This is a genomic window from Shewanella sp. cp20 (assembly GCF_000832025.1).
Taxonomy (GTDB): Bacteria; Pseudomonadota; Gammaproteobacteria; order Enterobacterales; family Shewanellaceae; genus Shewanella.
The window spans coordinates 114,754-172,424 of sequence record NZ_JPII01000026.1 but is presented as its reverse complement, the minus strand read 5'-3'; the positions used below and the strand labels follow the sequence as shown (position 1 = coordinate 172,424).

General features: G+C 52.4%; 49 protein-coding genes (2 of these 49 only partly in view). 29 read left to right on the top strand and 20 right to left on the bottom strand.

Annotated features, from left to right (window positions below):
- The 3 genes from DB48_RS09560 to DB48_RS09550 all read left to right on the top strand — a co-directional run.
- Positions 1–339, top strand: the 3' end of a protein-coding gene (locus DB48_RS09560) for a hypothetical protein (protein WP_152619128.1). Its footprint begins 447 nt before the window's first position; the window shows 339 of its 786 coding nt (coding positions 448–786); its start codon lies beyond the left edge, outside the window; its stop codon occupies positions 337–339.
- A gap of 37 nt (positions 340–376) precedes the next feature.
- A complete protein-coding gene (locus DB48_RS09555) occupies positions 377–3,943 on the top strand; it encodes a zinc-dependent metalloprotease (protein ID WP_041510053.1) in 3,567 nt (1,188 codons plus the stop codon).
- A 251-nt stretch (positions 3,944–4,194) separates the two neighbouring features.
- Complete coding sequence (locus tag DB48_RS09550) at positions 4,195–5,190, top strand: diguanylate cyclase domain-containing protein (RefSeq protein WP_041510052.1); 996 nt, start codon at positions 4,195–4,197, stop codon at positions 5,188–5,190.
- A gap of 13 nt (positions 5,191–5,203) precedes the next feature.
- On the opposite strand, the gene DB48_RS09545 is transcribed toward DB48_RS09550, so the two are convergent.
- The 3 genes from DB48_RS09545 to DB48_RS09535 are packed head-to-tail and all read right to left on the bottom strand — an operon-like array spanning position 5,204 to position 7,337.
- The gene (locus tag DB48_RS09545) at positions 5,204–5,929 is read right to left on the bottom strand and encodes an amino acid ABC transporter ATP-binding protein (RefSeq protein WP_041510051.1); all 726 of its coding nucleotides are present in this window, start codon (positions 5,927–5,929) and stop codon (positions 5,204–5,206) included.
- Positions 5,922–6,602 carry an amino acid ABC transporter permease gene (locus DB48_RS09540; RefSeq protein ID WP_041510050.1) on the bottom strand — a complete coding sequence of 227 codons (681 nt, stop codon included), beginning with the start codon at positions 6,600–6,602 and terminating at the stop codon, positions 5,922–5,924. Before DB48_RS09540 ends, DB48_RS09545 begins: the two co-directional genes overlap by 8 nt.
- A gap of 6 nt (positions 6,603–6,608) precedes the next feature.
- The gene (locus DB48_RS09535; RefSeq protein ID WP_041510049.1) at positions 6,609–7,337 is read right to left on the bottom strand and encodes a basic amino acid ABC transporter substrate-binding protein; all 729 of its coding nucleotides are present in this window, start codon (positions 7,335–7,337) and stop codon (positions 6,609–6,611) included.
- A 518-nt stretch (positions 7,338–7,855) separates the two neighbouring features.
- Here DB48_RS09535 and DB48_RS09530 point away from each other — a divergent pair.
- From DB48_RS09530 to DB48_RS09520, 4 genes are all read left to right on the top strand, one after another.
- A complete protein-coding gene (locus DB48_RS09530; protein WP_041510048.1) occupies positions 7,856–8,101 on the top strand; it encodes a DNA-binding protein in 246 nt (81 codons plus the stop codon).
- Between the two features lie 459 nt (positions 8,102–8,560).
- The gene (locus DB48_RS20555; RefSeq protein WP_327270591.1) at positions 8,561–8,689 is read left to right on the top strand and encodes a hypothetical protein; all 129 of its coding nucleotides are present in this window, start codon (positions 8,561–8,563) and stop codon (positions 8,687–8,689) included.
- On the top strand, positions 8,689–9,276 hold the full coding sequence (locus tag DB48_RS09525) for an oxidative stress defense protein (RefSeq protein ID WP_327270589.1): 588 nt from the start codon (positions 8,689–8,691) through the stop codon (positions 9,274–9,276). Before DB48_RS20555 ends, DB48_RS09525 begins: the two co-directional genes overlap by 1 nt.
- 141 nt (positions 9,277–9,417) lie before the next feature.
- Positions 9,418–10,431, top strand: coding sequence for a WD40 repeat domain-containing protein (locus DB48_RS09520; protein ID WP_082035618.1), 1,014 nt, complete (start codon positions 9,418–9,420; stop codon positions 10,429–10,431).
- A gap of 87 nt (positions 10,432–10,518) precedes the next feature.
- On the opposite strand, the gene DB48_RS09515 is transcribed toward DB48_RS09520, so the two are convergent.
- The 4 genes from DB48_RS09515 to DB48_RS09500 all read right to left on the bottom strand — a co-directional run bounded on the left by DB48_RS09515 (position 10,519) and on the right by DB48_RS09500 (position 15,599).
- Entirely contained in the window at positions 10,519–11,709 is a 1,191-nt protein-coding gene (locus DB48_RS09515) for a potassium/proton antiporter (RefSeq protein WP_041510047.1), read from the bottom strand.
- Positions 11,710–11,859: 150 nt separating this feature from the next.
- A complete protein-coding gene (lgt, locus tag DB48_RS09510; RefSeq protein ID WP_443018633.1) occupies positions 11,860–12,624 on the bottom strand; it encodes a prolipoprotein diacylglyceryl transferase in 765 nt (254 codons plus the stop codon).
- Between the two features lie 187 nt (positions 12,625–12,811).
- A complete protein-coding gene (gene gabT / locus DB48_RS09505; RefSeq protein WP_041510045.1) occupies positions 12,812–14,092 on the bottom strand; it encodes a 4-aminobutyrate--2-oxoglutarate transaminase in 1,281 nt (426 codons plus the stop codon).
- 49 nt (positions 14,093–14,141) lie between these two features.
- Positions 14,142–15,599: an NAD-dependent succinate-semialdehyde dehydrogenase gene (locus DB48_RS09500; protein WP_041510044.1), complete on the bottom strand. Its 1,458-nt coding sequence runs from the start codon at positions 15,597–15,599 to the stop codon at positions 14,142–14,144.
- Positions 15,600–15,730: 131 nt separating this feature from the next.
- Between DB48_RS09500 and DB48_RS09495 the strand changes: the two genes are divergently transcribed.
- Positions 15,731–16,660: a LysR family transcriptional regulator gene (locus DB48_RS09495; protein WP_041510043.1), complete on the top strand. Its 930-nt coding sequence runs from the start codon at positions 15,731–15,733 to the stop codon at positions 16,658–16,660.
- A 1-nt stretch (position 16,661) separates the two neighbouring features.
- Here the strand turns inward: DB48_RS09495 and DB48_RS09490 are convergent, their stop codons facing one another.
- A complete protein-coding gene (locus DB48_RS09490) occupies positions 16,662–17,186 on the bottom strand; it encodes a DUF3087 domain-containing protein (RefSeq protein ID WP_041510042.1) in 525 nt (174 codons plus the stop codon).
- A gap of 712 nt (positions 17,187–17,898) precedes the next feature.
- Between DB48_RS09490 and DB48_RS09485 the strand changes: the two genes are divergently transcribed.
- From DB48_RS09485 to DB48_RS09465, 5 genes are all read left to right on the top strand, one after another.
- Positions 17,899–19,230 (top strand): Na+/H+ antiporter NhaC family protein, encoded by a 1,332-nt coding sequence (locus tag DB48_RS09485; RefSeq protein WP_041510041.1) that lies wholly within the window; start codon positions 17,899–17,901, stop codon positions 19,228–19,230.
- A gap of 232 nt (positions 19,231–19,462) precedes the next feature.
- Positions 19,463–20,164, top strand: a complete 702-nt coding sequence (locus DB48_RS09480) for a DUF998 domain-containing protein (protein ID WP_041510040.1) — start codon at positions 19,463–19,465, stop codon at positions 20,162–20,164.
- An 8-nt stretch (positions 20,165–20,172) separates the two neighbouring features.
- Entirely contained in the window at positions 20,173–20,904 is a 732-nt protein-coding gene (locus DB48_RS09475; RefSeq protein ID WP_041510039.1) for a pseudouridine synthase, read from the top strand.
- Between the two features lie 687 nt (positions 20,905–21,591).
- Positions 21,592–22,323: a hypothetical protein gene (locus DB48_RS09470; RefSeq protein ID WP_152619127.1), complete on the top strand. Its 732-nt coding sequence runs from the start codon at positions 21,592–21,594 to the stop codon at positions 22,321–22,323.
- A 158-nt stretch (positions 22,324–22,481) separates the two neighbouring features.
- Complete coding sequence (locus tag DB48_RS09465; protein ID WP_041510037.1) at positions 22,482–23,336, top strand: toll/interleukin-1 receptor domain-containing protein; 855 nt, start codon at positions 22,482–22,484, stop codon at positions 23,334–23,336.
- A 175-nt stretch (positions 23,337–23,511) separates the two neighbouring features.
- On the opposite strand, the gene DB48_RS09460 is transcribed toward DB48_RS09465, so the two are convergent.
- Complete coding sequence (locus tag DB48_RS09460; RefSeq protein WP_041510036.1) at positions 23,512–23,901, bottom strand: hypothetical protein; 390 nt, start codon at positions 23,899–23,901, stop codon at positions 23,512–23,514.
- A gap of 262 nt (positions 23,902–24,163) precedes the next feature.
- Between DB48_RS09460 and DB48_RS09455 the strand changes: the two genes are divergently transcribed.
- Positions 24,164–24,451 carry a hypothetical protein gene (locus tag DB48_RS09455; protein WP_052813734.1) on the top strand — a complete coding sequence of 96 codons (288 nt, stop codon included), beginning with the start codon at positions 24,164–24,166 and terminating at the stop codon, positions 24,449–24,451.
- Between the two features lie 559 nt (positions 24,452–25,010).
- Here the strand turns inward: DB48_RS09455 and DB48_RS09450 are convergent.
- From DB48_RS09450 to DB48_RS09440, 3 genes are all read right to left on the bottom strand, one after another.
- Positions 25,011–25,604: an outer membrane beta-barrel protein gene (locus tag DB48_RS09450; RefSeq protein ID WP_052813733.1), complete on the bottom strand. Its 594-nt coding sequence runs from the start codon at positions 25,602–25,604 to the stop codon at positions 25,011–25,013.
- A 496-nt stretch (positions 25,605–26,100) separates the two neighbouring features.
- The gene (locus tag DB48_RS09445) at positions 26,101–28,257 is read right to left on the bottom strand and encodes a S46 family peptidase (RefSeq protein ID WP_041510034.1); all 2,157 of its coding nucleotides are present in this window, start codon (positions 28,255–28,257) and stop codon (positions 26,101–26,103) included.
- Between the two features lie 219 nt (positions 28,258–28,476).
- Positions 28,477–29,676, bottom strand: coding sequence for an amino acid permease (locus DB48_RS09440; RefSeq protein WP_041510033.1), 1,200 nt, complete (start codon positions 29,674–29,676; stop codon positions 28,477–28,479).
- 618 nt (positions 29,677–30,294) lie between these two features.
- Here DB48_RS09440 and DB48_RS09435 point away from each other — a divergent pair.
- Positions 30,295–30,849 (top strand): TMEM165/GDT1 family protein, encoded by a 555-nt coding sequence (locus DB48_RS09435; protein WP_041510032.1) that lies wholly within the window; start codon positions 30,295–30,297, stop codon positions 30,847–30,849.
- A gap of 140 nt (positions 30,850–30,989) precedes the next feature.
- Here the strand turns inward: DB48_RS09435 and katB are convergent, their stop codons facing one another.
- The 6 genes from katB to DB48_RS09405 all read right to left on the bottom strand — a co-directional run bounded on the left by katB (position 30,990) and on the right by DB48_RS09405 (position 39,379).
- Positions 30,990–32,450 carry a catalase KatB gene (gene katB / locus DB48_RS09430; protein WP_041510031.1) on the bottom strand — a complete coding sequence of 487 codons (1,461 nt, stop codon included), beginning with the start codon at positions 32,448–32,450 and terminating at the stop codon, positions 30,990–30,992.
- A gap of 770 nt (positions 32,451–33,220) precedes the next feature.
- Positions 33,221–33,472 (bottom strand): YgjV family protein, encoded by a 252-nt coding sequence (locus DB48_RS09425; protein WP_041510030.1) that lies wholly within the window; start codon positions 33,470–33,472, stop codon positions 33,221–33,223.
- A gap of 132 nt (positions 33,473–33,604) precedes the next feature.
- Complete coding sequence (locus DB48_RS09420) at positions 33,605–34,054, bottom strand: PaaI family thioesterase (protein ID WP_041510029.1); 450 nt, start codon at positions 34,052–34,054, stop codon at positions 33,605–33,607.
- Between the two features lie 575 nt (positions 34,055–34,629).
- Positions 34,630–37,287, bottom strand: a complete 2,658-nt coding sequence (gene exeM, locus DB48_RS09415; RefSeq protein ID WP_041510028.1) for an extracellular exonuclease ExeM — start codon at positions 37,285–37,287, stop codon at positions 34,630–34,632.
- Positions 37,288–37,852: 565 nt separating this feature from the next.
- Entirely contained in the window at positions 37,853–38,515 is a 663-nt protein-coding gene (locus DB48_RS09410) for a helix-turn-helix transcriptional regulator (RefSeq protein WP_041510027.1), read from the bottom strand.
- A 261-nt stretch (positions 38,516–38,776) separates the two neighbouring features.
- The gene (locus DB48_RS09405; RefSeq protein ID WP_041510026.1) at positions 38,777–39,379 is read right to left on the bottom strand and encodes a DUF2238 domain-containing protein; all 603 of its coding nucleotides are present in this window, start codon (positions 39,377–39,379) and stop codon (positions 38,777–38,779) included.
- A 437-nt stretch (positions 39,380–39,816) separates the two neighbouring features.
- Here DB48_RS09405 and serA point away from each other — a divergent pair, with 437 nt between their 5' ends.
- From serA to DB48_RS09375, 6 genes are all read left to right on the top strand, one after another.
- Entirely contained in the window at positions 39,817–41,046 is a 1,230-nt protein-coding gene (serA, locus tag DB48_RS09400; RefSeq protein ID WP_041510025.1) for a phosphoglycerate dehydrogenase, read from the top strand.
- A 646-nt stretch (positions 41,047–41,692) separates the two neighbouring features.
- Entirely contained in the window at positions 41,693–42,169 is a 477-nt protein-coding gene (locus tag DB48_RS09395) for a DUF3592 domain-containing protein (RefSeq protein ID WP_041510024.1), read from the top strand.
- Positions 42,170–42,361: 192 nt separating this feature from the next.
- Entirely contained in the window at positions 42,362–43,330 is a 969-nt protein-coding gene (ygfZ, locus tag DB48_RS09390; protein WP_041510023.1) for a tRNA-modifying protein YgfZ, read from the top strand.
- Between the two features lie 498 nt (positions 43,331–43,828).
- On the top strand, positions 43,829–44,494 hold the full coding sequence (locus DB48_RS09385) for an ABC transporter ATP-binding protein (RefSeq protein ID WP_041510022.1): 666 nt from the start codon (positions 43,829–43,831) through the stop codon (positions 44,492–44,494).
- Positions 44,487–47,015 carry an ABC transporter permease gene (locus DB48_RS09380; protein ID WP_041510021.1) on the top strand — a complete coding sequence of 843 codons (2,529 nt, stop codon included), beginning with the start codon at positions 44,487–44,489 and terminating at the stop codon, positions 47,013–47,015. Before DB48_RS09385 ends, DB48_RS09380 begins: the two co-directional genes overlap by 8 nt.
- A complete protein-coding gene (locus DB48_RS09375; RefSeq protein WP_041510020.1) occupies positions 47,012–48,088 on the top strand; it encodes a lipocalin-like domain-containing protein in 1,077 nt (358 codons plus the stop codon). The genes DB48_RS09380 and DB48_RS09375 overlap by 4 nt, the downstream gene beginning before the upstream one ends.
- A gap of 26 nt (positions 48,089–48,114) precedes the next feature.
- Here DB48_RS09375 and DB48_RS09370 read toward each other — a convergent pair whose 3' ends face one another.
- Positions 48,115–48,693 carry a cytochrome b/b6 domain-containing protein gene (locus tag DB48_RS09370; protein WP_041510019.1) on the bottom strand — a complete coding sequence of 193 codons (579 nt, stop codon included), beginning with the start codon at positions 48,691–48,693 and terminating at the stop codon, positions 48,115–48,117.
- A gap of 374 nt (positions 48,694–49,067) precedes the next feature.
- Between DB48_RS09370 and DB48_RS09365 the strand changes: the two genes are divergently transcribed.
- The 8 genes from DB48_RS09365 to DB48_RS09330 all read left to right on the top strand — a co-directional run bounded on the left by DB48_RS09365 (position 49,068) and on the right by DB48_RS09330 (position 57,307).
- A complete protein-coding gene (locus DB48_RS09365) occupies positions 49,068–49,337 on the top strand; it encodes a chaperone NapD (protein WP_041510018.1) in 270 nt (89 codons plus the stop codon).
- Complete coding sequence (gene napA, locus DB48_RS09360; protein WP_041510017.1) at positions 49,334–51,817, top strand: nitrate reductase catalytic subunit NapA; 2,484 nt, start codon at positions 49,334–49,336, stop codon at positions 51,815–51,817. Before DB48_RS09365 ends, napA begins: the two co-directional genes overlap by 4 nt.
- Positions 51,818–51,876: 59 nt before the next feature.
- Positions 51,877–52,608 (top strand): ferredoxin-type protein NapG, encoded by a 732-nt coding sequence (napG, locus tag DB48_RS09355; RefSeq protein ID WP_041510016.1) that lies wholly within the window; start codon positions 51,877–51,879, stop codon positions 52,606–52,608.
- Positions 52,605–53,495 carry a quinol dehydrogenase ferredoxin subunit NapH gene (gene napH, locus DB48_RS09350; protein ID WP_052813732.1) on the top strand — a complete coding sequence of 297 codons (891 nt, stop codon included), beginning with the start codon at positions 52,605–52,607 and terminating at the stop codon, positions 53,493–53,495. The genes napG and napH overlap by 4 nt, the downstream gene beginning before the upstream one ends.
- Positions 53,492–53,914, top strand: a complete 423-nt coding sequence (locus DB48_RS09345; protein ID WP_041510015.1) for a nitrate reductase cytochrome c-type subunit — start codon at positions 53,492–53,494, stop codon at positions 53,912–53,914. The genes napH and DB48_RS09345 overlap by 4 nt, the downstream gene beginning before the upstream one ends.
- 510 nt (positions 53,915–54,424) lie before the next feature.
- The gene (locus tag DB48_RS09340; RefSeq protein WP_160290147.1) at positions 54,425–55,381 is read left to right on the top strand and encodes a lysylphosphatidylglycerol synthase transmembrane domain-containing protein; all 957 of its coding nucleotides are present in this window, start codon (positions 54,425–54,427) and stop codon (positions 55,379–55,381) included.
- Entirely contained in the window at positions 55,378–56,178 is an 801-nt protein-coding gene (locus tag DB48_RS19690; protein ID WP_052813731.1) for a class I SAM-dependent methyltransferase, read from the top strand. Before DB48_RS09340 ends, DB48_RS19690 begins: the two co-directional genes overlap by 4 nt.
- Positions 56,168–57,307, top strand: coding sequence for a glycosyltransferase (locus tag DB48_RS09330; RefSeq protein ID WP_052813730.1), 1,140 nt, complete (start codon positions 56,168–56,170; stop codon positions 57,305–57,307). Before DB48_RS19690 ends, DB48_RS09330 begins: the two co-directional genes overlap by 11 nt.
- 8 nt (positions 57,308–57,315) lie before the next feature.
- Here DB48_RS09330 and DB48_RS09325 read toward each other — a convergent pair whose 3' ends face one another.
- A protein-coding gene (locus tag DB48_RS09325; protein ID WP_041510013.1) for a glycosyltransferase family 2 protein crosses the window boundary here: on the bottom strand, positions 57,316–57,671 show its end. Its footprint extends 655 nt past the window's final position; the window shows 356 of its 1,011 coding nt (coding positions 656–1,011); its start codon lies beyond the right edge, outside the window — the gene reads right to left on this strand; its stop codon occupies positions 57,316–57,318.

Below are 57,671 nucleotides of genomic sequence, written 5' to 3'. Positions count from 1 at the left end.
TATAACGCCTATGAGCATGAGATAGGCCGTCACGGCGAACACTTTATCGAGCACAGCATCAGCCTGCTGGCCGACGCCACCTGGCAATTCATCGACAACTGGTACCTGGATGTTAACGCCTCTTACGCGATGAACAAACCCTTCAACACCAGTCGTTACGACAACCGCTTCACCATCAGCGAAGAGATCGGTTGGTCGTTCGCCCCCACCTGGGTTGCGGCCATCGGCCATAACAACAGCGGCTATTTCTTCGACCCGGATCGCGGCCCGTCTCACGGCTTTACGCTCTACGACGAACGCAATTCCGTCTTTTATCTGTCAATTACCAAATATTTATAAAAAACACTTATAAATTAAACAACTAGGAGAGGTTTCAATGTACAAGAGTACTGTCGCCATCGCCATTTTGAGCGCGATAGGATTAAGCGCCTGCGGCACCGACGAGCCGTATCAGGAGGTCAAGAAAGATGAGCGAATGATCGCCGTCAAAGACTTCAAAGATGCCACCACCAGTGGCGCAGAAGGTGACCAGCTCACCTCCTCAACCACCACGGGCGAATTAGCCACCAAGCAGCCCGAACGACTCTTTCTCTACACCCGTAGTTTAGGTGAAGCACCACGTTACTCGGCACCTATCCATGGTTTCTCTCAGGGCGAAGCCAAACTGGTGACCCTGCGCATGACCGAAAACGGCATTCAACTACGCCAAATCGACAGAGACAACATAGGCCTAGATCACGACTCGCGTTACGACAACGAGTACAACAAGGCGCCTGTGCTCACGATTCCCGGCGATTACATCGATTTCCAGTGCCAACAAGACAACTGGGGGGACTGCACCAACCGCGAAGAGGAAGTCACAGATCGCAACATCACCTGGGATCAGAAGAAGTTCTTCATTCCTAAGTTTGAAGGTGCACAGATCGCCGAAGAGAACTACACAGATCTGGTCACCTTCAAGCAGTGCACCACTGAAACCGAGTCAGCCCATCTGGTGAAAGATGGTAACTGGAAAGGCTACGAGATGGATCTCGCCAATGGGGTGATTAACTTCGAGATCGAGCACACCTATCAAGCCAATCCAGCCTGCTTCGGTAAGTTCTTCAAGGGCAGCTTCGATAACCTCTCCTTCACCACCACCGAATATATCTCGGTCGTGGCACTGGATCAGCTGGCCAGCAAAGATTTTGTCACCATCCCTTATAGCGAAGATGAAAATGGCACCTTTGGCTTCTTCCGTACCCAGCACGAATATCGCGATGGCAACAACGCCGACGGTAAAGATGGTTATATCCGTCAGTACCTAAACCATTTCAATCCGAAGAAGGAGGCGATCACCTACTACTTGAGTAACAACTTCTTCGAACCTAAGAATAAACCTTTCCTGGATGCGGCTAAGCAGAGCATTGCCGCCATCAACATCCAGAACAAGTTATTCGAAACCGGCTTGCCCGAACTTAAACTGACCCAGGCAAACGAACACAGACACGGGGATCTGCGTTACAGTAACATCACCTTGTTTGACGAGCCACTGGATAACGGCTTGGCGGGCTATGGTCCCTCTGCCGCCAACCCGCTGACCGGCGAAATAGTCAGTGGCCGAGTTGACCAATACAGTGCCAACCTACAGCAAGGATCGACGCGCTACTACCGCAGGGTTCAGCTGGACTATAACCGCGGCATGCTTGATGCCAACTCGGTTAAAGACCTCACCGGCGTTGACTATACGCCTTCGCAAGAGGCTGTGGATCGCGCCAACCAGGTTGCGGCCAATAAGCTGGTTGCCCAGCAAAACAGCGCCAGCCAAGATCCTATGGTTCAGCAACCGCGCACCGAGGCGCAGCCGCAAACCGTCATCCCAGATCTCTCCACCGATGATGCCAACAATGCCCCCTTCGAGGAACTGGTCAATCAACACAATAAGACCGAAGCCTTCTGGGCAGAACATAACCTGATGAGCGTCGATCAAGCCTTTGGGCTGACAGGCGGTGCACTGCGTGAACTACCACGGGGCATTCAGGGCTATGAGATCGATTGGAAAGACACCAACTTCTGGGTCGGCGGTATCATAGGCGGCAAGCTAAGGGATATCGAAGCCATGCCCACCAGCTTCCAGGCCGAACTGGTCACTAAGCTGGCGGCGCAGGCGTTTGCCGGTACCCTTACCCACGAGCTGGGTCATACCCTGGGACTGAGACATAACTTTGCCGGTAGCCGAGATCAAGCTAACTTCTTTAACGAGGAGGAGATTGCTAAGTTCAGCCAGGCCTTTAGCGAGGCGGGTTATCCTCATCTGACGGTCAAGGCCGACTTCTCCAGCCAGATGGATTATAACGCCGACCGTTTCGCCACCACCTTCCAAAAGTACGATCTGGCCGCACTGCGTTTCGGCTATGGTCGCCAGGTAGAGACCCAAGACGGTAGCCTGGTCTCGCTCGAAGCCGCCGACGCCAAGCGTCGCCAAGAGTTGAGTCAGGGCAACATCACGGGCGAGATCCAATATGGTGCCCTGCATCAGATAGGCAAAGAGCATGATCTGCGTTACTTTGCCTTCTGCACCGACGGCCATGTGTCGCTCAACAGCAACTGTAACCGCTTCGATGCCGGTACCAACAACGATGATATCGTGCAGTACTATATCGACAGCTACCACGACAGCTATGACACCATGAACGTGCGTCATAACCGTCAGACCCTGTTCGAAGACCATATTCTGCCTTACACCATCAATCGTCTGCGAGGCTTTAGCGACATACGTCAGTTTGTCGAAGACACCGCCACGGTAGAAGAGCTGTTTGCCTTCGATCAAAACGATCTCGCCGAATTCTGTCCCGGCCATGAGAACTACTGGTTCTGCGCCTCACAAAGGGCGGTCGAAAAAGCTGCCGACACCTTCCTCACTGCAGCCGGTCTCAACGACATCTATCTGCATGTGACCTACCGAATGAACAGCGACGATAGCCGTGCGCTGACCAAGGTACACTCACTGGAAGATATCCTGACTCGCCTCTATCGCCTCAATGCCAGCAAACTGGATGAAGGCTTCGAGCTGGGTCAAATTGTCACCGCCTACGAGCAAGCGCCTGAAAAACTCAAAGAGCTGCTACTCAAGGCCGATATCGTCGAGGCCTATCAGGATCTGCTCTATGCCGACGTCACTGCCAACAAGGGACGCCTGCTTAACGGCATCAAGGCCCCAGCGTCGAGCCCGAACCACCCTTATGTCAACGAGCGTGACGTGCTGGGCATGTGGCCAGATAAACTGCTGGCAATGCGTCAGCTGCTAACCCGCAAGTCGCCTCGCAGCACCACTGGTCGCACCTACTACGCCTTGGCAGATTATCCTAAGGTGAAGGAGCAACTCGAAGGCATGCTGTGCCAGATGACCATGGGTAACACGGTTCAGGATATCAACCAGTATCTGACCAAGCCGGTGCTGAGCGACAGCTGTAAGGCGGTGGATGCCAAGTACTATGTCAACGACGTCGATTATGCCGACCAGCATGTCGAGGCGCTTCCTAGCTATGCTACTTCCCTGGGACGCTACTTCGGTTTCCCCCAGAGCAGCTATGAGATGAAGGGTAAGAGCAACCTGCTGCAGATGATGCTCAAACAAGTGGTATTAGCGTCACGTGATAGTGATTATCGTGGTGAGGAGAAGGCCAGAGTCTGGCGCGAGTATGTGGGCATCCATCTTGCCAGCGACGCCGTTGCCGCCAGCAAGCAGATCGCCCTGCAGGGTAAAATCTATGTCGCCACGGAAGAAAACCAGCTGGCTCTCATGTTGATTGACCAGATTACCACCCTCAAGGCGCTTATTGCCGACTCACCCGAGCTGATGAAGCATCAGATGAACAGCAAGGGAGAGACTTTCCAGCAACTGGTGGTCGACCCAATCATCGCCCGCGATGAGCGAGTGATCACCTACCTGCCTGTACTCTAAGGTCTGGTTTATTCAACCCAAAAGAAGCCGACAGGCGGCTTCTTTTTTTATTGGTGCTAACCACTTAGCTGTGCACCTTGCCAAAAAAATCCATGGAGGTCATCTCTACTCTTCATGAAAACCTCACCGAATCGGTTGCCAGGCCTGGGCTGCAACAAACGTAGCGAAATGTATCATCTTGTTTAAACAGTTGTTTCGCTACCCAATAATGGTTAACTTATGCTTGATAAATGTATAGGAGATCCCCACTGATGGAGCCGGATGAGCAAGCATCCAATCAGTCAGCGCTTACCGACCTCATTGCCGAGCTTAAAGCCGAAAATGCGGCGCTCAAACGCGAAAACGCCAAGCTGAAGCTACTCAATGATCGCGCCGAAGAGAAACTCTTCGCGGCGCTGGACGGCAACCGTCTCTGCCTGTGGGAGCAACATATCCCCAGTGGCAACCTGACCATCTTTAACATGCGCTGGGGCGAGCTGCTGGGCTTTAGCCGTGAAGAGTTGGCGGCCCATGTGGACAGCTGGAAACGGAATCTGCATCCCGAGGACAGAGATTGGGTGATCAAGGCCTTCGAAGATCATGTGGAGGGTAAGTCCGACTACTATCAGGCGGTGCACCGGATGATCCACAAGAATGGCTCGGTCACCTGGGTGTCGGATCGCGGCCGTATCGTCGAGCGCATGGGTGACGGCACGCCACTTAGGATGATGGGCACGCATATGGATATCACCCAAGAGAAGCGTTACGAGCAGGAGCTATCAGAGCTGGCACACTGCGACCCCCTCACCAACCTGAGCAACCGCAAGGCGATCACCCAGGCCTTCGAGGAGCAATACCGGCACGACGCCGGGAGCGTCTTCTTCATCGATCTCGATGGCTTTAAGGAGCTCAACGATAAGCTGGGCCACAAGTTTGGCGACCACCTGCTGATCCATGTGGCCGACACCCTCAGAGGCGTGATTGGCACCCAGGCCGACATCGCCCGCCTGGGCGGCGATGAGTTTTTGATCCTGCACCCCAGCCAAGACCAGACGCTGCTGCAGGCACGGGCCCAGTCTCTGCTGGATGTTTATCGTCAGCCAATCATCTTAGAGGGCACAGAGGTTAAACTCGGCCTCAGTATCGGCATCTACTGCTTCACCTCGAGCGATGACTTTGCCAGCGCCTGCGAATTTGCCGATGCCGCCATGTATCGCGTCAAGGCCAAGGGCAAGCACGACTACCAATTCTGGCACGCCGAGCAGTAAAATCCCTTCAGGCTTATCTGAGTACCTTACTCAGAAACGCCTGGGTGCGAGGCTCCTGGGGTTGACCGAATAGCTGCTCGGGCACATTGCTCTCCACCACATAGCCACCATCCATGAAGATCACCCTGTCGGAGACATCCTTGGCAAACCCCATCTCGTGGGTGACGATCACCATGGTCATCCCCGCCTGGGCCAGCTGCTTCATCACATCCAGCACGTCGCCCACCATCTCAGGATCCAGCGCCGAAGTCGGCTCGTCGAACAGCATCAGCTCGGGCTTCATCGCCAGGGCGCGGGCGATGGCCACCCGCTGTTTCTGACCGCCTGACAGGCTGGCGGGATAGGCGCTCGCCTTATCGCTCAGCCCCACTTGCTCGAGTAGCCTCATCGCCTCACTGTCGGCATCGGCCTGGCTCATCAGCCCCAGCTTTACCGGCGCCAGGGTGATGTTTTGCTGCACCGTCTTATGGGGAAACAGGTTGAAGTTTTGAAACACCATACCCACCTTCTGCCGCAGCTTGTCGATACAGGCACCCGGCGCGGTGATCGACTGACCGTCGATCACTATCTCTCCCTGGGTGGGCTGTTCCAGCAGGTTGATACAGCGCAGAAAGGTGCTCTTACCGCTGCCGCTGGGACCTATGACGCTGACCACCTCGCCTCTTGCGATCGACTCGTCGATCCCCTTGAGTACCTGGTTGTCGCCGAAATATTTATGCAGATTGCTGATCTTAATCACTTTGCTTAAGCCTCTTCTCAAACTTCGACAACATAAAGGTAAAACTGTAGGTCAACGCCAGGTAGATGAGTGCACAGGTAAACAGGGGCACACTGTCTTCGAAGGTGCGGCTACGGATGATCTCGCCCGAGCGCATCAGATCCACGCCGCCGATGAAGCCTATCACCGCCGTCTCTTTCAGTAGCACGATAAACTCGTTGCCCAGGGCGGGCAGTATGTTCTTAATTGCCTGGGGCAGAATCACCTCCTTCATGGTGACCGCCTGAGACAGCCCCAGGGAGCGGGCCGCCTCCATCTGTCCCTTATCCACCGCCTGTATGCCGGCGCGGATGATCTCCGAGATATAGGCGCCGCTGTTGAGGCCGAAGGCGATGATGGCGGCGCTCACCTTGTCTACATCCCAGGTGGCCAGCACGATAAAGTAGAGAATCACCAACTGCACCACCACGGGCGTGCCGCGGATAACCCCCACGTAGAGGTTGGCGGGCCAGCGCAGATACCAGCGACTGGACATCTTCATCAGTGTGGTGGCCACACCCAGTATGGCCCCCAAGATCATGGCAAACAGGGTGACGATCAGGGTCACCTTTAAGCCATTGAGGATCAGGTAGATGCCTATGAGGCCATCTTCGCCTATGGGGGTAAATAGTGAGGTATTAATTGCGTCTAACATGGCGGCCTACTTCATATGCTTGGCAAGCAGGGCGTCGTATTCACCGTTTTGCTTCATGGTTGCCAGCGTCTGATTGATGCTGGCCAGTAATTGGGGCTGACTCTTGGCCACGGCGAAACCGTAAAACTCGGGGGGGAAGTCCAGGGTAATGAGCTTTAGATCAGGGTTCTTGGCCAGGTAGTTGGCGGCCGGTTCGCTATCGAACAGTACCAGATCCACCCTAGCGTTCTTCAGCTCCATGATCGCCTCGAAGCCGGTATTGAAGGCGGTCACCGACTGAGTATATTTCTTGGCCATCATGTCGGCGGTGGAGCCCAGCTGCACCGCGAAGTGTTTACCGCTGAGATCCGCAAGGCTGTGAATGCTGTCATCCTGCTTGTTGACCAAGACCACCTGGGTCGCCTCATAGTAAGGCTCAGAGAAATTCACGCTGGCCTGGCGCTCAGGGGTGATGGTCATGCCAGAGGCGATCATATCTATCTTGCCCGCGTTCAGGGCCACGATCAGCGAGTCGAACTTCATGTTCTCCACCTTGAGGGTCTTGCCTGCATCCTCGGCTATTTGACGCGCCAGATCGATATCGAACCCCATCACCTGATCACCACTGACGCCGCCCACATATTCGAAGGGCGGGAAGGCCGCATTGGTGCCGACCACCAGATAATCTTGCTCTTTGCCACAGCCACTCAGCACTAACAGGGCTGAAAAACAGGCTAACATGATAGATTTGTTCATTATTTACTCGCTTGCTCAGAATAGTCACCGAATTGGCAACGACTATAGGCAGCCCATCTCACACAGTCAATACTTATGCGATAAAAATGACTATTTAGTCACTTTGTTTGCTTTTAATTAACATACGCCCCGCTATTAATCAGTGTAGTCCGCCCAGCAAGGGACGACCTTGTGGCCAACGGCAGACTTGCACCAATGCAAGTCACGAGAGCACCAAGTTGGTGAGCGCTGTGCGCCTGATCACACTCAACCGCCCCAAACAAAAATAGTATATACTGTTAAAAATCAATAATTTAGGTTATTTTTATAAACTTGGCACAGAACTTACATACTACTTTATAGGTAGTTGCTGAGGCGGGCTTACCAGAGACTGATTTAAGCCCATAAGGAGTAGAAGATGAAACCTTGGTTATTGGCGGTCAGCCGCTTCGAAGATTGGCAGTTTATCCTTCACCTCGGCATCAGCCAGTGGGACGTCGAATAGGCAAACACGCGGATTCATCCATAAGGAGTCACAGATGAGTACAGTATCTAAGAGTATCACGCCTAAGATGGCAGAGCGGATCGTCACCGAAGTCAAAAGCAATAACTGCCTGTTGTCAGAGGTCGCCAAACAGTTTGGTGTCTCCACCAAGACGGTCTATCAACTGGTCAGACAGAGCGAGCAGCAAGGTGGACGCGTGGGTGTGCTAAGGGCGGAAATAGACCGCCTCACCCTACAACTCAATCAACTCATGCGTGAGCTAAAACTCATTCAGGGATGAGACGGCTTACCAAGCGCCGAGGACGGCGACAGAACAAGATAACTGTAGAATAAGAAAACAATAATATAAGAAAACAACGGAATAAGTGGTCTGCAGGAAGCATGGGATCTCAGGTTAGAGGGCAGCAAACATAATAGCCTAAGTCGAGGGCCAGAGACCGACGACGGGCCTGAATCCCAAAGCCATTTAAAAGAGGTGTTTTACAGGTGGCACCTCTAGGGAAGATGCAAACGAGTCCCACAAGGACTTATTCGCAGCTTCCCAAGCGCTCCCCCAAAGGCGCTTTCACCTGGTGATAGGCAGGACGCTCTATCACCAGGTTTTTTCTTTTAGGCAAAGCGCCAAATCGCCCCAAGAAAAAATTTTCAATTTATTTAACCCCTTTTCAGATCCGCTCCGTCTATATGCTCAAACAACTGATTCATATCCGCTAACTTTATAGAGCGTTTGGAGTATTCGATGAAAAAGACCCTGATTGCCACCCTATTCGGTTCACTGGTTTTCACCGGCAGCCTGCTGGCCCTGCCGGCGCTGCGGCCGCAGAACTCAAATTCCCCCATATCGAAACCGTCGGCACCAGCGAGCTAGTGGTTAAGGCCGACATGGCCGAGCTTACCGTCGAGGTGGTCACCAAGGCCGATAACCCGGCTAAGGCCAAGGCGGGTTCTGACAAGGCGGTCAGCGACTTCCTGGCTAGGCTGGCCAAGTCAGGTATCGCCCGCGAAGATATTCACAGTGCCAACCTGAATCTGCAGCCCGAGTATCTGTATGACCCGGAGACGCGTACCAACAAGGAGATCGGCTACCGTGCCAGTCGCCAGGTGGTGGTTACCCTGAGGGCACTGGATAAGCTGAACGACCTGCTCGATAGCGCCCTACAGCAAGGGATCAACCGCATCCATCAGATCAACTTCAAGTCCAGCAAAGAGCAGGAAATGATAGAGCAGGCCAGACTGATGGCGATCAAGGATGCCAAGCAGAAGGCCGCGGCACTGGCAGAAGGCTTCGGCGAGCGCCTGGATGGCGTGTGGGAGATCCGCTACCAGGCACAGGGCCCGGTGCGCCCCATGGTGTATAAGATGAGCGCCGCCGCCCGTGGTGATATTGCCGAGAGTTACCAGGAGGCGCAGACCAGCATCAGCGATCGCGTCGAGGTGATCTACCGCCTCAAGTAATGCTCCGGCAAGACCCGAACCGCTCAGGCCCGCCGGCAGACGCCAGCGGGCTTGGCTTGTGTTATGCTCAGGGAAATACCGATAATTCTGCAGAGCATGCACATTTCATTTAGGCGCTTGTTAAAGCACTTGCTTAAGCCCTTGTTTAAACACTTATTTAGGCCTTGGCTTCAAAGGTTCCTTATCCTCTCAAGCCTCTGCCTACCCCTCGGACTAGGCCTGAGCGCCTGCTCGGAAAACCAGCCAAGCCAGCAGCCACTTAGCCTCAAGCGCCTGGTGGAGGATAGCCTGGTGGACGGCCTGCTCGCAAACGATGCCAGCCTAGCCGTCACCCTGAGTCGCGGCCGGGATCTCGGCGTCTGGACACTCCCCGAAGGCAAGCAGCGTTTTCACTGGCCGGCGACCGCCTTCGAGCATCCAGGTTATCAACTGGCCCTGTCGGGCAATAATCGATTTCTGGCCTATGCCGGCAAGCGTCAGATAAGCCTCATCGACCTTACCCAAGGCAATGTCCAGCTGACCTGGCAGGTCAACGGCTTTAACGACTATGCCAGCATCTCGACCCTGGCACTCAATCAGACGGGAAGACGTATCGCCATCGGCATGAACGAAGGCAGCGTGATCCTGGTGGATCTCACGGCGCAGCATTTTTCTCTGTTTAAACAACACGACACCGAGGTGTCCTTCCTGAAATTTGGCACCACGGACGATCGCCTGCTGTCCGCAGGCCACGATGGCAAGGTGCTCTGGTGGGAAAGTGCCAGCGGAAAGATCATCAAGCAGTTCTCTCTGCCTCAGCGGATCACCAGCCTGGCCTTCGATGAGGCAGACAGGCGCATCTTCTTCGCCGACAACCTGGATAACCACCAACTGCTGGCATTCGACACTGGCGAGGCACTGAGTCAGCTGAACTATTTCGAGCGCTACCGCTATTTTCGCCGCGCCCTCTTCATTCATCGGGGCGATGAGTTGATCACCGCCACCTCGAAACAGGGGATCTCTCGCTGGCAGGTGGCCACAGGCAAGGAGCTGGCACACTGGCGGCTCACCCCCTTCTCTATGGGCACCACAGTGCTGGATATGGTGAGCGACGGCCAGCGGCTCATCACCCTTAGCTCCGACGGCGCCCTGGAGCACTGGGGACTAAGCAACTAATCTCTGCAACTAACTTAAACAACTAGCCTAGGCAACTAACTTAAACAACTAGCCTAGGCAACTAACTTAAGCAACTCATTTAAACAACTAGCTGTCGCGGTTGAGCTTAAGCCGCTTGGCCAGTGGCTCTATGGCCGCTCCCTGTAACAGGATGGAGAAGAGCACGATAAAGAACACCAGATGCACCATCTCCACCGCCCCCTCGACACCGGCCGCCGCGGGGATCAGTGAGAAGACGATAGGGGTCGCCCCCTTGAGGCCGATGGAGGAGATAAACAGCCGCTTCTTCCAGCTCGCCTGACGAAACGGCAGATAGCAGATCTGCACCGCCAAAGGCCGGGCCACCAGCATCAACAATGCCGCCGGGAGCAGCGACAGGGTGAACACGGAAAACAGCGTCTGTGGAAAGATCTGTAACCCCAAAATGATGAACATCAGCGACTGCGCCAGCCAGGAGAGGCTATTAAAGAAATGCCGCGTCACTTCCACGCCCCTGTGCATGCCATTGCCTATTACCACGCCAGCCACATAGGAGGCGATGAGAATATTGCCGCCGGCCAGCTCGCTGCCGTAGGCCGCCAACACGAAACTGGCAAGCACAAACACAGGGATAAGACCGTACTCCTCCAGGTGTATGCTGTTTAACGCCCACACCGCCAGCTTGGCCACCACGAAGGCGACGCCTACCCCTAAGACGATCTGCAGCCCCAGCATCTGAGCTATCGCCCAGGGTGACACGGGCGCGGCCGGTGCCAGGGCGATGCCTGTGAGTATCATCACCATCACCAGGGCGACCGGGTCATTGGTGGCCGACTCGAACTCCAGCACGGTATCCGTACGCTCCTTGAGCTTGAGCTTCTTAGATTCCAGTATCGAAAACACGGCCGCCGCATCTGTGGAGGAGACCACGGCGGCAAACAGCAAACAGATCACCAGACTCCAGTCGGTCAGCGGATAGAGGAGTGCTCCCAGAATCAAGGTGGTCAGCATCACCCCCAGGGTCGCCAGCACCCCGCCCTCCCTGTAGGCCAGCCTGATGCTCTTTGTCTTGGTATTGATGCCGCCGACAAAGACGATCATATTCAGGGCGACCGCCCCGACCGTTGAGGTCAGGGTGAGGTTATCGTAGACAAAATTAAACTCGCCATTGCCCAGGCTCAGACCTACCCCCATAAAGATCAACAGACTGGGCAAGCCCAGGGTCTTCGAGGGGTGATGCAGCAAGATCCCAACGGCAATAAGCGCGGCGATCCCAAGCAAGATGATCTGATAGGACATAGGTCTCCTTCTGGTAGATAAAATAGGCGGGCACAGAGCGATTTGCCGAACTATTTTAGCAGAGGAAACTGACTTTCGAGATGGGTTAAGGGGTTGATTAACGGTTTTTAATTGAAAAAAAGCCCGACCTGAGTCGGGCTTTAAAACGGGCTACTTCGCCTTAGCCGTCAGATAGGGTCTCACCAAGAGGAAGACGCCGACCAGCAGGAAGGGAATACTCAGCATCTGCCCGGCGCTCATGGTCCAGTCTTGGGCATAGGCCGCCTGCTTCACCTTGACGAACTCGATGGCAAAACGGGCACTGAACACCCACACCAGGAAGAGGCCAAACAGCGCACCCTGCTTCTGCTTCATCTCTGTGGTCTTGTAGATAGCCCAAAGGGCGATGAAGATAGTCAGGTAGGCCAGGGCCTCATAGAGCTGGGCCGGATGACGCGGTAAACTATCCACCCGCTCAAAGACGATGGCCCAGGGCTTGTCGCTCGGCACTCCGAGGATCTCCGAGTTGACGAAGTTAGCCATACGCACGAAGAAGCCGAAGATCGCCGTGGCGATCGCCAGTCGATCCAATAGAAACAGGAAAGGCAGCTTCATCTTACGATGATAATAGTAGAGCGCCAGAATCGCCCCCAGGCCGCCGCCATGGCTGGCAAGCCCTCCTTCCCAGATAGCCAATATCTTGGCCGGGTGAGAGAAGTAGTAACTGGGATCGTAAAACAGCACATGGGCTAACCTGGCACCTACCACTATGCCTATTACACAATAGATCAATAGGTTATCTAGAGATTCAACATCCAGCCCTTCACGCACATAGATACGCTTCATCACCTGAAAGCCCGCGGCGATCGCCGTGGCAAACAGCACGCCATACCAATGAATCGTCAGCCCCATGAAGGAGACCAACACAGGGTCCATATTCCAAATAAAGTGATCCAAAAACCTAAACTCCCTCGCCTGAGACCAAGAAATACCTCTGATGACTGGCAGTTTTACGCGCTTCGACTTGCTTATTCAAGGTCTTGTGGCGATTTTCAACATACAGATACAAAAAAGCCCGGGAGAGGGTCCCAGGCTTTGGCTATTTATTTAAAATAAGGGCGACTTAGTTCACCAGGCTCTCAAACAGTGCCTTAAACTTAGAAAGCCCCTCGGCCATGATCTCATCGCCGATGGTCAGCGCCGGCAGGAAACGGATCACGTTACCATAGAAACCGCAAGCCAGCAGCACCAAACCATGTTCGGCGGCGTTGGCGATAATCGCCTGGGTCAGCGCCGTATTGGGCTGCTCGCTATCGCCGTCAATCACCAGCTCCATGGCGATCATCGCACCTTGATTGCGCACCTCAGCTATGTGCAGAGGATATTGCTCCTTGAGCGCCGAGAGCGCCTGATTGAAGGTCTCGCCTATCTTCACCGCACGTTCTACCAGCTGCTCCTCTTGCATCACCTCGAGCACCGCCAGCGCCGCGACGCAGCCCACCGGCGAGCCACCATAGGTGCCGCCCAGTCCACCCGGCAGCGGCGCGTCCATGATCTCACTCTTACCCACCACGGCAGCGAGTGGGAAGCCACCGGCGATCCCCTTGGCCATGGTCATGAGATCCGGCTCGACGCCCGCGTGCTCGCAGCTGAACATCTTGCCGGTACGACCGAAGCCGGTCTGGATCTCGTCCATCACCAGCACTATGCCGTGCTTGTCACATAGGGTTCGCAGCGCCTGAAGAAACTCTGGCGGCGCGGCGTAGAATCCGCCCTCACCCTGCACAGGCTCGACAACGATGGCCGCCACATCACAGGGGGCGATATCCACCTTAAACAGGTGCTCGATCGCCTTGAGGGAGTCTTTAACGCTCACGCCGTGCAGCGCCACCGGATAAGGCGCGTGGAAGATATCCCCGGCGAAGGGACCAAACTGATGCTTGTAGGGGGTGATCTTGCCCGTCAGCGCCATGGTCAGGTTAGTGCGGCCATGGAAGCCACCGTTGAAGGCGATGACGCCGCGACGGCCGGTATGGGCCCTGGCGATTTTGACGCAGTTCTCCACCGCCTCGGCGCCCGTGGTGACAAAAATTGTCTTCTTGTCGCTGTCACCTGGGGCGATCTGATTAAGCTTTTCCGCCAGTGCCACCGCCGACTCATAGGGATTAACCATGACACAGGTGTGGCTGAAGTTATCCAGCTGCGCCTTGACTGCCGCCACCACCTTAGGGTGACTATGGCCCGTGTTACACACGGCGATGCCTGTACCGAAGTCGATATAGCGCTTGCCCTCGACGTCCCATAGCTCGGCGTTAGCGGCCCGCTCCACATACACGGGATAGGCGTTGCCCTGCCCCCTGGCGATCGCCTGTACCTTACGCGCCTGTAATTCTGCGTTATTCATCTTCTCAGTCCTTACGTCTACTTATCCAAGCCACTATTTATCTAAGCCACTATTTATCTAAGCCACCGAGGCACAGGTATTTAATTTCCAGGTAATCGTCCAGGCCATACTTAGAGCCTTCGCGGCCGTTGCCCGACTGCTTCACCCCGCCAAAGGGCGCGGCGGCATTGGAGATGATCCCCTCGTTGACCCCGACCATGCCATACTCCAGCCCCTCGGCGATGCGGAAGATGCGGCCGATATCCCGGGCATAGAAGTAGGCTGCCAGGCCATACTCGGTATCGTTGGCCATGGCGAGCACCTCCTCTTCGCTGTCGAAGCCTATGATGGGCGTTACGGGGCCGAAGATCTCGTTGCGTGCCAGCGGCATCTCGTTGGTCACATTGGTGACGATCACCGGCGCCAGGAAGCTCTCACCCAGCTCACTCGGCTGTCCGCCGGTCACCAGGCTTGCGCCGCTTGCCAGAGTGTCATCCACCAGCTTGAGCACGTTTTGCACCGCATCTTTAGAGATCATGGGGCCGACGGTAACGCCATCGCCCAAGCCATCACCCACCTTGAGATTGGCCACGGCGGCGGTAAATTTCTCGGTAAAGGCCTGCTCGACCCCCTTCTGCACGAAGATACGGTTGGTGCAGACACAGGTTTGCCCGGCATTGCGATACTTTGAGATAAGCGCACCTTGCACCGCGGCATCGATGTCGGCATCGTCAAACACGATGAAGGGCGCGTTGCCCCCCAGCTCCATGGAGACCTTCTTCACACTGGTAGCGCACTGGGCCAGCAGTATCTTGCCCACGGCGGTAGAGCCGGTGAAGGTAAACTTGGCCACATCCGGATGCTGGGTCAGCACCTTGCCCATGCCCACGGCATCTTCGCCGACGACGATATTAAACACCCCGGCAGGGATACCGGCACGCTCGGCCAGCTCGGCCATCGCCAAGGCCGACAGCGGCGTTAATGGCGATGGGCGCGCCACGAAGGTACAACCGGCCGCTAGGGCAGCCGCCGCCTTACGGGCGATCATGGCGTTGGGAAAGTTCCAGGGGGTGATTGAGGCCACCACGCCCACCGGCTGTTTAATCACTAAGATGCGCTTGTCGTTGGCCGGCGCCGGAATGGTATCGCCATAGACACGCTTACCCTCCTCGGCAAACCAGTCGATGAAGGCGGCGCCGTAGGCGATCTCTCCCTTAGCCTCGGCCAGTGGTTTGCCCTGCTCAAGCGTCAGCAAGCGACCCAGATCTTCCTGATGCTTCATCATGAGATTGAACCACTTGCGCATCAAGGCGGCGCGCTCGTTGGCCGAACGCTTAGACCATTCGGGCAGGGCCTGCTTGGCGGCCAGGATAGCCGCCTGAGTATCCTCGAGACTGGCGTCGACCACCTGGGCGATCACCTCTTGGCTGGCGGGATTGACCACGTCGAAGCGGTTATCGCCCGCCGTCCATTTGCCATCTATATAAGAGGAAAGTTTGATTAACTGAGTGTCTCTAATTCCCTGCATAACAATTTCCTGTATGAATAGTCTGAATCGGAAGGGGAAAGCCTAAGCGCGCTAATTTCTCTATTGAATAGCAAAACCAACTCAGGTTAAATACCAAATATTCAACATAAAGTTTGAAGCATATAAAACTAATGAGCAAACAGTCCATCATCCCCAAGGCGATCACCGAATACGATCTGCGCTTGCTACGCATCTTTCGCACCGTGGTGGAGAACGGAGGCTTCGCCGCCGCAGAGAATGAACTTGGGGTCACCCGCTCCACCATCAGCGTGCATATGTCTAACCTGGAGAGCCGCATGAAGCTTAAGCTTTGCAGCCGGGGACGAGGCGGCTTTGCGCTTACCGAGGCGGGTCAGGCCGTGTATCACGCCTGTATCGAATTGTTCGATTCTCTCAATGATTTTTCGATGTTTGTGAACAACTTGGGTGAGGAGCTGATCGGCGAGCTGGTGATCCTCTGTGCCGATCAGCTGGATCATGGCATGCAGCAGAAGCTGGCCCAGGTGATCGCCTACATACACCAACGCCAGCCCCAGCTGCACCTCATCCTAGACGGCGAGGCGCTACATCAGATAGAGAAGTCACTACTACAGGACAAGGCCCACGTCGGCCTGTTGCCCAGTTATCAGCAGATCCAGGGACTCAACTATCAGACCATCTTCAGCGAGCCCATCTACCTGTGTTGTAGCGCCAAACATCCCTACTTCAACCTGAGCGACGAGGAGATCAGCGCCGAGATGCTGGCCAAGACCCCCTCTGTCCACCCTGGTGTCGATATCGATCCCGAGGGCCGAGAGCAGCTAAAACGCCTCAACCTGTCGGCCAAGGCATATCAGTTTGATACTCGTAAAACCTTAATCCTATCGGGTTGCTACATAGGATACCTGCCCCTGAGCTACATACAGGAAGAGCTGAAACAGCAGCAGATCAAGATCATTCATGGCGACGAGGCCTGCTACCAGTTCAACCTCTCCATGGTGGTCAAGCAGTCGGCGCGAGAGAGCGCCAAGGTGGAGCTGCTCACCCAGGCCTTCAATGAGGTATTTGGCAGTGAAATCTAGCCTAAAACTTCTCCAGCAACGACGCGTCAAAATCCTGGGGGCCAATATTGAGTCCGAGTGCAGCGATGCGCGCCTTGGTGGCATCGAGTTCCCTGTCGACCTGACTCAGGGTCAGGGTATTGTCATCCAGCAGATAGACCAGCTTCTGGCTACTGAAATAGAACACCAATATGGTGAGGGCGTCGATATCGCCTTGCTCCCCCGCCTGCCTGATCTTCTTTAGCTTGCGATAGATGCGGTTTTGCAGCGCCTTGAGGCGAGACACATAATAGATCTCGCGAAAGTAGTCTCTGTGCCTCTGCTGGTAGAGCCCCCAGGCGCAGATGGCGAACCCCAGCAGCACGCCGAGAAAGTTCAGGTGCAGGTTGCCGGTCGACTCGCCGCTACTCACCGCCTGATTGCCAAAGAAGGCAATCAACAACTGGCCACACAATAGGGATGACAGGGCCAGGCAGGCGATAAATACCGCGATCACCCGATTCAAATGCTGGCGATAACGCGCCTTGTCCACCTCGACTAACATCATTTTTAGATTTCCAATCCGTTTTAACCTAAGCCATATGAGGCGCAAGCCTAACATGATGCCAAGGACCTGTTTACCTTTGAGGTTTAATTCTTGGTCAATCTCAAAGCGTTTTGCTCAAGGCGTGAGCAAATAATCAAGGCGTGAGCAAAGGAAGCTTAGTAGCTATGTAAATTGCGAACAAAGAAATCCTCTGGAAGGATTTCTAACAGCCTCGCTGACCGTCTGCGGTGAAAGCGGGAGCCTTTCATAAAGAGCAAGGCGCCTTTAGATTCCCCCTTAGGGCAGCCCTTGTAGGCCACTTCTAAGGCGTTATCACCTGCGTCTGTAGAAAGGACGGGGCTCTGGATTTCCCTGATATACATGGCCTACAAACTGCAGCAAGAACAAACAGGAAAGGTCCGCCGGCCCTATCTAAGTAGCCGTTTTAACTGGATAAAAAAATTTGATCTCTGGCACTAAGCTAGGCAAGTTAACAACTTGTTACCTCAATATGTTAACAAGCCTGTCAGAGGATTTAACAGCAACCAAACATTTAGCAGTAAAAACATCTAGACGTCTAAATTGACAGACGTCTTTCGATCTCATATCCTCTCACCTATTGAGATGTGCCATTTCGCCATAGGCGAGATGTTCCAGCTAGGAGGGCAAGGGAAGAGCATCCAGTTTTAATGACACGTCTCCATAGAGATGTTTAGTGAGAAGAGAGAGCGTTTTGACAACACCAACACAAACCACGGCCCCCAAGGCTTCATTTATCGCCCTACTGCCATTATTCCTGTTTCTGGCCCTATTTATCGGCGCCGGCGTCTACTTTCAGAGTCAGGGCGTCGACTTTGCCTTCTATCAACTGCCCAGTGTGGTCGCCATCTTACCCGCCATCATACTGGCGATAGTGATCTCGAAAGAGAAGCTAAATCAAAGCATCGAGACCTTCATCGGCGGTATCGGCCATGCCAACATCATCGCCATGTGTCTCATCTACCTGCTGGCCGGTGCCTTTGCCTCGGTCGCCAAGGCGACAGGCGGTGTGGATGCCACTGTGGCGCTAGGGCTGTCGTTAGTGCCCTCTAACCTCTTGCTCCCAGGTTTCTTCGTGATCGCCGCCTTTATCGCCACCGCCATGGGCACCTCTATGGGCACCATAGCCGCGGTAGCCCCGATAGCGTTAGGCGTTGCCGAAGAGGCGCAGATCGAGCTGGCGCTGATGGCCGGCGCGGTGATATCCGGCGCCCTGTTTGGTGACAACCTGTCGATCATCTCAGACACCACCATAGCCGCGACCCGCACCCAGGGCTGTGAGATGAAAGACAAGTTTAGAGAGAACCTGATCTTCGCCATTCCCGCCTCGCTGATCACTCTGGTGGTGTTCACCCTGGCAGGACAGGGACAGGCCGAGGTGGCGCCTCAGCAGATCGATTTGCTCAAGGTCATCCCCTACCTCACTATCTTAGTGCTGGCGGTCGCCGGGCTGAATGTGTTCGTCGTGCTGACCGTGGGGATCTTGCTGGCTGGCATCACAGGCTTTGCCACCCTCGACTATGGCCTGATCCAGTTTGGTCAGGATATCTACACAGGTTTTAGCAACATGCAGGAGATCTTCATCCTCTCCATGCTGGTAGGCGGCCTGGCGGCCCTGATGCAGCAACAGGGTGGACTGGCATTTGTTAGCAAGCAGATAGAGAAGCTTATCGTTCGCTTCTCCAGCGCCAAGGGCGAGGCCTCGACCCGCGCCTCCGAGCTGGGCATGGCGGGCATAGTGGCCCTGACCAACACCTGTGTGGCCAACAATACCGTCTCTATCGTAGTGACCGGCGACATCGCCAAAGATCTGGCCGAGAAGCATGAAGTCACACCTAAGCGCGCCGCCAGTATCATGGATATCTTCTCCTGCATCATCCAGGGGCTTATCCCATACGGTGCTCAGGCACTGCTTATCGCCTCCACCTTCAGCATCAGCCCGCTACAGGCGGTTACCCACGCCTGGTACTGTATGATTCTCGCCATCGTGGCCATCGCCATCGTGGTACTGCGTAAGCGCCACTAAACTTAAATTCGTGCGCCCTATCCCTGGGTGCACGGATCAATTTGTGACATTCCTCACCATAGCAGTTCCACTATATGGGGGTTTTCACTTAAACTAATAGCATAGGGATATAATTGCGACGCAGTGAAGTAGGTTAAGCATTTACTGAAATAAACCAGGCGTCGAAACGAAAGGAGTACCACAAGATGGGCTCCTTTTTTATATTCAAAAAATAACAAAAAATGGCATCGCTATGGCCCTACACCAACCCATAAACTATGACCTGCAACGCATGGTGGTCTTCACCATTCAAGCCGGGGCGCTCATCTCTGCACTGGGCATCTCTATCTCCCTGTTCGCCAAATTTCAGGTGATGGGACTGGAGGCGTTAAACCATAGGCCCGATCTGCTGGGCAACTATGTCGACTCCCCCCTGGCCTATATCTTCAACATGGGACTTATCCTGGCGGGTTCCTGCATACTGCTGGCCATGTATGGCCTGCTACAACTCAAGCTGGGACACTTCGGCAACTATATCGCCTTCGCGGGTTTTGTGGTGGGAATAACCATCATCCTCATCGGCATTTACCCCATCAACTACCTCAAAGAGCACAGGCTGTTTTCCACCATCTTCCTGATCGCCACCATAGTCCTCTACTTCCTGACCCTCTCGGCCAGGGTTAATCATAAGGGCCTCTGCTCGACGCCGCTGTTTATCGTCAGCGGCCTCGGTCTGATAGCCGCCAGCAGCCTGGCCCTCATGGTGGATTGGGGCACCCTCGACTTCGCCCCCTGCAGCCACAAAGATGGCTCAATTTGCGGCGTCGCCGTGGCCATGTGGGCCCAGACCAATCTGGTGATGATCTGGTGCGTCACCCTGGCACTCACCATCAAGAAATTAGCCAAACACAGCTATCAGGATAACCTGATCAGCCAAGTCTCGGCCCAAGGCTAGGCGCACCAATGCGCCTAGCCCAGTACCTCGCCTTAACTGGCCTCTGCTCTCGGCGCGCCGCGTCGAGACTGATCCGCGACGGACGAGTCAGCCTGGGCGAGCGATTGGCCAATCACACTGATAGGGTCGAGCTTATCCAAACTCCTGCGGGCAAGCAGGCATCGCTTAACGTCTGCCTAGACAGTCAACCGCTACCACCCATTGCCGACAAGGCCTACTGGATACTCAACAAGGTGGTGGGCACAGACTGCCGCCTACTGGCGCAAGATCCAACCAGCCTGCTGCACCTGCTGCCAGCGCAGCCACGCCTCTACCCCGTGGGTCGCCTGGATAAGGACTCGAGGGGACTGCTGCTACTCACCAACGACGGCGAACTGGCCCAGAAGCTGATGCATCCAAGCTTCGCCCACCACAAGCGCTACCACGTCAGGCTAGATAGCCCCTTCGATGACCACTTCATTGACCAAATGGCGACAGGCGTCAGCTACAAGGATGTCACCACCCTGCCCAGCCGGGTGACACGCCTGGGGCCAGACAGCTTCGAAATCATCCTCACCCAGGGACTCAACCGCCAGATCCGCCGCATGAGCCAGGCGCTCGGTTATCACGTGATTGACCTTAAGCGCGTCGCCATCGAGTCACTGACCCTGGGCGAGCTTCCCGAGGGGGAGATGAGGGAGTTGACCGAGCAGGAGATTGCCATGCTTCGGCGGCAATCATCCTCAGGCTCTCTTACCTGAGCCCACAAATGCATTTGTGAGTCGCCTATACAAATAGGCTGTGGATTGTGTGATTTTTTATTTAGCGTCGGGCGATATTGAAGTTTAATTGGTATTTTAAAGTTATACCTTCATGGCTGTCTATCACCTGCGGTGAGCTTATGTGCAAACACGTTTTTGGCACGCTGTGAATATATCCCTATACGCTTCACGGCGGCGTCCATGCCGCCGAGAGCCAAAAACGTGTTTACACTGGATATCTAACGTTTCTTCGATTTGGCCACTTTTGATGACGCTTAGGGTAACCTTGTGAATGTTCAGGGGATTGCCAAACTCTACTCGCTAGACTGCGTATCTATACAGGTATAATGGGATTTTGCAAAAAGCGTCCCTTTCGCTTCCTACTATGTAATCTTGCAATTCTCGCTTTGTTTTTTGAAAATTCATAACCAATTGATTAAATCCAGTAAAAAACCAAGCATCAGCCATTTAATAGGGAGTAGTGGAGGTCTCGTTAAATGAAGTCTCGCTTTGTTTTGGTGCAGCTCACTTTCACCTTGTTATGTAATGCTGTTATTGATATAAATTTCAGATATTTAAAAAAGTTTGCCGCGATTTGCATTAGTAGAAAGTGATTTACATAGGCGGCATTCTCGCTAATAAGCGTTAAGCATTTTATGTAGTTAATCGATTAAAAGGAGCACTGTGTTGTCTGATCCTAGATATAGAAGTGATATCTCTAAGTTTCTTGTTCATTTAACGAGGAATACTAGAAATGTCTCTGCGGAAGATAATCTTATTAATATGCTTCAATCAAAGACAATAGAAGCACGAAACCATCACTGTCTTTTTAGCCCTAAGATTAACGCAATGGGTTTTACTCAGAAGTTAAGGAATGCATTTAAAACGGTATGTCTCACGGAAGCACCATTGAATCAAATATATAAATTAGCAGCTGAAGATTTCCCTCGAAGAATTAAACTTCAGCCACATGGTCTTGTTTTTTGGCGCGATGAGATGCTTAATTCAGGCGCTAACCCAGCGATATATCTTAATGCGGATGGAACCTCGTTAAGAGAGTATTTACTCAGTGAGTTTGACCGTCACTTCGAAGGAGTTAATTCTATGTCGAAGCTAAAGCAATATGAAGACAATTATAAAGAGATCGTACATTATTATTCTTTAGTCAATCTTATGAGTGGCAGGCATGATTTTTCTTGGGAGCGTGAGTGGCGACATAGTGGTGACTTTAAATTCAAATATAGTGATGTAGTTGCCATCGTGACTGAAAATCCAGAGAAATTTCTTAGGAAATGTGAAAAGCAGCTCTCTACTCGAAGGGTCAACTTCATAAAAAGAATTCCAATTATTTCCGCAGATTGGTCGTATGAAGATGTAGTGGAAGAAATGGCAATGAAAATATGGAAAAAAAATGCTTAACAAATCATTTAAGAGTGATTCGCAACGCGTGGCATTTTTAGTATGCGTTGCGTTAAGTGATTAAGGTGGTTTGCAGAGGTATCGGCGTTACGTTGCTCACACCTTAATGCGGCGTTAGCTTTACTTAGCATTCAATATTAACAATAAAAGGAAAAATCGTGAAAGAGAGAACAACAAAATACCTACAAGAGAAGTACCCAAGAGCTGTCGTTTTATCACAAGACTTTCCGCTGAAAAATCAATTTACTCAAGCTACCGAAAAAGTAATATACGGACATGTTGCTATAGACCCTGATACAGGGGTAAAACACAGGTTACTTGCTATTCCTGACTTGGGTAACCTTGGCGAAGTTGCATCCGTAGCTCAAAACTTGAAAGCTATATTCGATGTGTTCGCTGGTCTTTATATTGGTATGGGAAATAACCTCAACCCTACAGGAAGTTCTGTAGATTCTGTTACAATGCCATATGCACCTAAAATTTTACTATATACCAATGGTTTAAAGGTGCCGATACAGTCATTAATTTCCGAGTTTCAAAATATGGGACATCAAATAGACGTGGTAGATGAAAGTAGCATGTATCAAAGTATTTTTATTTCGTACGGCGGGCCAGATGAAGAGGCGGCAGGTACATTAAATAAAGCGCTGAAGAGCGTAGGAGTATCTACGTGGTTTTTCCCAGACGATTCCATTCCAGGACAAAAACTACATAGAATGATGCATGATGGTGTAAATAAACACGATAAAGTGCTCTTAGTTTGTTCTAAAGACTCACTAACGAGAAATGGCGTTCTGAATGAAATTGAAAGAGTTCTTGAACGTGAAGCAAAAGAGGGGGGATCAGATATTCTTATTCCAGTTACTCTAGATGATTACATCTTTACCGAGTGGAACCCTGAACGAACCGACATCGCTGATCAGATTAAAGCAAGGGTAATTATTAATGTTGACCCTGAGTCGGAAAATTACAAGCAAGATATTGATAAGTTAGTCAAAAGTCTTAAGTCATAAAGCTAACAAAGCATTTAAGAGTGATTCCCAACGCTTGGCATTGTTGGTGCCATCGTTGGGCTTTGTGTTTATGGTGGTATGGTTAAGTTTCGTGGTAGCGTTGCTCACACCTTAATGCGGCGTTATGCGTCTGCGAGCCCGTTCATATAATCAATTTGAACGGACTTCATTTTGCTTACTTTGTTTGAAATGCTTCTAAGGTGTGCATGGCAGAATAAACCATTGCACGTTCGTGTTCACTAATGAGCTCTAAATTTACTCGTTCAACTCTATTTATGAGGCAAAGGCAAACCGCAGCCTCAACTTCATTATTCGGGGTTATGTTCCCTTTCATTACCTCGGCAAGATAAGCTGCTAAAGAGATTAAAGAACTGTAGAATATTTTTACTTCTTGTTTTTTTGCTACTTCAAAACTTTCAGCAGGGACGGAGGCAACAACAGTATTGATAAAAGTTTGTTTACGTACTGATATATTTAGAAAACCATCGACCTCTTGGTCAAACTGAGCACCAATATCAGCCTGGACTTTAGCTGTGTATAATCTATTACCTATCGCATTAAACATCGAATGTTTCCTTAATATGGCATTCCACTGGAACGTCATGTTATAAAATTAAGTCTTAAAATCAAGTTGTTGTGTTGGTTAGTGTGGTTCATGTTGGAAATATTAAAGCCTTGCGAACAGTCGCATAACAAACTGTTCAAGAGGGATTCGCAACGCGTGGCATTTTCACTATGCGTTGATTTTAGTGATTAAGGTGGTATGCGGCTACTTTGGTATTGCGTTGCTCACTACTTAACGCGGCGTTAGGCGTAAAGGATAAATTTTGGATAGATTTACGATAGACGAGCTTGAGAGGCGGGTCGACGAGGTTCTTTTCTATAGGTGGGATCCTATCGGAATAAATGATTCACCTTCAGCTAGAGCTGAATATAGATCTTACGTTGCCCCTATCCTTGAGAAACTAAAAGAAGAAGATAAAGAATCCTTAATCTCAATGCTAAGTTACATTCAGGTTGACGCTATGGGGTTAGAGCCGGATTTAGGTTCTGTTAAAAGTATTGTTCAATTGCTTTTAGATCATAAAGACGCAATAGATAATGGCTACGCCTAGCAAATCAATCAACTACGCGCATTCTGCGCCGGAAGCAGCGAGGCAGCTCCGGTTATTGAGACGTTACTGATCAAAATCTCTAACGCGTTTCTGTCCGAAAGTGATTTGTTTTTGACTGACCGGATGATCCAACACGGCTAAATCGAAGAGATGGGAAACTCAGTGTAAACATGCTTTTGGCCTTCGAAATCAGGGATGATTTCGCAGAGCATCCATGGATGGACTTGCTGCGTGCCAAAAGAATGTTTGCACATGAGGTCGTTCCTTCACATCCATGTGATCACGACATTTGTGCCTCCTGCACTTCACCTGCCGCAGGCAATTCAAAAAAGTACCGGTTAACGCTAAAGCATGGCTAATTGAATTCAAATCACGTCAAGCCAATAGGCACATTTCAATACATCACGCAGAAACCATTAACACCAGAAAACAAAAAGGGCTTAGATTCTCATCTAAGCCCTTTAAATCTTAGCGCTAACTAGATACTAAAAGTATTTAACCTGCACCCCATTAATTCTTACTGGGTGCCAGCCTATCTCTAAATTACTTTAGGGTTAATTTAAGGGCTAGGAAAATGATACACAAGGTTCAGGTTGAAGCTGTCGCCTTGCAAACCGTAATTAACATTCCCGGTACTGAAGCTTTCATCGTAGATCCGCATCCATTCCAGCTCCAGTTGAACCCGGTTACCATTGCTGATAGATACACCTAAACCATAAATGATATCGTTGTCGTCTTCCGACAGCTCGGCGGCAGATGCCTTAGATTTGCCGTAACCCAAGAGGGCATAGGGCCTGAAATATTCGTTTAACGGCAAGATCCCTCTAACCAGTACGCTGAAATGGCTGTCTACAGAAAAACTAACGCCATAAATAGTTTCGTCAGAAACATTGCCATACCCCCTGGCTTCGAAGGCAAAATTCTCGTGCAGCTGGTAGCCAACAATAGCCCCCATCAAGGTATTATCTATACTCCCTGAACCAGACTCCATGCTTTCGAAATTCACATAATCGACATCCACATCGACGAAAGCTCCGCTGATCCCCAGGTACATATGTTGTACGTTGTCATGAGGATAAAGCTCGCCTGCACTGACATCATTTAAATAAAGTATGCCCAGGACAGGCACTAGTAACCATGATCTATTCATCATTCATCATCCTTAATTGGTTCTATGACAGGGGACATGACAATCCCACCGTTAGAAAATATAGACCAAGATGACAGTTTTGTGATGCCGGCCCTATGCTACAGGCTCGGCCGATAGCGGCCGCGCTTAGAGATCTATGTTAGCGCTACATCCCTGAATCCGTACGCATCAGATGTTTCGGCAGAGCCTACAGGATGACTCTCTATAAAATAAAGAATCGGCGTCTCACAAGCGTATCTGCACATGAGGTCGTTCCTTCACATCCATGTGATCACGACATTTGTGCTTCCTGCACTTCACCTGCCGCAGGCAATTGATAACAGTAACGGTTAACGCTAAAACAAGGGTAATGAATTTCAATTAAACACAAAGAAGTAAACACCAAAAAAATTACCCCCTTAACGCAAAAAAGGGCTTAGATTCTCATCTAAGCCCTTTTAATCTCAGCGCTAATCCGATGCTATAAGCATCAAACCTGCGCCTTCATTAATCGCAGTGATTAATGAACAATCTCCATTTCTGCCAACAGGTTATCGGCATGATCCAGATACTTCATCACCCATAGCATGTAACGGCTGTCTACCTGGATAGAGCGGTTGGTTTCGGTATCGTAACCCCAGTCGCCAATAATAGACTCATATACACCGTCAAACAGCAGACCGACCAGCTCGGCGCGGCCGTTGAGGGTTGGCGAACCTGAGTTGCCACCTGTGGTGTCCAGGGTCGACAGGAAGTTCACCGGCACTGAATCGATAGACTTCACATAGTAATCGCCATATTGCTTCTGCTTGATCAGCTCAAGCTGCTTCTTAGGTGCGTCGAATGGCACTTCACCCGTGTCTTTAGCCACTATGCCTTCAAGGCGAGTGAATGGCACGGCAACCAGACCATCTTGTGGCGAGTAGCCCTTAACATGGCCCACGGTGACACGTAGGCTAGAGTTCGCATCGGCATAAACCGGCTTACCCAGCTCCTTGTTGTAGGCGATGATGGCATCCATATACTGAGGACGCACCTTCATCAGCTTGCCGTATAGCTCCTTCTCTTTCTTTTCCTGAGCCATATCTGTGTCATACATGGCTACTGCAAACTTGATGAAAGGATCTTTAGAGGCCTTGAAGTCGGCTACCGACTTATCCATCCAGGCAAGACGGGTCGCCTTGTCGCCCAGCTCAGTCTTGGCGTACATCTTGTCTAGCACCTTGCTGAGTTTAGCCGCATCGAACTTCTTGCCGATACCAAAGGCCTTGTCCAACTCAGGGATGCGCTCTTCGCTCGGCAGCTGGGCATAACGGGTCAGCAGATCCAGCACCACGGCCTTGTCGACGCTTGGGGCATAACGACGGTCGATACGCTCGAGGCCAGACTTGAAGCGAGTCATGTCGCGCTCTTGGTAACCTGGCTCGCGGGCCATGTCGTCCAGTTGCTTCTCGTTCGCCAGACGGTAGAGCTTACGGGCAGTCGGCAACATGGTGGTGTAACCGATATAACCCAAGATGATGTCGCGGGCCTGATGCTCCTGGCTTTGTTTGATCAGCTTGTCCAACTCGGCCATGGTCTGGCCATACTTAGCCTGACGCTGGCTATCTTTGTTGATCCAGCTAGTGAGTGCCGCCTCACGCGCCTTACGATCGTCGAGCATGGTCGACTTGCCATAGAACTCGATCATCGAAGTGAAGTTCTTGGCATAGTTGGCCAGGCCGGCGATCAGGCTCTCGTACTTGATACGCTCGTCGCTACCCTCTGGGGCAGTTTCCTTGATGATCTCGATGAAGCGTTCACGCAGCATCTTGCCTTCTGGATATGCCCACTCGAACTGGTTTTCCACTTCGTTGGCGGTGCGATAACGGTTGGTGCGCCCCGGATAACCGGCAACCATCACGAAGTCGCCATCGCTGACGCCCTTGGCCGATACCTTAAGGAAGCTCTTTGGCTCGTAAGGCACATTGTCTTTGCTGAAATCGGCCGGCTTGCCGTCTTTAGAGACATAGCCGCGATAGAAAGAGAAGTCGCCGGTATGACGTGGCCACATCCAGTTATCGATGTCGCCGCCATACTTACCTACACTGGCTGCCGGGTTGTATACCAGACGTACGTCGCGGATCTCCAGCTGCTTCACCAGGTAATATTCAAGGCCGCCGTGGAAGCTGTAAACCTGACAGCGATAGCCGTCATCGGCCTCACACTGAGCAACCAACTGCTTCTCTTTGGCTTCGATGCCCTGATAGAAATCGTTACCTACCTTGTTTTCCAGCCCCTGCTTCACCTTGTCGGTCACATTGGTAACTTCCTCGGTGACATAGATGCGTGAGCCTGGGGTGGCTGGCAGCTCTTCGCCATAGTTCTTGGCCAGGAAGCCATCTTTTAGCAGATTCTTCTCAGGCGTCGAGTTGTATTGAATCGAGCCATAGGCACAGTGATGGTTAGTCACCACCAGGCCCTTTGGCGACACGAAAGACGCGGTACAGCCACCTAGGCTGATCACGGCGTTCATGGGGAATTCGGTGAGTTTAGAGATAGATTTGGCGTCGATTTCCAGCCCTTTGGCCTTCAGCTCATCAGCCATGGCAGGCAGTTGATAGGGCTGCCACATCCCTTCATCGGCTTGAACGCCGAAGGCAGCGGCAAGCGCCACTGACACGAGTAACTTTTTCATTTGCTAAGTCCGTTTTATCGTTATAAAAATTTTTATAATACCCAATGGGTTGTTAAAGCCTCAGTTGCTGGGCCTTAAAATCCCTACAAAAAAGTCGGGCAATGGCCCGACTTTATCATAAATTGTTGAGTAACAAACAGCTTAGCAAATCAGCGAAAAGGTAAGCAGGTATTTCCAGCCTCCTCCCCCTTCGTTTTAGCGAGCATTGTCAGGCGCTTTTTACAGTGCGACCCAGAGCTGAGCGGCAATAATCACCAGCCCCACCAGCGCCGCCGCACCCAGGGCAAACTGACCACCTGTCACCTGGTAACCGCCCAGGTTCTGTTTACGCTGTCCCAGCGCCATGGCGATAGGCAGGAAGATGATCATCACCACCAGCGGCAGGGCCGCGAAGCCTAACACCTTAATGAAACCATCGGGATAGTAGAGCGCGCACAGCAGCGGCGGCACAAAGGTCACCAGCCAGGTCTGAACACGTCCCCACAGGTTTTCTCTGGCGCGGGTCAGCTCGGCAATATAGTCGAACAGGCTCATGGTGACCCCGAGGAAGGAGGTGATCAGCGCCAGGTTGGCAAACAGATCGATACATTGCTGCAATATGCTCGAGTGGGCAATCCCCTGCAGCGCGGCGACCAACTTAGGCAGAGAGCCCTCGAAGCCGTGCACGGTCGCACCGCCCACTGTGCCCAGGGTCACCATCAACCAGAGGATGTAGCACACCAAGGGGATGGTAGAGCCGATCATGAGTACCTTGCGCAGCGACATGGCATCACCATCCAGGTAGCGCACTATGGTCGCGATACAGACATGGAAACCGAAAGAGGTAAACACCACAGGGATGGCCGCCAGCCAGAGATTACCCAGCTCGCCCTTAGACACGAGCTGCGCGGCAGATTCCCGCAGAATATAGTTCGGGCTCACCTCGGGTAGCAGGAAGAGCACCACGATGACAAACAGGGCCACCATGGCGGTAAACAGCACCCGAGAAACCTTGTCGATCCAGGAGACGCCAATGGCGATGAAGCCACCGAAGATAAAGGTAAAGAGTAATACCGCCGCCTCATGACTCACCTCGATCCCTAAGGGTTCGAAACGGGATTTCAGCAGGGATGAGCCGCCCATCAGATACACCATGGTCAGGGCGAATAACAGGCTCAAGAAGGAGCCGCCTTGAATGAGCTGTCCTACTTTACCTAGGGTCTTGCCCGTGATGGCGTGAACATTCAACCCCACCCCGGCACGTAAATTTATCTCTAGCATGAGTAGCGAGGTGTAGATGGACACCGCCCAAATCGCTACCAGTAATAGTAAGGCTGGAATCGTCCCCAAAGAAGCCGTTGCCAGAGGCAAGGCCAACATGCCTCCCCCAATTGCGGTACCCGCAACGATGGCAATAGAGCCAAGCATTTTTAAGTTCACAAATTAGTCCTGTCTTTATTTATTATCTCTTTTTGGAAGGTCAGATTTAGAACGACTGCGAAGGCGGGATTTAGTCATGAAACACGCTAAGTGATAGCCTCCTAACCGAACTAAGGATCTCTGCCCTAGCACGCGTTGGGTTGGCCTCAACAGCTTAGCTTTTACTATCTTCCGATCTAGCTAAGCCCCTGAGGCTGCCTAAATCGGTAACAATATCGATAGGTTTGTTTCATCACTACCTTTACTCTATAAATTTGACTGTTTGGCACATTAACAGAGCCACAGGCGGCGCACAAGGTATGCAAGATGATCGGATGCAAGTTTGTACAAAGGCGTAAAAGGCCCGAAACAAGCTGTCTACAGAGTGATCACCCCTGGCGAGTTGGCAGCGCCTTGCGCCGCTAACGGATTTGAGTATAATGGCCGCCACTGCTTCAGGGGAGTAGCTAACAAGGCGAGACAATTTGCCTTGAGTGAGTGTCAACATACTTGGCCACATGCCATGGTACTCACGGTAAGGGGAGCACCTCTTACTTTGCAAGACCTGAGCACGGTTACCGTTCATTCATTAGGGGGCGGCGGATCGTGCTTGGATTTTTTGCCCCCTTAGGAACTATGATGGAAGCATTACTCGCCTCAACCTTCACCGTCGCCATCGCCGAGATAGGTGACAAGACCCAGCTGCTGGCACTGATCCTCGCCGCAAGATTCAAAAATAAGACCGCCATCATCCTGGGGATACTGCTATCGACCCTGGCGAACCACTTTGCCGCCGCCTGGCTAGGCCAGTGGGCCATCAACTGGATAAGCCCTGAAATGGCCACCTATATCGTCGCCTTCTCCTTCTTTGCCATCGCCCTCTGGGTACTGGTGCCCGACAAGGTTGACGCCGAGGAGAGCCGTTTCTATCAGATGGGCCCCTTTATCGCCACCTTCATCCTGTTCTTCCTCGCCGAGATGGGCGACAAGACCCAGGTGGCCACCGTCGTGCTGGCAGCCAAGTATGATGCCCTGCCGCTGGTCGTTCTGGGCACCACGCTGGGGATGATGATCGCCAACGTGCCCGTGGTGATCGCCGGGCATTTGAGCGCCGACAAGCTACCGCTCAAATGGATCCACCGCGGCTGCGCCGCCCTGTTTGCCCTGCTGGGCGTGGCCACCCTGCTCTACTAATCCCTAGCGCTAAGGACTAAATCCAGAGGCCAAATCTAAGCGCTGAACCTAGAAACAACAAAGCCAGTGATGTGAGTCACTGGCTTTTCTATTTTTAGTTGCAGTTAGCAGCCGGGTAGCGACTAACAACCGAGTTACTGCTAGCGACCGAGCCCCTGCTTGATGCGCTGACCATAGTCTTCATCGGCCTTGAAGAAGTGGGCCAACATGCGCTCCTGCACCTCCTGGCTTGCCTGACTCAGAGAGCCAGAGATAGTCGCCGCCAACCTGGCCTTTTCTTCCTCAGAGAAGATGCGATACAGGTTGCCCGCCTGGGTATAGTCATCCTGATCGTAACGGCTGTAACGGTCGGCTTCGCCATCGAGTCTCAGCGGTGGCTCGGCAAACTGTGTAGGCTCCACCAGGGCATCTTGTGTGCTGTTCGGCCCATAGTTGGCGCTGGCATCGCCGCCTGTCTGACTACCACTGAATGGACACTGAGTCCCAGCCATGGCGCCGCCACGCTGATGATGATTCGCCTTAGCCGCGTGCGGGCAGTTAACCGGCAGCTGATTATAGTTGGCACCGATACGGTAACGCTGGGCATCGGCATAGGCAAACAGGCGTGCCTGCAACATCTTGTCGGGTGAAGCCCCCACCCCAGGTACCAGATTACTCGGCGCCAAAGCCACCTGCTCTACCTCGGCAAAATAGTTCTGTGGCAGACGATTAAGCTCCAGCACACCTATCTCGATCAGCGGGTAATCGGCGTGAGGCCATACCTTAGTCAGATCGAATGGGTTGATATGATAGGTGTTGGCATCAGCCTCGTGCATGATCTGCACATTCACCGTCCAGCGAGGGAAGTTACCATCCTGTATCGCCGCCACCATGTCACGCTGTGACGAGTCGGGATCGATCCCCTTAAGCTTATCCGCCTGCTCGTTAGTCAGATTCACCACGCCCTGCTGCGACTTGAAGTGGAACTTCACCCAGAAACGCTCTCCCTTGGCATTCCAGAAGGAGAAGGTGTGCGAGCCGTAGCCGTGCATCTGACGATAGTTGGCGGGAATGCCGCGATCTGACATCAAGATGGTGACCTGATGCATCGCCTCAGGGTTGAGTGACCAGAAGTCCCACATCGCTTGCGGATCTTTCAGGTTCGTCAAAGGGTTACGCTTCTGAGTGTGAATGAAGTCCGGAAACTTGATGCCATCGCGCAAGAAGAAGGTCGGGGTATTGTTACCCACTATGTCGTGGTTGCCGCGCTTGGTGTAGAAACGCAGGCCGAAACCACGAGGGTCGCGCTCGGCATCGGCAGAGCCCATCTCACCGCCCACGGTCGAGAAGCGCACGAAGGTCTCAGTCTGCTTGCCTTCGCCGTTAAAATGCTCGGCGATGGTGTAATCACTCAGATCTTTGGTCAGGGTAAAGGTGCCATAGACACCCGTGCCCTTGGCATGCACCACGCGCTCGGGAATGCGCTCACGGTTAAAGTGGGCCAGCTTCTCGATAAGATGCCAGTCTTGCATTAATAGCGGGCCGCGCTCGCCGGCAGAGAGTGAGTTTTGGTCGTCGGCAATTGGGGCGCCGCTCTGGCTGGTTAAGTAGTTGGTTGTCATAATTCGCTCCATCCTGTTTAGCTTATCTGGCATTTGTTTCGGGGTTAGATTAGGTCTTGCACTAGCGATTGGTTCGGGCCTTGAATCAGCTCAACCAATCTTCGATAACATCAAATATTGTGACCATAGCGTGTACTCCACTAAGTGCTTGCACCGAAGCTGGCGATGAGCCCTTGCACCAGACGCTTCACTTAGCTATTTAACTTGTCGATGAAGTAAGATTAGGCGAGCGACAGATTAAGTTAAAACGATTAAAATAAATAACCTTAACCTAATTTACAGATTAAGGTTAAAGCCAGCCTTGCCGCTATGCTCCCGAATCGATCGCTCCGAGCGCCTTCGCGCTAGATGGCAGGAGTGAAATTAACTCGAAAACAGTAGGTTAAAGTCGGGAGCAAAAAGCCTGGCAGAGCAGCCTACAATAACCACCGACTCAAACCCAACAAGACAGGAATAAGCAACAGGAATAAGCAACGGAAATAGGTAACAGAAACAGGCACAGGAACAGGAACAAGAATAGACAAATAACGCCGGAGTAAGCGGATACCAAATGAGCGAGGGAAAGTCAGCTGGAATGAATCGACTAAATTGAGTCACTTAAAATAGAGAAGCTGACGTTAATAAACAGGCATAGATAAACAGGAACCGATAAACAGGAATCGATAAACAGGAACCGATAAATAGAAATCGATGAATAAATAGGACAGGGATATTCGCCGGGCAGGCTACAACCAGAGGCTGAGCGCATTTTCCCGGCGTCATCTGTAGGCTCAGCTCTCCTTGTCGAGCTTAACCTTTGAAACCTGATACAGCTTCACCAGATAGAAGGCATCGATCAGCACGATGAAGAAGTTCACCAATGCCACCGGCAGGGCACCAATCGCCAGGCCATAGGCGACAAACAATGCGGCCCCTATCAGGTTCCACCAACGCAGCTTCTTGATATTTGACATCATGAGGGAGATGGCAACCACCACAGAGGCCAGATAGCCTACCCACTCCCAAATTGTTGCCGTATCCATAGGCACTCCTTAACCCTAAAACACATCTTCCCTAATTATGGCACTAGGCTGCGCAGCTGGCAGCCAATCTTTCAAAATTATCTCACCAATTCAGGTGCATGCCAGGGCAATGTTACTCCTGGCGAACTGAGATCAGACGACAGCCTGACGCTTAACCACCGCCGCCGTCATACGAGAGATACAGCAGAGCTCACCGGCGCTATTGTGAATGAGGACCTCCCACACAGAACTACGCTTGCCCAGGTGAACCGGCTTGGCTGTCGCCGTCAGGGTGCCGTTGCGTGATGCCTTGAGGTGGTTGGCGTTGATCTCCTGGCCGACACAATAGTAGTGCTCAAAATCCACCACGAAGTTGGCCGCATAGCTGGCAACCGTCTCGGCCAGGGCCACATTGGCACCGCCATGAACTATCCCCAGGGGATTATGCACCGCTGGCGAGGCTGGCATGGTGGCTTTCATGTAGTCTTCGCCAATTTCGCTGATGGTGATCCCCAGTGTCTGCATCAGGGTGCCTTTGCCGTGCATGCCTGCGTCCATCTTGGCGCAATCTTCCAGAGTGACGGGTCTAAACCAAATACTCATGTCTCTTTCCACTGCTTACAAAAATCAACAAATAGTCTACTTGGTCACAGGGCAATAAGATATAGGAGAATAAGCTGAGGGAACCAAGGCCTGAGATCGGTATATGCCAAGTGAAAATGGTCCGTCTGGAAGGCGGCGAATTTAGGCAGCAAGTTGGGCATAGGATGAATAAACATACTGGGAGTGGCCTTCATCCGCCCTGAATTATTAGTCTCGTTTGCCGCCAAATGGCCGCATCAAGTGGGTTTGTGTGACGAATGAAGGCCTAGGGTAACTGGTAAAAATCTCGCACCAAATCAAGGCGCTGGCGCAGCATTTAAGCCGGGCCGGTAACGCACGACAGTTTAGCCTGAAAACGCAAATTAACAAGCCCGATGAGTTAGGGAAAAACAGAAAATTATCACGGCGTTACCTGAGCCGCAGAAATGGCAAGGCGGCGCTACACAAACCAAGAGAACCGCTAACAAGACGCTAAACTTACGTCTAAAGAGATGAAACACAAGCGAATGCAATTTATAACAGGCATAAAAAAAGCCAGCTGGGGAGAACAGCTGGCTTTGGGGAGACTCGGCAGACTAGTTGCGGCGACGCAATCCAGCCAGTCCAAGTAACATCAGTCCTAGGTAACCTAACGAACCGCCGTCATCCTTTTCTTTCGGCTCTGGCTTAGGTTCTGGCTTAGGCGCAGGGTAGCTTAGGGCCACGATCACTGGGTCGTGATCCGATGCAGAGAAGGCATTTTCAGACTTCTCAAGCTCGCCTGTATATTGGCTGCTGTATTCGAACAGGTTCGACTCGACTGAGTTGATATGCCAATCTTGAATATCAACCACTCGTGCAGCCAGGCTAGTGTTGGCTAGCGCATGGTCGAGATTACCCAACTCACCGTTATAGCTGTATGAGTAGGTTGCAGTACCGTGAACCTGAGTATTCAGGTTGACCATACCGTAGCCCTTCTCGATCTTGCTGCCTTCACGCTCGTACACCTTACCGCCCAGCGTAGTCCAAGAGGCGGTCATGATGTCACGATCCGAGTTTGCCGCGTCATAATCGGTCAGCACACGGATAGGATCTTCCAGGCCGTAGGCATTCATGTCGCCGATAACCAGTAAGTCACCTTCGACATCTTGCAGGGCATCACCAATCACCTTAGCGGCCGATACACGGAACTCGTTACACTTGCCCTGAAGATCCGCAGGATCGCTGCTGTCTTCAAAGTTAGCCCAGTCTTCGATACAACCCGAACCCTTAGACTTTAAGTGGTTAACCACAACGGTCAGCTTCTCGCCATTAACGCTAAAGGCCTGGCCTAAGCTGTGACGCTGGTACTTATCGAACGCAGGGCTTAGCTCAAGCTTGTCGCCTTCGCCGCGTGTTACTACGCCTTCCATCGCATGCTGCTCAGGCGTCTCGATAACAAAGGCGTCACCCGTTGGCTCAACCTTGCTTGGACGATACAGCATGCCTACCGTGATGGCGTCACCGCCGACATACTCGCCCTTGTACTTATCCGCATCCGCAACCTCGATAAACTTATACGCATCGGCGGCTGGCAGGTTAGCATTGAGATCATTGACTAAGTACTGAATCGAACTGTCTTCGCCAAAGCCATTGTTCTCGATCTCCATCAAGCCAATGATATCGGCGTTCATCTCGGTCAACGCGCTGACAATCTTAGTACGCTGCAACAGGTAATCTTCTAGGGTATGAGCACCACGACCACAACCTCTTGAAGCATCGGCATCCGCCTGATCCTTACAAGACGCATTTAACGCACCACCCACATCGCTGTCGCTGGTGAACAGGTTCAACACGTTGAAGCTGGCGACACGAATATCACCCTTGGTCGCTACCTCTGGCGCGTCGACACGATCGTCTTCGCGAATGAAGTCGCCAGCCACGATCTCGTTTGTGGCAACCAAACGATATTCGTTGTAGCTGTAGCTAACGACACCTTCGAGGTTAGTCAGCTGATCGCCCACACGGATATAGCCAGTCTCGGCATTGAAGGTTGGGAAATAAGGCACTTCACCGTTCTTCGCCTTGAAATCAGACTCGACGAACAACTGGTTCGCGCGGTTTTTCTTCTCAAGCGCGATAGCCTCGTCTGTCATGGCAGGATAAAGCTGTGTAGGCTTCATCAGCGGCGCCTTGTACGACAACATCATGTTGTTGCGACGCGCGGCATAATCATAGCTAAATGTGCGGCTGACCTTCATGTCGCTACCGGCATCGAGCACCACATTCATGCCTTCGAAACGCTCTAGCGCATCGCCAAGATTCTCGCCGTCAGCCACATAGAAAGGCGTTGCGGCTGGCGCGCCCAGGTTCTCGCCCACTTCCATCTTCTTGTCGGCTTTAATATCGAGCTGAGTCAGGCCATAGTATTCTTTCACCAGACCTTGAACACAGACTTCAACGCCAGGCTGGATCTCTTCACCGGCCGCTTCGCCCAGGTAAACAAAAATACCGTCAGAGGTATAAGGCGAACCGTCGCCCTGAACTTCCTGCAGGTAGAAGCCTTTGAACAGGCTATCACCACGAGCGGTCACTACACCGCGAATAGTGACTTCCTCTTTAGAAGCATACTCGCCGTCGGCGATCAGCGGGCTAGACTTACCGGCGCCCTGTACGCTGTAGATAGGAGTGATCTTGGCACCTGTGCAGGTGAAGGCTGGCGCTTCAGGTTCGGTCGGTGCGCTGCTGCCGTCAAGATTACCCAGGCCGCTAAAGGTATCGACAGGCAACACCTTCCACTGACTCTCGACGAAGACGTTTGACGCGCTAAGCGCATCGGTATTGCGCTGCATGGTGGTATTCATGCCCCAGCCGCTAGGCGTTGGCACAGCACCTATGATGTCAACCACTGCACCGTCTTTGACCAGTGCTACGGCATCACCACCGTTGAAATAAAGATTACCCGTGCTGCTGTCGACATCACTAGCTAGGGCGATTTCGGCGCTTGGATGTACGATCACTTTGAGTTTTTTGGCATCTATGGTGAGACCGTCTAGGGCGACCATATCTAAGGCATTGGTAGCGCCATCTTTGTAACGCACCAGCTTGTAACCGGTAAGATCTAAGGCGGCATCACCTGAGTTATACAGCTCGATCGCCTTATTGTTGCTGTTGCCTTCAACGTATTCGCTGATGAGCAGGTCGGCTTTCGCAGAAACGGGCAAAGCCGCGGCTATTGACAGCGCAAGCACTGACAACTTTTTAACATTATCCATTGTTCAACCCCATTTTTATAATAATGCCGCTAATTTTTATTAACGTGCGGCGAGATTGTTACAGAAGTGTCCAAGCCGATTTGTGATATAGATCACATTCCAAAATAGCGAACATTATGTTTATAAAATACGGTTAATATCTATACAGGAGATGACATGCATATTAGTAAATTGTGATTAAACGATTGGTTTCAGGGCACAAAAGTAAAGACCGTCGATATTCATTCGTGACAGGTTCAGAGAATATCAAATAAAACAATAGATAAGTCTGAGCATTTAAACGCTCACCAACAGACCCGATTAGTATAAATACTCAATGAATTTACAAACCGCGGTTTCAAATTTTGGTCAATTTAACTTTTTTAACGACGAGAAGGTGAAATCTCGAAAGTGTGACAAGCCGCAACCTGGGTTGGTCAGAATAGCGCTCAAAATCAAATCAGCTTCGGCCAAGCGCCTAACGCATTGGGACAATTAAGCGCCAAAACTAAGCCAAATGCTAAGCCAAATGCTAAGCCCAGCATCCACCGGGCTTTGACTTGCTGTCTTTAATATCCCGAATGGATTAACAAAATTCGAAATGGCAGGCGTTTGCCTGGGACCAGCGCAGCAGCTCGACCCGGTTACGTGATTGTGTCTTACGGAAGATAGAGGAGATATGGGCCTTGACCGTATGTTCGCTGATACAGAGGCGATCGGCGATCTCCTTGTTGCGGGCACCGCTGGAGACCAGCTGTATGATGGTACGCTCACGGCTGGTAAGCTTTTGCAGCATGGCAACCATATCCTGGGTCAGTTCGACGCCACTGTCCTGGCGACTGACAAGCTGTCGAAAAACCTTAGAGATCAATGGTCTGTCATACCAAAGCTCATCGTTAACCATCTTACGCAGGCCGGTAAGCGAGAGATCCATACGCTGATCGGAAAACAGCAACCCACGCACCCCAAGCAGCAGGGCCGATTCAGGCTCCAGGCTGCCACGCTCGACCTGATAGAGGGCAATGGGCACATGGGGTAATAAACGCGCGACGATCAGGGGCACGCCCTTGCTGTCAAGCGCCGCCCCTTTCTGGGCAATAAGGTAGAAACTGTTGCGATCACGCTCGGGATCCAGGTCGCTGACCTGACGTGCGATACGTGTCTTTAAGCCAATGGATTCGGCCAGCACAGCCAGATGGCACGGTGTTGAATCTTGGTGCAGAAAAACCAGTTCATCAATTTTACTCATACGCTTCTCTCCCTGAAAAGCATCTCAACGCAATTAACCATATGTGAGTAAGCTATCCCTGTTATTGATCTTTATGAACTTCATTCCTCCTAGCCATAGATAGCACTGAATCTATTCAGCCATGACTAGTAAAAAAGTATGTCAGCTATATTAACTAACTCGAGTGAGAATAGTTATCACTATTAGTTATATAAAGCTGACTAATCACATCATTAGCATATAATAATGCTTCTGATGTGATAGGCAAGCTACAGATTATTATTACTTTTTCAGGTTCAGCAGCAGTCTGTCATGCCAGCGGGAGAGAAGCAGCACGCTCGCCAGGGCACCAATTAGCGCCATCCCCATGTCAGACTGGGTGTCCCACACATAGCCCTGAGTGCCCAGGAATGCCTCGGCATCTTCACCGGTTGCCAGCGCCACCCACCACTCGATCAACTCATAGAAGGCCGACAATGCCAGGGCGAAACAACACACGAGGAAATGACACCAGGCGCCTTGTTTCACCACCTCAAGCCGCAGAAACACCTCCCTTGCCAGCAGCGCGGGAATAAAGCCCTGGGCAAAGTGCCCTACCTTGTCATAGTTGTTGCGCTCACTGCCCATCCAGTCGGCCAGGGTGTCAAACAGGGGCACCTCGGCATAGGTATAGTGGCCACCCACCATGAGAATGACGGCGTGGATCAAGATAAGCCCGTAGGCCAGAGAGGTCAGCGGGAAATTTTTACGGGTAAGAAACAGGATAGGCAGGGCGATCAGCGCGGGAACGACCTCTAAAAACCAGGTAAAGCTATCTTTTGGTTCTATCCCTGACCAGATCAGCACGGCGAAGAAAATTGTGAGCCACACGGTGCTTTTATTCAAAATAAGAACTCCTTAGATGATATTGTTTTAATATCAGAATAATAACTTTAGCCATCTAGCCCTCCACACTGACTAAAAAAGGTGCTATTTTGTGGAGGCATTGACAGGCAACAGATAAAAATCACCACAAGAACAGGGCTTGTAGACCTTTCTGGGCGCATTTTTACCAAGGTTTAGAGGCTTTGCAGCGAAAATGCTTGCTCTGTGTAGTCATTCTACACAAGTCGGCCAGCAACCGCATAGCGTCTCCATAAACCTTGCCCGACCGAGTTCAGCGTCCTGCCAAAAGTAGAAGTTCAGCGTCCCATTTTGGCTCAATGCCAGCAGCAAGACGATGAAGATTCGCTGGTATCAGGCCACCGAACGAAAGCCGAGTAGAAAGAGTCCTCGAGAGCGATACTCACCTAGCAACAATTGAGCAAGAGGGTACCTAAATCATGGCGAAACATTCGCTGGACAAGGATAAGATCAAGATCCTGCTGTTGGAAGGCGTCCACCAATCTGCGGTAGATGTATTCAAGCGTGCAGGTTACAACAACATCGAATATCACAAGGCATCACTGGGGGAAGAGGAGCTGTTGGCCTCGATAAAAGATGCTCACTTCGTTGGCATCCGATCCCGTACCCAACTCACCAAGGCCGTGCTGGAGAAGGCTGAAAAGCTGGTCAGCGTAGGTTGTTTCTGTATTGGGACTAACCAGGTCGATCTCGCCGCCGCCGAAAAAATGGGTATTCCTGTCTTTAACGCGCCATTTTCCAACACCCGCTCCGTCGCCGAGCTGGTATTGGGTGAGATCATCATGCTGCTGCGCGGCATTCCGCAGCGCAACGCCCTGGCCCACCGTGGTGGCTGGCTCAAGAGCGCCAATGGCAGCTTCGAGGCCCGCGGTAAGACCCTTGGGGTGATCGGCTATGGCCACATTGGTACTCAGCTGGGGATCCTGGCCGAGACATTAGGCATGCGCGTCATCTTCTTCGATATCGAAGACAAGCTGCCACTGGGTAATGCACAGCAGATCCACTCGCTGGAGCAACTGCTATCCCTAGCCGATGTGGTGAGCCTGCACGTGCCTGAGACGCCACAGACCAAGAACATGATTGGCAGCAAAGAGCTGGCAGCCATGCGTCAAGGCAGCATATTGATCAACGCCTCTCGAGGCACAGTGGTAGATATCGACGCCCTGGCCGAGGCGATCCGCGGCGAGCACATAGTCGGCGCCGCCATCGACGTCTTCCCGGTCGAGCCTAAGTCGAACGACGACGAATTTGTCAGCCCGCTGCGCGGCCTGGATAACGTTCTGCTTACGCCACACGTGGGCGGCAGCACCCAGGAAGCTCAGGAAAATATCGGTATCGAGGTTGCTGGCAAGCTGGCGAAATACTCAGACAACGGCTCGACCATGACGGCCGTCAACTTCCCTGAGGTTTCTCTGGCTCAACATAAAGACACCTCGCGTCTGCTGCATATTCACCACAACCGTCCAGGTATTCTGATCAAGATTAACCAGGCATTTGCCGAGAAGGGAATCAACATCGCCGCACAATACCTGCAAACCACCGCAGAGATAGGTTACGTGGTGATGGAGGTCAACTCAGACCAGGCCGATGAAGCCCTGGAAGAGATGAAGGCAATCGACGGCACCATCAGGACCCGTCTGCTGCACTAAGACGGCCCCGTCTTTGCGATAAACAGCATCGCGATATAAAGGCATCACTCTGTGATGCCTTTTTCTTTTGTTATCAGCGCTCTCGACGACTCTCTCGACAACTCCCCTGGTATCAGCGACAGAGCTTGGGGTATGATCCGCCGGGCATTTGGGTCTGTTATAGCAACCAAAGTCAGTATGTGATCGGAAATAGCGCAGGAAAAACGCTTGAGAATAAAGCAGGATTTTTAGATAAGTCGTTATTCTACATTTAAAAATACTAGGGCCTGTTGACCTTTCCTGTTTGTTTTTGCAGCATTTTTTAGGTGATTTATACAAGGCAGAATCTGTGTAGTGTAGTTATCTACCTAAACGGGTGATAACGCAGTAGAAATGGCCTAAAAAAGCTGCCCGAAGGGTTCATCTAAACCACGCTCTGCCCCTTGTTGCGTGCCATTTACATAGAATAACTATGCGACATAGCACGCGCCTTGAGCAAAACGCGTTTAGATTGAACAAAAATTAAACCTGAAAGATAAACAGACCCTAGGAAAGTTACCGAGCATTTTAACCAGCTAGCATGTTCAATTATTTATTACGATTGATATTAGGTCACAGACGACACAGTGCAGAATAGGAATCGGGCAAAATAGGAATCGAGCAGGGCATGGATAAGAAGAGCATTTTAGTCTCACTGGTACTCACAGCGCTGGTATTGTTTGGGGCGGCACTCTCGATCCGCGGCGGTGTCAATAGCTACCAGAGTCTGCTCACCTATGGCTGGGCAGAGACTCAGGCCCAAGTACAGAAAAGCCATGTCGGCAGGTTTCGCCCCAGCGGTGCCCGTCACGGCACAGATTTCTATCTTGCCCAGATCAGCTATAGCTATCGCTGGCAGGGCGTAAAATACCATGGCCAGCTCCTCTACCCGGACTACAGCGGCGATCGCACCCGGGAAGATGCCGAGGCGCACCTGGCTCCCTATGGCATAGGTCAGCAAGTACCCGTGTATGTCGACCCAGACGATCCGCGCCAATCCCGGCTTATCAGGGGCGTTCAACTTCAGCAGCTCGGCGATATCCTCTTGGGCCTGGCAATCATTCTGTTTGGCCTGTGGAGCCTGAGAAGCTTCCATCGCCGCTAGTGACGACTCGCTCAGTAACTTCTTTGTCAGTCCGTTCTCGCGAACAGCGCCAAGGCAAAAGCGTTTAGGGATCATAATTTTAAAGATTCGGCCTTACCGCCCCTTTAAATTTCTTACTGCGCCCCTATATTGATGACAATGAGCCCATTAAGGGTACAATCAAACCTCTGCCCAATCGCCCAGGAACATGATATGACGCTTACCGTTTCTCAACCTCAGTGGCCCCTCAATGAGGCGCAACCGGCCATCGTTTTCAGCCAACTCTCCCATCTCGGCCTTATCTCAGTTACCGGCGAGCAGGCGCGGAGTTTTATTCATGGTCAGGTGACCACAGATATCACCTCTCTGGCAGACGACCAGTGGCGCTGGGGCGCCCACTGTGATCCTAAAGGCAAGATGCTGGCCAGCTTCAGAACCTTCGCTCATCAAGATGCCCTGCTGCTGATGATGCCAAAAGAGACGCTGGCACTCGACCTGCCACAGCTACAGAAATATGCCGTGTTCAGCAAGGCTGAACTCGTCGATGCCAGTGAAGACTGGTTCCTCATGGGGGTCACCGGCGAGCAGGCCGGCGCCTGGCTGACCCAGACCTTCGGCGAGCTCAATGCTGAACTCACCAGCATCCCTGCTGGCGTCATCCTGCGCGACGGCGAGCGCTACATCATAGCGGTCGAGGCCGAGGCACAGACTGAGCTAGCGACCAAGATAGATCAGCCCATCTATGATGCCAGCGCCTGGCAGGCGGTAGAGATAGCCGCAGGTCTGCCTAACGTCTATGCCCGTCATCAGAACCAATTTGTGCCGCAGATGTGTAACCTGCAGGCGGTGGATGGCATCAGCTTTACCAAGGGCTGCTACATGGGCCAGGAAACCGTGGCCCGCATGAAGTATCGTGGCGGCAATAAGCGCGCCCTCTATATCGCCAAGGGCTCGGCCAGTGTGGCTATCGATACGACCAGCCAGCTCGAGATCAAGCTAGAAGACGATGAGGGTTATCGCCGCGCCGGCACCATACTGGAAGCGGTGCAGCGTGATGGCCAGCTGCTAATGAGCGTCGTGCTACCCAATGATACGGCATTAAGTGCTCAGCTAAGAGTGGCGGGCGATGAGGCATCAGCGCTCACCCTGGTACCGCTGCCTTACTCGCTAGATGAAGAGTAACCGATTTAATTGAGAAGGCGCCCATGGCGCCTTTTTTAATGCACAGTCTTGGCACTTTTTAATGCACGGTCTTGGTACTATGCAGCGCGCCTATCCCTTACCTTAATGCCCTTGCTCTATTCCCCTCGCCCTAATCCCCTCGCCCTAATCCCCTCGCACAGATGCCCGTCATAAGGCCTGTCATGGCTCTTGGCCGACTCGCCAGCCTTCCGGCCTGTTTCCCGCAACTTTTATTTTAGGGAAAGGCTCCCGCTAAATAGATGAAAATAAGCCGATTTAATCAGTCCTCTGGGTATCATCCACAGGCATAAATCCCCCGGGGCGTCACAGCAGAAAGATCCTTTGTTCGAGGCGCCGCGTAAGTAACAGATATCACCCCACAATTGAGCTAGGTTGGCGGTTGCAATCTGCTATCGATAAGGTTATCAATGGGTTTAATGGAAATTGTGCCAGGAGCGTTTCCCTGCGCTTGGACAAGCTAAACGATAAGGACGGGCAATGACGAGTGTCGCGACCCTGAGCGAGATCTCAAAGGGCTTCAACGATGGCGATAAGTTTCACCTGGTGCTGGACAGGCTCGACCTCAGGCTTGCCCTTGGCGAAACGGTCGCCCTCACAGGCCCGAGTGGCAGCGGCAAGAGCACCCTGCTGAATATCATCGCCGGTTTCGAGCGCCCCAGCTCAGGCACCCTCTCCCTGCTGGATCAAGATACCCGAGGCTGGGACGACAGCCGCTGGAGCCAGTTCAGACACCGGCAGTTAGGCGTGGTATTCCAACAATTTAACCTGCTCACCCCACTCAATGTCGCAGACAACATCGCCTTTCCCCTGCATCTACAGGGGGATGACTGGAATCCCTGGTGCGATCACCTCGCCGATGCGCTCGGGCTAAGACCCCTGCTCAAGCGCCATGTGGATGCCCTGTCCGGTGGTCAGCAGCAGAGAGTCGCCATCGCCAGGGCCCTGGCCCACAAGCCAGCCCTGCTGCTGGCAGATGAACCCACGGGTAACCTAGATCAAACCACCAGCCTGGAGGTGATGGAGCTGATCTGTGCCCTGGCGGGCGAGCACGACACCAGCATCTTGATGGTGACTCACTCCATGGAGTGCGCCGACTTTATGCAGCGACGCTGGCACCTGGATCTCGGGCGGGTGCATGAGTAGCGCCAATGCGCTGCTGCGCGCCACCCGCCTCACCCTCAGGGTCTTTGCCGCCCACTATAGGAAGGCGCCGCTGCAGGCCGGCGCCATACTCATAGGCATAGTGCTGGCGGTCACCCTGCTGACTGGCGTCAGGGCCACCAACGAGAGCGCCATCGAAAGCTATGGCCAAGCCAGCGAACTGCTGAGCGGCCAGGCAAGCCACCTAATCACGCCGCTACCGGGTAAGCCACTGTTAGAATCGCTCTATTTCGAGCTGAGATCCCAGGGATTCCGCCCTAGCCTAGCAGTTCTCGAGGGCACGGCGGTCGACGACGCCCAGCACCGCTGGCAAGTGACCGGCAGCGATCTTATCGCCGCCCTCTCGGCCACCTCCTCCTCAGCCCCTGCCTCCGCAGGCCACCGGGCAGCTGCTCCCGCTAAGCACGACATGCCGCTAAAGGGCCCGCTGCCCCTGGCGGCCATGTTGGCGGGCGAGCCACTAGTTGTGATGAGTGAGCAAAGGGCGAGTCTACTCCCCGAGCCCTGGCTTACCTTGAATGATACGCGTCTCAAGGTGGTGGCCGTCGATGAGGGTTATCGCCTTGGCGATCGCCTATTGATGGATATCTCCCTGGCCCAGCAGCTGCTGGATAAACCCGGCCAGCTCAGCTATATCGCCCTGTTTGACCCGCCCGGCGAAGGTCAGCAACGACTCACATCACTGATCTATGGTCACGGCAACCTGATCGAGAGCGACCAGGGCGAGGCGATGAAGGCCCTGACCAACAGCTTTCACCTCAACCTCACCGCCATGAGCCTGCTGGCCTTCATCGTCGGCCTGTTTATCGCCTATAACGGTGTGCGTTACAGCCTGCTCAAGCGTAAGCGGCTGATCATCCAGCTGCAGCAACAGGGCGTGCGCCGCGCCGCCATCATGATATCTCTGACTTTGGAGCTTACCCTGCTGGTGCTGCTGGGCTCGCTGATAGGTTTCATCCTGGGGCTACAGCTGAGCTACTGGTTGCAGCCTATGGTGTCAGTCACCTTAGAGCAGCTCTATGGCGCCAACATCTTACCGGGGCGCTGGCGCTGGCAATGGCTGGCCCAGGCGAGCCTGCTGACCCTGATCGCCGCCCTGCTGGCCTGCACCTCGCTGTTAAGGGAGCTCATCAATCAGCCCCTGGCCCAAAGTAGCGGTCAGCTCAGCCTGCAACGCAGCAGCCAGCAAGCACAAAATCGCCTCATGATACTTGCCTGTGTGTTGGGCGCCATAGCCCTTATCCTGATGCCTCTAAGTCAGGACTACCGGCTCACCATGGCGCTGCTTGGTCTGGTGGTTATCGCCATCCCGCTGGCCTTGCCCTATCTGCTGAGACAGCTCATTGGCCTGCTACAAGGCCTCTGTCCTAAGGGGCTGATGAGTTACCAGGTGAGTGAAACCCGGGAGCTGCTGGCGCCGCTATCGCTGGCCATGATGGCCATGTTACTGGCGCTCACCGCCAACATCGCCATGAACAGCCTGGTGGGTAGCTTCGAGATCACCCTCAAGCAGTGGCTGGATGCCAGGCTGCATGCCCAGCTCTATCTGCGGCCCCCCGCCAACCAGATGGCCGAGGTGGAGAAGGCGCTGAGCGATGCGCCCGAGGTAACCGGCCTGTATAAGCAGTGGCTACTGAGGAGTCATTATCAACAGACCCCCATCTTCCTGCTGACCAGAGACCCTTACTCGATAGAGCACACCACCATCATCAAGCAGGCAAGAGAAGATCTGTGGCGAAGTTTTTTCTCGACCAATCCTGATACGACGCCACTCGCCCTGGTGAGCGAGCCCTTCGCCATCAAACACGGCAAGCAGCTTGGGGATAAGATACAGATCGCGGCGCTGGGGGAGACAGATCTCACCATAGGCGCCATCTATTATGATTACGGCAACCCCTACGGTGAGGTGATCATCCCGCCATCCCTGTGGCGCAAGGCTGGCCTGGGTGAGCACCCCTTGAGCCTGGCCCTCAACCTCAACACGGATGTGGCCCAGTTTAGCCAGGCACTCAAGGCACGCTTCGACCTGCCCGATGCGCTGATCTACAGCCAGGAGAAGATCAAGGCCCAGGCGATAACCATGTTTAAGCGCACCTTCTCCATCACCCAGGTGCTTAACAGCCTGACGCTGATGGTGGCCGCCATCGGCCTGTTCAGCGCCTGCTATATGTTGACCCAGGCAAGGCTGGCGCCCATCGCGCGCCTCTATGCCCTGGGGGTCAATCGTCGTCAGTTGATATGGCTGGTCATAGGTCAGATGCTGCTCATGGTGCTGCTCACCTGTCTGGTTGCCCTGCCCACAGGCGCCCTGCTGGGCTATCTGCTGATCCATAAGGTCACCCTGCAGGCCTTCGGCTGGACCATCGCCATGGTGTGGGACTGGCTGGCCTACCTGGAACTGGTGGGGCTGGCACTGGTGGCCAGCACACTGGCGGTCGCCTTCCCCCTCTATCAGCAAACCAGGCGCCCCTTAGTATCCAGCCTGCAACGGGAGGTACTATGACGCGCATACTGATCTTCACTCTCTTCGCCCTACTGATACAGGGCTGCGACTCGCCCCAGCAGCAGGCGAGCGGCGGCATGGGCGAGCTAATGGGCCCAGACACCGGCGGTTACGCCGAGGTCATCGAGGGAAGAACGCTCAGCTTCCCTGCGGATCACCTCGCTCACGACAAATTTAGGCAGGAGTGGTGGTATCTCACCGCCAACCTCACCACAGACACGGGGAAGCCCTTAGGGCTGCAATGGACCCAGTTTCGCATCGCCCTCTCGCCCGAGGCGCCGACATCTGATTCTCCCTGGGCGACCAACCAGCTCTATATGGCCCACGGTGCCATAACCAGCCCGATCACACACAAGGCGAGTGAACTTTGGTCCCGCGGCCTAGACCCAATTGCGGGCGTCAAGGCCTCCCCCCTGACCATAGCACTGGATGACTGGCGCTGGCAGAGCGTGGGAGAGCAGCTGTTTCCGGCCACACTGGCGGTCAACGGCAACGACTTTCGCTATCAACTGCAGTTGACAAGCACGGCGCCACTGCAACTACAGGGCGATGAGGGCTACAGCATCAAGAGTAAGGATGGTGAGGTGGCCTCCTACTACTACAGCCAGCCCTTCATCGACATCACGGGCACAGTCACACTCGAGGGCTTAACTCACAAGGTGACGGGACAGGGCTGGCTCGACAGGGAGTGGAGTTCGCAGTTTCTCACCCGTCAGCAACAGGGCTGGGACTGGTTCGCCCTGCGACTCGATGATGGCTCGGCGCTGATGCTGTTTCAGCTGAGATCAAGCGCTGAGCCCTTCTACAGCGCCCGGCGCATGTTTGCCGACGGCAGCGGCCGCAACATAGCAAGCCATGCCATCACGATGACGCCCAGCGACTGGCGGCAGATAGACGAGGCCAGCTACCCGGTGGGATGGCAGATAAGTATCCCCAGCGAGCAGTTGCAGCTAAACATCGCGCCCCTCAATCCAGATAGCCTGATGCCGCTAAGCGTGCGCTATTGGGAGGGCCCCATACAGATTAGCGGCTCCCATCGAGGCCAGGGATATATGGAGCTGACCGGCTACTAGCCGGATATGAACTGAGTTGAGACCGGCTAAGGCAGAGGCCTGCGCTTCTTGCCGGTCCACATGGCCCTTACCAGGTTTTCCCTGTGGGCCAGGCTACCGACAATCACCCCCGCAATGTGCACCACAACCAGCGTCAGGCTGAAGTTGGCGAAAAACTCATGCACCTCTTCCAGCGCACCTTCGGGCCAGGCGGCGATGAAGCTGCCCGCAAGGGGGCCGTGGCCGGTAGTGGCATATAAGGCCATGCCTGTCACCGCCGTTAACGACACACAGACGAGCAGCGCCACTATCATGAGTCCGCCGGCGGGATTATGGCCCAGATAGTCCTTTGCCCTGCCGGCAAACAGCTGCTTAAGATATTCCAAGGCCTCTGCCGGTGGCCTGACAAAACTGCTAAAACGAGCATGTCGGGTGCCCACCAGCCCCCAAAGGATCCTGAGCATCAATATACCTAAGATGATATAGCCGCCGTAGCTGTGTATCAGTATCCACTCATCCTCGCCCTCGGTGAGATAGGTCAGGGTAAAAAGCAGCACCAGGGACCAATGAAACAGACGAATAAACAGATCCCACACAGGGATCTCCCGCGTATTTTCGTGCGTCATATCGACCTCCTCTCGGGGCAAAACCTGATTCACTAAATTAGCGCCAACCCAAATAAGCTTAGGCTTTCACCGCAGGAATAAATATCTTCTCGGCCCCTCATTTGGTTATACGCCCCAATCCCACATTGAGCAAATTAACCATGGTTAAGGTGTTTGAAAACCACAGATGTCCAGCCCTAAAAACTGTTTAAATTTCGAACTGAGAGTTAGGTCACACGAAAAACTTTGATCTCGATCTATAAAAACCTCAGTTACCTCTCAAGAGGTATACCCCTATCAAAAGCAAGGATTAGACTGAATCCTATCCTAATGCGACCACTCTCCTAAATATCGCCAATATCCCGGGGAGCAGGTCGCCAAATAAGGGTTAACCCATGACACAGGAATACCATGTGACCAGCCTGGTGGTACACGCCGCTCCCGGTAAGGTCGAACAAATTACAGCGGATATCGACGCGCTTGTTGGCGCCGATATTCACGCCATTACCGACGAGGGTAAGTTCATCATTACCCTAGAGGGGGCCACCCAGGGTGCGATCCTCGATAACGTCGAAGCCATCAACGCCCTTAGCGGGGTGTTATCAAGCAGTCTTGTCTATCACCAAGTTGAACCATTAGAAGAAAAGAGTGAGGAAACACCATGAGCATTAGCCGTCGCGAGTTTCTAAAAGCCAACGCCGCAGTTGCCGCTGCGACCACGGTTGGCGTCACTCTGCCAGTGAAAGTAGTTGAAGCCGCTGAGCAGAATGACAACATCAAGTGGGATAAGGCCCCCTGCCGTTTCTGCGGCGTGGGCTGTAGCGTATTGGTCGGCACCAATAACGGCAAAGTCGTTGCCACCAAAGGCGATCCAGAAAGTCCGGTCAACAAGGGCCTTAACTGTATTAAGGGCTATTTCCTGTCGAAGATCATGTACGGTAAGGATCGTCTTACCACGCCATTGCTGCGCATGAAGAACGGCCAGTACGACAAAGAGGGTGAGTTTACCCCGGTCAGCTGGGACATGGCCTTCGACACCATGGCCGAGAAGTGGAAACACACACTGAAAACCAAGGGCCCAACCGCCGTCGGCATGTTCGGCTCGGGTCAGTGGACGGTATGGGAAGGCTACGCCGCGTCTAAGCTGCACAAGGCAGGTTTCCTCACCAACAACATAGATCCAAACGCCCGTCACTGTATGGCATCGGCCGTGGGTGGCTTCATGCGTACCTTCGGTATCGACGAGCCTATGGGTTGCTACGACGACCTAGAAGCCGCCGACCAGTTTGTGCTCTGGGGCGCCAACATGGCAGAGATGCACCCTATCCTGTGGGCACGCCTGTCAGACAGCCGCCTAAGCAAGCCAAACAGCCGCGTGCACGTGCTGTCGACCTTCGAAAACCGCTCTTTCGACCTGGCCGACAACCCTATGGTGTTCCGCCCTCAGTCTGACTTAGCGATCCTCAACTTCATCGCCAACTACATCATCCAGAATGGTGCGGTAAACAAGGAGTTCGTCAGCAAGCATACTAAGTTTGCCCTGGGCACCACAGATATCGGCTATGGTCTGCGTCCCGACCATCCGCTGGAGCAGAAGGCCAAGAACCCTGGCAACGGCAAGTCAACCGCCATCAGCTTCGACGAATACGCCAAGTTCGTCAGCACCTACACCCTGGAATATGCCGCCAAGATGAGTGGTGTCGAGCCTGAAAAACTCGAGACCCTAGCCAAGGCCTACGCCGATCCTAAGGTGAAGATCATGAGCCTGTGGACCATGGGGATCAACCAGCACGTGCGCGGTGTATGGGCCAACAACATGCTCTACAACATCCACCTGCTGACCGGCAAAATAGCCACCCCAGGTAACAGCCCATTCTCGCTGACGGGTCAGCCATCTGCCTGTGGTACCGCCCGTGAAGTGGGTACCTTCGCCCACCGTCTACCAGCAGACATGGTTGTGAAGAATCCTAAGCACAGAGCCGTGGCCGAGAAGCTGTGGCAGCTGCCGGAAGGCACGATTCCGCCTAAGCCTGGCTTTCACGCCGTGCTGCAGAGCCGCATGCTCAAAGATGGCAAGCTCAACTGTTACTGGACCATGTGTACCAACAACATGCAGGCCGGTCCTAACATCAACGACGAGATCTACCCAGGTTTCCGCAACCCAGACAACTTCATCGTGGTCTCGGATCCATACCCAACGGTTACCGCCATGGCGGCCGACCTGATTCTGCCTACCGCCATGTGGGTCGAGAAGGAAGGTGCCTATGGCAACGCCGAGCGCCGCACCCACATGTGGCATCAGCAGGTAAAGGCTCCCGAGGGCGCCAAGTCAGATCTGTGGCAGCTGGTCGAGTTCTCTAAGCGCTTCAAGGTATCAGAAGTCTGGCCGGCCGAGCTGGTGGCCAAGAAGCCTGAATACGCCGACAAGACACTCTATGAGGTGCTGTTTGCCAACGGGGTGATCAACAAGTTCCCAACCTCTGACTGCAAGGGTGATCTCAACGATGAGTCGGAAGCCTTCGGCTTCTACCTGCAGAAGGGTATCTTCGAAGAGTACGCCCAGTTCGGTCGCGGCCATGCCCACGACTTAGCCGACTTCGACACCTACCATGAGACCCGCGGTCTACGCTGGCCTGTGGTCAATGGCAAGGAGACACTGCGCCGCTTCGTCGAAGGCAGCGACCCTTACGTCAAGGCCGGTGAAGGCTTCAACTTCTACGGTAAGCCAGACGGTAAGGCGGTGATCTTCGCCCTGCCTTACGAGCCTGCCGCCGAGGAGCCAAATGCAGAATACGATCTCTGGATGTCGACGGGCCGCGTGCTCGAACACTGGCATACAGGATCGATGACCGCCCGCGTACCCGAGCTGTATCGCGCCTACCCAGATGCACAGATCTTCATGCATCCGGAAGACGCCAAGGCCCGTGGTCTTAAGCGTGGTGATGAAGTAGTCGTGGCCTCGCCTCGCGGTGAAGTCAAGACACGTGTTGAAACCAAAGGCCGGAACAAACCGCCACGAGGCGTGGTATTTATGCCATTCTTCGACGCGCGCCAACTGGTCAACAAGTTGTTACTGGACGCCACAGATCCGCTCTCGAAAGAGACAGATTTCAAGAAGTGTCCGGTAAAAGTGATGAAAGCCTAAAGCGGTTCAACTGAACCCTTTAATCGCTTGAGTCAAACATCAGATATGAAGAGTTAGATATGAGCCAGGTCAATCGCAATAGCAAAGCCAAGGGGGTCAACCGCCGCCAGTTCTTAGCCACTACGGCTAAGGCGGGTTGCGCCGTGGGCCTGCTTGGTCTGGGGGTTACCGGGGTTGCCAAGCAATCCTCACACCTTGACCCTATGGCGATTCGACCGCCTGGCGCGTTAGATGAGCAAGATTTCTTGTCGGCCTGTGTGCGCTGTGGACTCTGTGTCCAGGCCTGCCCCTACGACACCCTGAAACTGGCACGCTGGTTTGAGGGTGCGCCAACGGGCACGCCTTACTTCACGGCGCGCACCGTGCCCTGTGAGATGTGCGAAGATATCCCCTGTGTGAAGGCCTGCCCCTCCGGCTCGCTGGACCACGCCTTGACCAATATCGACGAGGCCAAGATGGGGATTGCCGTACTGATCGACGAGAAAAACTGCCTCAACTTCAAAGGGCTGCGCTGTGACGTCTGTTACCGCGTCTGCCCCTTGATCGACGACGCCATCACGCTCGAACGCCAGCACAATCAACGCAGCGACCATCACGCCATGTTTCTGCCCACAGTCAACAGCGACACCTGTACCGGCTGTGGTAAATGCGAACATGCCTGCGTGTTGGAAGAGGCGGCGATCAAGGTGCTGCCGGCCCATATCGCGCTCGGTAAGACGGCAACACACGATACCTATATCAATACCGAAGAGACCACGCTTGAGATGTTAAACAAGGGGCTCACACTATGACGAGCAATACGAAGATGAAGACGCCTGGCGCGGCTCAGACGCGTTTCGCTCAGGCGGCGATAGATGAACTGGGCTGGTGGCGCGCTCACAAGTTCCTGTTCCTACGTCGTGCCAGTCAGTTGTGTGTGCTGCTCACCTTTGCCATCGGCCCCTGGATGGGGCTCTGGGTGCTCAAAGGCAATCTCTCCAGCAGCGAGCTGCTGGGCACTATCCCGCTGTCGGATCCTCTTGCAAGCTTGCAGGTACTGATGACGGGACACCTGCCCGAACTCAGCCTGCTACTGGGGGCGGCGATAGTAGCCCTCTTCTACCTGCTTGCGGGTGGACGCGTGTTCTGCAGCTGGGTCTGCCCGGTCAACCTGGTCACAGACAGTGCCAGCTGGCTGCGCCGCAAACTGCGTCTGCCACGCACCGCCGAGATGCCTAGGAACCTGCGCTACTACCTGCTGGCCCTGGTGCTGCTGTTGCCCCTGGTCACAGGGATCACTGTGTGGGAGTGGGTCAACCCAGTGCCAATCCTCTATCGCGCCCTGCTGTTTGGCGCCGGTAGCGGCCTGTGGATACTGGCGATGATCTTCTTGCTGGATCTCTTCATCAGCGAGCGAGCCTGGTGTGGCCATCTGTGCCCCACAGGCGCCCTGTTTGCCCTGCTTGGCAAGGCGAGCCCGGTCAAGGTATCTGCGGTCAATGCCAGTGCATGCGACAACTGCATGGATTGTTTCGAAGTCTGCCCCGAGCGGCAGGTGTTGAAACCCGCCCTCAAGGGCGACAACCCCATGATAGTCGACAGCGATTGCACCCAGTGTGGCCGATGTATCGATGTTTGTGCCCAACGCGTTTTCCAGTATCAAAATCGAATTGCCCTAAAGGCGGAGAACAACCAATGAAAAAAGTACTCACTTTAGTCGCGCTGATGGCGCTAGGAGCCTGTTCTGGTCAGCAAACTAAACCTGCGGCCGAACCCGTGAACATCAGTTCACTCGGAAAAGGCGAGATCACCGCGGTACGCGCCGCCGACGAGATGCCGACCTATCCTAGGAAAGGTCAGGCGATTGAACGCGGCTTCGTCCACCAGCCACCGCTGATCCCCCACAAGGCGGACTACAATATCAGCATCAAGAAAAATGGCTGCATGACCTGCCACAGCCCGGAAAAAGCCAAGCGCATGAAGGCGACCCAGATCCACTCATCGCACATTCTGGCGGACAACAAGCTCAACTATGAGTATTTCAACTGTACTCAGTGCCACGTGCCACAGGCGGAAAACAAGCAGAAGTTGGTTGAGAATAACTTCTCGAATCAATAAGGCTTGAAGTTCGGGTCTTGCACACTTGAACGTTAGACGCTGAAACATAAAACCACCCGATAATGGGTGGTTTTTTATTGCCTGGCGGCAATAGGGCGCTTGGTGTTGAGGGTTTTAGATATCTGATCTTTATGGCGTTTACCCGATAAATGGAGGGTCGCATCTGAAATACAGCATTCGTGGCACACTTGATTGACCTTACGGCCCGCTTCCACTGCCTTAAGGTATTGACGTTCTGTGTTTGGGAGTAACGCGATTCCTTCATCGCGAGCTCTCCTTCTCTACTCAGCCCTCTCCTTCTCTACTCAGCCTAAGTCGAAGAACTCTAATATGGTATGTCGCTAGTTTAGGGGAGGTTTATACCGACACTGTCTTATTAGGGCGTATCATTTTATCCATTCCCCCATCACACGAAATCACTCTAAATCTCTCACTCTGTTCTAGACTAGTAAGAAGCAGTGTAACACCTTGTACAGTAGAACTTTTACAATGTCAGTAGCCAGAGGCGAAATGAATATCAACTACTCTAATAAGCATTTACAAATAGGGGTAGCCTACGGAATCCCTATACTGTTCTTTGCTTGGGCTTTTCATTATATCGCTACTCATCCTCACGATTTCGTTAAGCTTTTCTCACTATCTCTTACGCTCGTATTGCTATTAATATTCATACAACTAATATCAATATGGATATCAGGTCTTTTTACTTTATTAATGGTAAAACCTTACGGCATTGAATTAACATTCCATGATTACTTTGGAATCACTGTCGTATCACGAAGCTTAAATATCATTCTGCCTATGAAAGGAGGTGCAGCGGTAAGGGGGTTATATCTAAAACAGCAACATAACTTGTCGCTAACGGACTTCTCCGCAATATTTGCATGGCAGTCATTGCTCACTCTATTTGTCGCATCCTTATTAGGCCTTTCAGGGCTAGCTTGGTTGTTTTTACAAACAAATGAGATAGATCGACTTGGGTTGATCATTTTTAGTAGTGCAGTACTGATATTTGGCGTTCTTATATGTTGGTCACCAACAATAAATAACATTCAGAATGAAAAAATAAAAAAACTAAAAAACGTACTCGACAGCTGGAGAAAACTGCGTACAAATAGAAAAATCATTATTAGAATAAGTCTACTTTCCTTTATTAATACTGCACTGTCGACTGCTTCCATCGCACTTATTTTTTACGCTTTAGACAATCCGCAAGCACTAGGCGCCGCACTTTACTTAGGAGGAAATCAAGATGTTATGTATCACGCTAGCATAACCCCTGGCGCTTTGGGGGTAGTGGAAGCAAGTACTGTCTTTCTGAGTAAAAACATATCAATTAATGTCAGCGATGCCCTATTGGTCGCTCTAATAAATCGCACGTTAATATTTTCAGTGTCAGGATTACTGACTCCGTTTTACATTCATCGAATCTTAAAGAAACAGAGTTTAATACGGACAAAAATATGACTAAATCTGTTCAGAATGACAAAGATTATGGTGGCTATATAAGTGATAGTTGGGTCCCAGCCCCGCGCTTTGCAATGCGCCGCCAAAGAGTACTCAATTTGTTAACCTCTTATCCTAAAGGAAAGTTGCTTGAAATTGGTCCTGGAGCTGGTTCGTTAATGAGGGACTTAGCTTTAGAAGAATTCAGTTGTATAGGTTACGAAACGGCAACTGAGGCTCGAAAAATTTTCCAATTGATGACTGAAGGAATGGGAAATGTACAATTAACTGAGAGGCCATCTGAAAGCTGGAATGCCCATTTCGATTATATTTTATCGTGCGAAGTTTTAGAGCATATTGAAGATGATAAAGCGGCTCTAAAAAGCTGGGTCTCTTACTTAAAAGTTGGTGGACTCGCAATAATTACAGTGCCATCTCACTCTAGGAAATTCGGCCCTTCAGACGAATGGGCTGGCCATTATCGGAGATATGATAAAGACGTACTTATATCCCTAATAGAAATGTCTGGATTAAGCATCATTCACTTTGAAACATATGGGTTTCCACTGGCCAATATTAGCTCATTTGTGCTAAAAACATTAATTAAAAGATCTAGCTTAAAACAGCAACAAAAAGACAAAAGAGCAGCAACAGCTCGAAGTGGAGTTGAGCGCACTGCAGAAGGTAAATTATATCGTTTTCAGACAAACCTGCTGGGTAGATCACTTATGCGCATCGCATTTAAAACTCAGTATTTGTTCAGAAACACCGAATTAGGTGATGGTTTCATAGTTGTAGCAAAGAAAAATGCAAACTGAAAAGAGAATCATATTTTGGGGGACCTATGATATAGGAAAACCTCGCGTTCGATTGCTAGTACAAGCAGCGCAAGCGCTTGGCTATCAAACCGTACAAGTTCATAGTCATGTATGGCGGGGAGTTGAGGATAAAAGTCAGATTACTAGCTGGAATAAGAAGCTGAAAGTTTTATGGCAGCTGTTACTAGCATACCCCATATTAATTGTAAAATATTGGCGAACCCCAAAACACAAGCACATCGTTGTCCCTTATTTGGGTCTTCTGGATGTCATTGTACTTTGGCCCTGGTCCAAATTACGAAACGCCAAAATTCACTGGGATGTTTTTTTGTCTCTCTACGATACAGTCGTTAATGATAGAAAAATTATCTCTAAACACCACCCATTAGCCAAGCTACTCTACAGAATAGAGCTATTGGCGAGTAAACTTGCCACATCTTGCTTCCTTGATACGCCTGCTCATGCAGAGTATTTCGAATCGATATACAAGCTCACACACAAAAAAATCAGTTGGGTTCCTGTTGGGGTCGAAGCTGATAACTTTCATCGTAATTCAGAACTCCCTAAGGTTGACTTAAATAACATAAAAGTGCTTTTCTATGGACAATTCATACCGCTACACGGCCTGGATACCATAGTCAATGCTGCAAAACTCGATTTAAACAATGATAAGCGTATAGATTGGTTAATCGTAGGAAAAGGGCAATTATCTAAACAGATTGATAATCGAATAGCCCAAGAAAATATCTCCTCCATTCGTCGGTTAGAATGGGTTGATTACAAAGAACTTAACAACTTACTACAGAGTTGCGATATTTGTCTCGGTATATTTGGCACATCAAATAAAGCTAAGAGTGTGATTCCAAATAAGATTTATCAAATCATGGCAGCAGGCAAGCCATTTGTAAGTGCTAGAACAGCTGGCCTAGAACCTTTATGTCTAGAAAAGAATATCGCTGTACGTTTAGTAAGAGAAGGAAGCCATGAAGAACTACTAGATGGTATTTACAATTTGGCGGAGAGTATCGAGGAATGTCCAGATGAAATGCTTGAAGCAACACGTGCTATGCCTATTGTAAACGCAGAGGCTATTGCGTCGCACTTAGAGAAGCTGTTTACTGCCCCATGACCTAACCCTTATGCACTTTTTCTAGCGTTCTTTCTTCGCTGCTCCAATTCATGGGCAGCTATGAGATCTTCTTTCTGATCTAACTTTTCTTCCAGCACTTCAATTCTATGCAGTACCTTCTCCGTCAACTTTCGATTGAAACCAATCAAGTCAGCGACCAACCCCATTAAAATAGTAATAAAGCCTAAAATCAACAAGGTAGAGCCGAGCACTAAAGACTGCACGTGACCATCGCCAGCCCCATGAAGAAAGAAGTATAAGAAACGCACAATCGGAAGCACACCACAAGCCATGGCAACAAGCCCAATAAACAAGAACACCTGTAAAGGACGATACATAGTGTAGATCCGAGCTAGGGTCGAAA

Bases quoted from the DNA above. Each gene is read 5' to 3' on its own strand.
- DB48_RS09385 (WP_041510022.1), top strand. From the start codon at position 43,829: ATGACGAGTGTCGCGACCCTGAGCGAGATCTCAAAGGGCTTCAACGAT.
- DB48_RS09495 (WP_041510043.1), top strand. From the start codon at position 15,731: ATGAGCAAACAGTCCATCATCCCCAAGGCGATCACCGAATACGATCTG.
- DB48_RS09365 (WP_041510018.1), top strand. From the start codon at position 49,068: ATGACACAGGAATACCATGTGACCAGCCTGGTGGTACACGCCGCTCCC.
- DB48_RS09410 (WP_041510027.1), bottom strand. From the start codon at position 38,515: ATGAGTAAAATTGATGAACTGGTTTTTCTGCACCAAGATTCAACACCG.
- DB48_RS09480 (WP_041510040.1), top strand. From the start codon at position 19,463: ATGGCCCTACACCAACCCATAAACTATGACCTGCAACGCATGGTGGTC.
- ygfZ (WP_041510023.1), top strand. From the start codon at position 42,362: ATGACGCTTACCGTTTCTCAACCTCAGTGGCCCCTCAATGAGGCGCAA.
- DB48_RS09435 (WP_041510032.1), top strand. From the start codon at position 30,295: ATGGAAGCATTACTCGCCTCAACCTTCACCGTCGCCATCGCCGAGATA.
- DB48_RS09555 (WP_041510053.1), top strand. From the start codon at position 377: ATGTACAAGAGTACTGTCGCCATCGCCATTTTGAGCGCGATAGGATTA.
- DB48_RS09425 (WP_041510030.1), bottom strand. From the start codon at position 33,472: ATGGATACGGCAACAATTTGGGAGTGGGTAGGCTATCTGGCCTCTGTG.
- DB48_RS09550 (WP_041510052.1), top strand. From the start codon at position 4,195: ATGGAGCCGGATGAGCAAGCATCCAATCAGTCAGCGCTTACCGACCTC.
- DB48_RS09445 (WP_041510034.1), bottom strand. From the start codon at position 28,257: ATGAAAAAGTTACTCGTGTCAGTGGCGCTTGCCGCTGCCTTCGGCGTT.
- exeM (WP_041510028.1), bottom strand. From the start codon at position 37,287: ATGGATAATGTTAAAAAGTTGTCAGTGCTTGCGCTGTCAATAGCCGCG.
- DB48_RS09535 (WP_041510049.1), bottom strand. From the start codon at position 7,337: ATGAACAAATCTATCATGTTAGCCTGTTTTTCAGCCCTGTTAGTGCTG.
- napH (WP_052813732.1), top strand. From the start codon at position 52,605: ATGACGAGCAATACGAAGATGAAGACGCCTGGCGCGGCTCAGACGCGT.
- DB48_RS09530 (WP_041510048.1), top strand. From the start codon at position 7,856: ATGAGTACAGTATCTAAGAGTATCACGCCTAAGATGGCAGAGCGGATC.
- DB48_RS09475 (WP_041510039.1), top strand. From the start codon at position 20,173: ATGCGCCTAGCCCAGTACCTCGCCTTAACTGGCCTCTGCTCTCGGCGC.
- napA (WP_041510017.1), top strand. From the start codon at position 49,334: ATGAGCATTAGCCGTCGCGAGTTTCTAAAAGCCAACGCCGCAGTTGCC.
- DB48_RS09540 (WP_041510050.1), bottom strand. From the start codon at position 6,602: ATGTTAGACGCAATTAATACCTCACTATTTACCCCCATAGGCGAAGAT.
- lgt (WP_443018633.1), bottom strand. From the start codon at position 12,624: ATGGACCCTGTGTTGGTCTCCTTCATGGGGCTGACGATTCATTGGTAT.
- DB48_RS09450 (WP_052813733.1), bottom strand. From the start codon at position 25,604: ATGATGAATAGATCATGGTTACTAGTGCCTGTCCTGGGCATACTTTAT.
- DB48_RS09420 (WP_041510029.1), bottom strand. From the start codon at position 34,054: ATGAGTATTTGGTTTAGACCCGTCACTCTGGAAGATTGCGCCAAGATG.
- DB48_RS09380 (WP_041510021.1), top strand. From the start codon at position 44,487: ATGAGTAGCGCCAATGCGCTGCTGCGCGCCACCCGCCTCACCCTCAGG.
- DB48_RS19690 (WP_052813731.1), top strand. From the start codon at position 55,378: ATGACTAAATCTGTTCAGAATGACAAAGATTATGGTGGCTATATAAGT.
- DB48_RS09490 (WP_041510042.1), bottom strand. From the start codon at position 17,186: ATGATGTTAGTCGAGGTGGACAAGGCGCGTTATCGCCAGCATTTGAAT.
- gabT (WP_041510045.1), bottom strand. From the start codon at position 14,092: ATGAATAACGCAGAATTACAGGCGCGTAAGGTACAGGCGATCGCCAGG.
- DB48_RS09345 (WP_041510015.1), top strand. From the start codon at position 53,492: ATGAAAAAAGTACTCACTTTAGTCGCGCTGATGGCGCTAGGAGCCTGT.
- DB48_RS09515 (WP_041510047.1), bottom strand. From the start codon at position 11,709: ATGTCCTATCAGATCATCTTGCTTGGGATCGCCGCGCTTATTGCCGTT.
- DB48_RS20555 (WP_327270591.1), top strand. From the start codon at position 8,561: ATGAAAAAGACCCTGATTGCCACCCTATTCGGTTCACTGGTTTTCACC.
- DB48_RS09460 (WP_041510036.1), bottom strand. From the start codon at position 23,901: ATGTTTAATGCGATAGGTAATAGATTATACACAGCTAAAGTCCAGGCT.
- DB48_RS09330 (WP_052813730.1), top strand. From the start codon at position 56,168: ATGCAAACTGAAAAGAGAATCATATTTTGGGGGACCTATGATATAGGA.
- DB48_RS09395 (WP_041510024.1), top strand. From the start codon at position 41,693: ATGGATAAGAAGAGCATTTTAGTCTCACTGGTACTCACAGCGCTGGTA.
- DB48_RS09500 (WP_041510044.1), bottom strand. From the start codon at position 15,599: ATGCAGGGAATTAGAGACACTCAGTTAATCAAACTTTCCTCTTATATA.
- katB (WP_041510031.1), bottom strand. From the start codon at position 32,450: ATGACAACCAACTACTTAACCAGCCAGAGCGGCGCCCCAATTGCCGAC.
- DB48_RS09340 (WP_160290147.1), top strand. From the start codon at position 54,425: ATGAATATCAACTACTCTAATAAGCATTTACAAATAGGGGTAGCCTAC.
- DB48_RS09375 (WP_041510020.1), top strand. From the start codon at position 47,012: ATGACGCGCATACTGATCTTCACTCTCTTCGCCCTACTGATACAGGGC.
- serA (WP_041510025.1), top strand. From the start codon at position 39,817: ATGGCGAAACATTCGCTGGACAAGGATAAGATCAAGATCCTGCTGTTG.
- napG (WP_041510016.1), top strand. From the start codon at position 51,877: ATGAGCCAGGTCAATCGCAATAGCAAAGCCAAGGGGGTCAACCGCCGC.
- DB48_RS09370 (WP_041510019.1), bottom strand. From the start codon at position 48,693: ATGACGCACGAAAATACGCGGGAGATCCCTGTGTGGGATCTGTTTATT.